Origin of the sequence: Microbacterium sp. NPDC058062, assembly GCF_042885375.1 — a bacterium.
Lineage (GTDB): Bacteria > Actinomycetota > Actinomycetes > Actinomycetales > Microbacteriaceae > Microbacterium > Microbacterium trichothecenolyticum_C.
The window spans coordinates 415155-472391 of record NZ_JBHVSC010000002.1 but is presented as its reverse complement, the minus strand read 5'-3'; the positions used below and the strand labels follow the sequence as shown (position 1 = coordinate 472391).

51 protein-coding genes and 2 pseudogenes (2 of these 53 running past the window's edge) are annotated in these 57237 nt (G+C 65.5%); 24 read left to right on the top strand and 29 right to left on the bottom strand.

Translation table 11 applies throughout. From position 1 onward, the window contains the following. The 6 genes and pseudogenes from ACFVSU_RS06975 to ACFVSU_RS06950 all read right to left on the bottom strand — a co-directional run. Positions 1 to 1726, bottom strand: a pseudogene (locus tag ACFVSU_RS06975) (primary-amine oxidase) (it extends 235 nt beyond the left edge of the window). Positions 1727 to 1752: 26 nt separating this feature from the next. Next, positions 1753 to 3240, bottom strand: coding sequence for an aldehyde dehydrogenase (locus ACFVSU_RS06970; protein WP_387139987.1), 1488 nt, complete (start codon positions 3238 to 3240; stop codon positions 1753 to 1755). After that, entirely contained in the window at positions 3224 to 4417 is a 1194-nt protein-coding gene (locus tag ACFVSU_RS06965; RefSeq protein ID WP_387139984.1) for an amidohydrolase, read from the bottom strand. The genes ACFVSU_RS06970 and ACFVSU_RS06965 overlap by 17 nt, the downstream gene beginning before the upstream one ends. Next, a complete protein-coding gene (locus ACFVSU_RS06960) occupies positions 4410 to 5075 on the bottom strand; it encodes a DUF1028 domain-containing protein (protein WP_387139981.1) in 666 nt (221 codons plus the stop codon). The genes ACFVSU_RS06965 and ACFVSU_RS06960 overlap by 8 nt, the downstream gene beginning before the upstream one ends. Beyond that, the gene (locus ACFVSU_RS06955; protein WP_387139978.1) at positions 5072 to 5512 is read right to left on the bottom strand and encodes a RidA family protein; all 441 of its coding nucleotides are present in this window, start codon (positions 5510 to 5512) and stop codon (positions 5072 to 5074) included. The genes ACFVSU_RS06960 and ACFVSU_RS06955 overlap by 4 nt, the downstream gene beginning before the upstream one ends. Then, positions 5509 to 6840, bottom strand: coding sequence for a flavin-containing monooxygenase (locus ACFVSU_RS06950; protein ID WP_387139975.1), 1332 nt, complete (start codon positions 6838 to 6840; stop codon positions 5509 to 5511). The genes ACFVSU_RS06955 and ACFVSU_RS06950 overlap by 4 nt, the downstream gene beginning before the upstream one ends. A 157-nt stretch (positions 6841 to 6997) precedes the next feature. Here ACFVSU_RS06950 and ACFVSU_RS06945 point away from each other — a divergent pair, with 157 nt between their 5' ends. Beyond that, positions 6998 to 7948, top strand: a complete 951-nt coding sequence (locus ACFVSU_RS06945) for a LysR substrate-binding domain-containing protein (protein WP_387139972.1) — start codon at positions 6998 to 7000, stop codon at positions 7946 to 7948. On the opposite strand, the gene ACFVSU_RS06940 is transcribed toward ACFVSU_RS06945, so the two are convergent. Then, on the bottom strand, positions 7933 to 9558 hold the full coding sequence (locus ACFVSU_RS06940) for an amidohydrolase (RefSeq protein WP_387139969.1): 1626 nt from the start codon (positions 9556 to 9558) through the stop codon (positions 7933 to 7935). The genes ACFVSU_RS06945 and ACFVSU_RS06940 overlap by 16 nt on opposite strands. Before the next feature lie 114 nt (positions 9559 to 9672). On the opposite strand from ACFVSU_RS06940, the gene ACFVSU_RS06935 reads away from it, so the two are divergent. From ACFVSU_RS06935 to ACFVSU_RS06920, 4 genes are read left to right on the top strand one after another with little or no spacing between them, the layout of a single operon-like run. Beyond that, a complete protein-coding gene (locus tag ACFVSU_RS06935) occupies positions 9673 to 10776 on the top strand; it encodes an ABC transporter substrate-binding protein (protein WP_387139966.1) in 1104 nt (367 codons plus the stop codon). Positions 10777 to 10801: 25 nt separating this feature from the next. Continuing rightward, positions 10802 to 11644 carry an ABC transporter permease gene (locus ACFVSU_RS06930; RefSeq protein WP_387139963.1) on the top strand — a complete coding sequence of 281 codons (843 nt, stop codon included), beginning with the start codon at positions 10802 to 10804 and terminating at the stop codon, positions 11642 to 11644. Then, entirely contained in the window at positions 11644 to 12411 is a 768-nt protein-coding gene (locus ACFVSU_RS06925) for an ABC transporter ATP-binding protein (protein WP_387139960.1), read from the top strand. Before ACFVSU_RS06930 ends, ACFVSU_RS06925 begins: the two co-directional genes overlap by 1 nt. After that, entirely contained in the window at positions 12404 to 13999 is a 1596-nt protein-coding gene (locus tag ACFVSU_RS06920; RefSeq protein ID WP_387139957.1) for a GMC family oxidoreductase, read from the top strand. The genes ACFVSU_RS06925 and ACFVSU_RS06920 overlap by 8 nt, the downstream gene beginning before the upstream one ends. Before the next feature lie 413 nt (positions 14000 to 14412). Here the strand turns inward: ACFVSU_RS06920 and ACFVSU_RS06915 are convergent, their stop codons facing one another. Together ACFVSU_RS06915 and ACFVSU_RS06910 are read right to left on the bottom strand one after the other, a co-directional pair. Further along, entirely contained in the window at positions 14413 to 15147 is a 735-nt protein-coding gene (locus tag ACFVSU_RS06915; RefSeq protein WP_387139955.1) for a GntR family transcriptional regulator, read from the bottom strand. 4 nt (positions 15148 to 15151) lie between these two features. Continuing rightward, positions 15152 to 16036 (bottom strand): NAD(P)-dependent oxidoreductase, encoded by an 885-nt coding sequence (locus ACFVSU_RS06910; protein WP_387139952.1) that lies wholly within the window; start codon positions 16034 to 16036, stop codon positions 15152 to 15154. Between the two features lie 185 nt (positions 16037 to 16221). Between ACFVSU_RS06910 and ACFVSU_RS06905 the strand changes: the two genes are divergently transcribed. From ACFVSU_RS06905 to ACFVSU_RS06890, 4 genes are all read left to right on the top strand, one after another. Then, positions 16222 to 17775, top strand: a complete 1554-nt coding sequence (locus ACFVSU_RS06905) for an ABC transporter substrate-binding protein (protein WP_387139949.1) — start codon at positions 16222 to 16224, stop codon at positions 17773 to 17775. Between the two features lie 136 nt (positions 17776 to 17911). Continuing rightward, positions 17912 to 18853 carry an ABC transporter permease gene (locus tag ACFVSU_RS06900; protein WP_387139946.1) on the top strand — a complete coding sequence of 314 codons (942 nt, stop codon included), beginning with the start codon at positions 17912 to 17914 and terminating at the stop codon, positions 18851 to 18853. Then, a complete protein-coding gene (locus tag ACFVSU_RS06895; protein ID WP_387139943.1) occupies positions 18850 to 20625 on the top strand; it encodes a dipeptide/oligopeptide/nickel ABC transporter permease/ATP-binding protein in 1776 nt (591 codons plus the stop codon). Before ACFVSU_RS06900 ends, ACFVSU_RS06895 begins: the two co-directional genes overlap by 4 nt. Further along, positions 20622 to 21482, top strand: a complete 861-nt coding sequence (locus ACFVSU_RS06890; RefSeq protein WP_387139940.1) for an ABC transporter ATP-binding protein — start codon at positions 20622 to 20624, stop codon at positions 21480 to 21482. The genes ACFVSU_RS06895 and ACFVSU_RS06890 overlap by 4 nt, the downstream gene beginning before the upstream one ends. A gap of 21 nt (positions 21483 to 21503) precedes the next feature. On the opposite strand, the gene ACFVSU_RS06885 is transcribed toward ACFVSU_RS06890, so the two are convergent. Continuing rightward, positions 21504 to 21632, bottom strand: a complete 129-nt coding sequence (locus ACFVSU_RS06885) for a hypothetical protein (protein WP_387141325.1) — start codon at positions 21630 to 21632, stop codon at positions 21504 to 21506. On the opposite strand from ACFVSU_RS06885, the gene ACFVSU_RS06880 reads away from it, so the two are divergent. The 9 genes from ACFVSU_RS06880 to ACFVSU_RS06840 all read left to right on the top strand — a co-directional run bounded on the left by ACFVSU_RS06880 (position 21582) and on the right by ACFVSU_RS06840 (position 30557). Next, complete coding sequence (locus tag ACFVSU_RS06880; protein WP_387141270.1) at positions 21582 to 22331, top strand: sugar phosphate isomerase/epimerase family protein; 750 nt, start codon at positions 21582 to 21584, stop codon at positions 22329 to 22331. The genes ACFVSU_RS06885 and ACFVSU_RS06880 overlap by 51 nt on opposite strands. Beyond that, positions 22328 to 23311 (top strand): aldo/keto reductase, encoded by a 984-nt coding sequence (locus tag ACFVSU_RS06875; protein ID WP_387139936.1) that lies wholly within the window; start codon positions 22328 to 22330, stop codon positions 23309 to 23311. Before ACFVSU_RS06880 ends, ACFVSU_RS06875 begins: the two co-directional genes overlap by 4 nt. Beyond that, positions 23308 to 24366 carry a hypothetical protein gene (locus ACFVSU_RS06870; protein ID WP_387139933.1) on the top strand — a complete coding sequence of 353 codons (1059 nt, stop codon included), beginning with the start codon at positions 23308 to 23310 and terminating at the stop codon, positions 24364 to 24366. Before ACFVSU_RS06875 ends, ACFVSU_RS06870 begins: the two co-directional genes overlap by 4 nt. Next, entirely contained in the window at positions 24363 to 26123 is a 1761-nt protein-coding gene (locus ACFVSU_RS06865; RefSeq protein ID WP_387139930.1) for a dihydroxyacetone kinase family protein, read from the top strand. The genes ACFVSU_RS06870 and ACFVSU_RS06865 overlap by 4 nt, the downstream gene beginning before the upstream one ends. Further along, positions 26116 to 26586 (top strand): ribose-5-phosphate isomerase, encoded by a 471-nt coding sequence (locus ACFVSU_RS06860; RefSeq protein WP_387139927.1) that lies wholly within the window; start codon positions 26116 to 26118, stop codon positions 26584 to 26586. The genes ACFVSU_RS06865 and ACFVSU_RS06860 overlap by 8 nt, the downstream gene beginning before the upstream one ends. Further along, positions 26586 to 27371, top strand: a complete 786-nt coding sequence (locus ACFVSU_RS06855; RefSeq protein WP_387139925.1) for a triose-phosphate isomerase family protein — start codon at positions 26586 to 26588, stop codon at positions 27369 to 27371. Before ACFVSU_RS06860 ends, ACFVSU_RS06855 begins: the two co-directional genes overlap by 1 nt. Continuing rightward, positions 27368 to 28015, top strand: coding sequence for a TetR/AcrR family transcriptional regulator (locus tag ACFVSU_RS06850; RefSeq protein WP_387139923.1), 648 nt, complete (start codon positions 27368 to 27370; stop codon positions 28013 to 28015). The genes ACFVSU_RS06855 and ACFVSU_RS06850 overlap by 4 nt, the downstream gene beginning before the upstream one ends. Before the next feature lie 637 nt (positions 28016 to 28652). Beyond that, positions 28653 to 29818 (top strand): IS3 family transposase gene (locus tag ACFVSU_RS06845; protein WP_387139921.1). Its coding sequence is split into 2 segments (ribosomal slippage): positions 28653 to 28937 and positions 28940 to 29818, totalling 1164 coding nucleotides; the frame shifts between segments, so codons are not numbered across the junction. 205 nt (positions 29819 to 30023) lie between these two features. Beyond that, positions 30024 to 30557: a MarR family winged helix-turn-helix transcriptional regulator gene (locus tag ACFVSU_RS06840; protein WP_387139918.1), complete on the top strand. Its 534-nt coding sequence runs from the start codon at positions 30024 to 30026 to the stop codon at positions 30555 to 30557. Between the two features lie 16 nt (positions 30558 to 30573). Here the strand turns inward: ACFVSU_RS06840 and ACFVSU_RS06835 are convergent, their stop codons facing one another. From ACFVSU_RS06835 to ACFVSU_RS06775, 13 genes are all read right to left on the bottom strand, one after another. Next, positions 30574 to 31347 carry an enoyl-CoA hydratase-related protein gene (locus ACFVSU_RS06835; protein ID WP_387139915.1) on the bottom strand — a complete coding sequence of 258 codons (774 nt, stop codon included), beginning with the start codon at positions 31345 to 31347 and terminating at the stop codon, positions 30574 to 30576. Then, the gene (gene mmsB, locus ACFVSU_RS06830) at positions 31344 to 32252 is read right to left on the bottom strand and encodes a 3-hydroxyisobutyrate dehydrogenase (RefSeq protein WP_387139912.1); all 909 of its coding nucleotides are present in this window, start codon (positions 32250 to 32252) and stop codon (positions 31344 to 31346) included. Before mmsB ends, ACFVSU_RS06835 begins: the two co-directional genes overlap by 4 nt. After that, on the bottom strand, positions 32249 to 33310 hold the full coding sequence (locus ACFVSU_RS06825; RefSeq protein ID WP_387139909.1) for an enoyl-CoA hydratase/isomerase family protein: 1062 nt from the start codon (positions 33308 to 33310) through the stop codon (positions 32249 to 32251). Before ACFVSU_RS06825 ends, mmsB begins: the two co-directional genes overlap by 4 nt. After that, entirely contained in the window at positions 33307 to 34452 is a 1146-nt protein-coding gene (locus ACFVSU_RS06820; RefSeq protein ID WP_387139906.1) for an acyl-CoA dehydrogenase family protein, read from the bottom strand. Before ACFVSU_RS06820 ends, ACFVSU_RS06825 begins: the two co-directional genes overlap by 4 nt. Before the next feature lie 2 nt (positions 34453 to 34454). After that, positions 34455 to 35951: a CoA-acylating methylmalonate-semialdehyde dehydrogenase gene (locus tag ACFVSU_RS06815; RefSeq protein ID WP_387139903.1), complete on the bottom strand. Its 1497-nt coding sequence runs from the start codon at positions 35949 to 35951 to the stop codon at positions 34455 to 34457. Positions 35952 to 36211: 260 nt separating this feature from the next. Continuing rightward, positions 36212 to 36634: a heme-binding protein gene (locus ACFVSU_RS06810; RefSeq protein ID WP_387139900.1), complete on the bottom strand. Its 423-nt coding sequence runs from the start codon at positions 36632 to 36634 to the stop codon at positions 36212 to 36214. A 37-nt stretch (positions 36635 to 36671) separates the two neighbouring features. After that, positions 36672 to 37718: an ABC transporter permease gene (locus tag ACFVSU_RS06805; RefSeq protein WP_387139897.1), complete on the bottom strand. Its 1047-nt coding sequence runs from the start codon at positions 37716 to 37718 to the stop codon at positions 36672 to 36674. Between the two features lie 27 nt (positions 37719 to 37745). Then, positions 37746 to 39239 (bottom strand): sugar ABC transporter ATP-binding protein, encoded by a 1494-nt coding sequence (locus tag ACFVSU_RS06800; RefSeq protein ID WP_387139894.1) that lies wholly within the window; start codon positions 39237 to 39239, stop codon positions 37746 to 37748. Positions 39240 to 39299: 60 nt separating this feature from the next. Next, complete coding sequence (locus tag ACFVSU_RS06795; protein WP_387139891.1) at positions 39300 to 40427, bottom strand: sugar ABC transporter substrate-binding protein; 1128 nt, start codon at positions 40425 to 40427, stop codon at positions 39300 to 39302. Between the two features lie 117 nt (positions 40428 to 40544). Beyond that, positions 40545 to 41462, bottom strand: coding sequence for a sugar phosphate isomerase/epimerase family protein (locus tag ACFVSU_RS06790; protein WP_387139888.1), 918 nt, complete (start codon positions 41460 to 41462; stop codon positions 40545 to 40547). A gap of 37 nt (positions 41463 to 41499) precedes the next feature. Continuing rightward, positions 41500 to 43320: a thiamine pyrophosphate-binding protein gene (locus ACFVSU_RS06785; protein WP_387139885.1), complete on the bottom strand. Its 1821-nt coding sequence runs from the start codon at positions 43318 to 43320 to the stop codon at positions 41500 to 41502. Positions 43321 to 43346: 26 nt separating this feature from the next. Beyond that, on the bottom strand, positions 43347 to 44897 hold the full coding sequence (gene mftG / locus ACFVSU_RS06780; RefSeq protein WP_387139883.1) for a mycofactocin system GMC family oxidoreductase MftG: 1551 nt from the start codon (positions 44895 to 44897) through the stop codon (positions 43347 to 43349). A gap of 216 nt (positions 44898 to 45113) precedes the next feature. Further along, positions 45114 to 46310 (bottom strand): FAD-dependent monooxygenase, encoded by a 1197-nt coding sequence (locus tag ACFVSU_RS06775; protein ID WP_387139880.1) that lies wholly within the window; start codon positions 46308 to 46310, stop codon positions 45114 to 45116. A gap of 194 nt (positions 46311 to 46504) precedes the next feature. On the opposite strand from ACFVSU_RS06775, the gene ACFVSU_RS06770 reads away from it, so the two are divergent. The 4 genes from ACFVSU_RS06770 (at position 46505) to ACFVSU_RS06755 (ending at position 50838) form a co-directional block, all read left to right on the top strand. Then, positions 46505 to 47278 carry an IclR family transcriptional regulator gene (locus ACFVSU_RS06770; RefSeq protein WP_387139877.1) on the top strand — a complete coding sequence of 258 codons (774 nt, stop codon included), beginning with the start codon at positions 46505 to 46507 and terminating at the stop codon, positions 47276 to 47278. Positions 47279 to 47388: 110 nt separating this feature from the next. After that, on the top strand, positions 47389 to 48501 hold the full coding sequence (locus tag ACFVSU_RS06765; protein WP_387139874.1) for a maleylacetate reductase: 1113 nt from the start codon (positions 47389 to 47391) through the stop codon (positions 48499 to 48501). Positions 48502 to 48503: 2 nt separating this feature from the next. Continuing rightward, positions 48504 to 49400, top strand: a complete 897-nt coding sequence (locus ACFVSU_RS06760) for a dioxygenase (RefSeq protein ID WP_387139871.1) — start codon at positions 48504 to 48506, stop codon at positions 49398 to 49400. Positions 49401 to 49599: 199 nt separating this feature from the next. Next, positions 49600 to 50838 carry an IS256 family transposase gene (locus ACFVSU_RS06755; RefSeq protein WP_387141267.1) on the top strand — a complete coding sequence of 413 codons (1239 nt, stop codon included), beginning with the start codon at positions 49600 to 49602 and terminating at the stop codon, positions 50836 to 50838. A 343-nt stretch (positions 50839 to 51181) separates the two neighbouring features. On the opposite strand, the gene ACFVSU_RS06750 is transcribed toward ACFVSU_RS06755, so the two are convergent. The 3 genes from ACFVSU_RS06750 to ACFVSU_RS06740 all read right to left on the bottom strand — a co-directional run bounded on the left by ACFVSU_RS06750 (position 51182) and on the right by ACFVSU_RS06740 (position 53411). After that, positions 51182 to 52090 (bottom strand): IS481 family transposase, encoded by a 909-nt coding sequence (locus tag ACFVSU_RS06750; protein WP_387139868.1) that lies wholly within the window; start codon positions 52088 to 52090, stop codon positions 51182 to 51184. Next, positions 52012 to 52179 (bottom strand): helix-turn-helix domain-containing protein, encoded by a 168-nt coding sequence (locus ACFVSU_RS06745; protein WP_387139865.1) that lies wholly within the window; start codon positions 52177 to 52179, stop codon positions 52012 to 52014. Before ACFVSU_RS06745 ends, ACFVSU_RS06750 begins: the two co-directional genes overlap by 79 nt. A gap of 650 nt (positions 52180 to 52829) precedes the next feature. Then, entirely contained in the window at positions 52830 to 53411 is a 582-nt protein-coding gene (locus ACFVSU_RS06740) for a GNAT family N-acetyltransferase (RefSeq protein ID WP_387139863.1), read from the bottom strand. 154 nt (positions 53412 to 53565) lie between these two features. Here ACFVSU_RS06740 and ACFVSU_RS06735 point away from each other — a divergent pair. After that, positions 53566 to 54074, top strand: a pseudogene (locus ACFVSU_RS06735) (GNAT family N-acetyltransferase). Between the two features lie 148 nt (positions 54075 to 54222). On the opposite strand, the gene ACFVSU_RS06730 reads toward ACFVSU_RS06735, so the two are convergent. From ACFVSU_RS06730 to ACFVSU_RS06720, 3 genes are all read right to left on the bottom strand, one after another. Beyond that, a complete protein-coding gene (locus ACFVSU_RS06730; RefSeq protein ID WP_387139860.1) occupies positions 54223 to 54807 on the bottom strand; it encodes a VOC family protein in 585 nt (194 codons plus the stop codon). Positions 54808 to 54924: 117 nt separating this feature from the next. After that, entirely contained in the window at positions 54925 to 55566 is a 642-nt protein-coding gene (locus ACFVSU_RS06725) for a nitroreductase family protein (RefSeq protein WP_387139857.1), read from the bottom strand. A 362-nt stretch (positions 55567 to 55928) separates the two neighbouring features. After that, positions 55929 to 56981, bottom strand: coding sequence for a hypothetical protein (locus ACFVSU_RS06720; protein WP_387139854.1), 1053 nt, complete (start codon positions 56979 to 56981; stop codon positions 55929 to 55931). 252 nt (positions 56982 to 57233) lie between these two features. Here ACFVSU_RS06720 and ACFVSU_RS06715 point away from each other — a divergent pair, with 252 nt between their 5' ends. Next, positions 57234 to 57237 carry the 5' end (the start) of a hypothetical protein gene (locus ACFVSU_RS06715; protein ID WP_387139851.1) on the top strand. Its footprint extends 590 nt past the window's final position, so only the first 4 of its 594 coding nucleotides appear in the window; it begins with the start codon at positions 57234 to 57236; its stop codon lies off the right edge, out of view.

Genomic DNA, 57237 nt, shown 5'->3' with positions numbered 1-57237 from the left:
TCGGCATCGCGCTCGATCCACCGGTCGATCGTTCCGAAGCCGTCGTTCTGATTCACCAGCTCGCCCGACGGGTACCGCTCTGTGGGCGAGTAGCGCGTCACCCAGAGGTCGTGGGTGGTGAACGCGGCGCGGCGCGCGATGGACGACGTGGGGTCGGCGAGCAGACTGGGCTGGCCCTCCGGGCGCAGGATGTAGCCGACCGGCTTGCCCACGACGTTGCGTACGTCGGGGTTCACGATGTGCCATGCGCGCCCGCGCTTGCCGTCGGCGTCGCGCACGCCTCCTGTTCCGTCGTCAACCGCCGCGTCGCCAGCGTGAAGCCATTGCCATAGGGGTTCTCGGCTGACACCGGCACCCGCTGCGCCTCGAGTTCGTCGACCGCGTTACGGACCCCGTCGAGGGTCACGTCGAGCCGGGCCGAGAACAGATGCTGGTGGTATGGCGCCCCGATCCCCGGAGCGATCTCCGACGCCCACGGGTAGTCGCTGCCATCCAGCTGCGCCCCGGGGTACGCCGATGCGAAGACCACGCCGGTGGCCTTGCACTCGAGTTCAATGCGCCCGTCCAGGTAGAAGTGCCAGTAGAACCCGTAGTCGTAGTTACCGACCGTGATGAAGAACGAGACGACCAGCCGCCGGTTCCGGCGCACATCGGTCGAGTGGTAGTACTCGTCGGTGTGTTTCCAGAGGATCGAGGCATCCTCTTCGTGCATGCAGATCGCGTGGGGGATCGTCTGCGGCTTGCCGTCGGTCGCGGCGATCGTCGCGTCGAAGTAGCGGATCTCGCCGAGGCAGTCGCAGCCGAGAGTCAGCGAATTCGCAGACTTACCCAACGAGTACTCGCCGGCGTCGAAATAGTTCTGCCAGAAGCGCACCGGGCTGGGGTCGCCGTACGGCACCACCATCTCTGCGATCGACGCGCGGTACACGATCGGACGGTGGCGCTCGCCGTCGGTGAAGCCGATCTCGTGCAGGGTGAGGCCCTCGACCTGGTTGAAGCCGATGCGGAAACGCCACTTCTCCCACTCGACGACGTCGCCGTCGACGCGGAAGCTGGGTCCCTCGGGTTGCGTGATCACGATGGGCTTCTGCGTCCGACGCGGTGTCGGTAACTCTTCAGGGCGATGGAAGTTGTAGCGCTGCCGAGGGATGTCGAAGACCTTGTCGTCGATCAGCCGCAGCACCTCGCCGGTGACCAGGTCGACGTACGCGACCACGCCGTCGATGGGGTGCGCCCAGGCGTTGTCGTCGGCGTCGAGCTGCAGGAACGAAAGGCACCTCACGATGCGCCGGCCGTCCTCGCCAGGCAGCCCGAAGCGCCCCGCCGAGAGCGCGGAGATGCGCACCAGCGACACGTCCTCGATGCCGCGCACGCGCATCGCACCGACCCAGCCCGCGTCGGCACGCAGCAGCGTCTCGATACGGTCGAACTCCTCGAGCACTATCGGAGGCTGGCCCTCTTCTGTGACGTCGACGGTGCGCCGTGAGATGACGCAGTTCTCGGTGAGGTCGGTCGTGACCTCCGAGACCGTGCCGTCGCGGCGGTCGAGGAGCACGTTGCCCACGAGCCGGGCGGTGGCCGTGCCGTCGAGGACGATGGACTTCTCGGCCTCGATGAGGTTCACGAGCATGAAGGCGGTGGCGTGTTCGTCGAACCCGTTGGCGAGGATGAGTCGGCGATTCGTGTCGATCTCTTCGGCGGTGAGGCGGTCGAGGGCGTGTGTCATGGTTGTCTCCGGTCGGCGGTGCGGGCTCAACGCCCGGCGAACCAGGTGGTCTTGAGAGCGGTGTAGTTGTCGAAGGCGTGCATCGACAGGTCACGGCCGAAACCGGACTGCTTCATTCCGCCGAACGGTGTGACGACGTCGAGCGCGTCGACGGTGTTGACCGACACCGTTCCTGCCCGCAGCGCCTTCGAAACGCGCAGCGCCCTGTGGATGCTGTCGGTGAAGACGGATGCCGCGAGGCCGTAGTCGCTGTCGTTGGCGAGGCGGACGGCCTCGGCTTCATCGTCGAACGGTGCGATCGCGAGCACCGGGCCGAAGATCTCCTCCCGCCAGAGGACGCTGTCGACAGGGGTGGCGGCGAAGACGGTCGGCTCGAGGTAGAACCCGTCGGACTCCGAAACCGGTGCGTCGCCTCCGGTGATGAGGGTGGCATCCGATCGGGCGAGGTCGACGTGTGCGCGCACACGGGAGAGCTGCGCCGCACTTACGAGCGGGCCCATTGTGGAGGCGGGGTCGAGGGGGTCGCCGACACGGACCGCGCGAGCGCGCGCGGCGATGCGCTCGGTGAGGTCGTCGACAATCGAACGCTCGACGAGCAGGCGCGAGTTCGCCGAGCAGACCTGACCGCTGCACGTGAAGATGCCGGCGACGGCGAAGTCCGCCACGGCGTCGAGATCGCTGACGTCGGCGAACACCAGGTTGGCGCTCTTGCCGCCGCATTCGAGCCACACCGCCTTCATGTTCGACCGGCTCGAGTACTCGAGGAACTTCTTGCCCACAGCGGTGGAGCCGGTGAACGCGATGACGTCGACGCCGGGGTGCAGGCCGAGCGCCTGACCGGCCTCATGACCGAACCCGGGCACCACGTTGAGCACCCCGGCGGGCAGACCCGCCTCGGAGGCGAGCTCCGCGAAGCGCAGAGCCGACAGTGGCGTCTCTTCGGCCGGTTTCAGCACCACGCTGTTGCCCGCCGCGAGAGCGGGGGCGAGCTTCCAGATCGCCGTCTCGAGAGGGTAGTTCCAGGGGACCACCGCACCGACGACCCCGACGGGTTCGCGGGTGACGACGGCGAGATCAGTGGCGGCCGTGGGGGCGACTTCGCCATAGACCTTGTCGATCGCCTCCGCATACCACTGCAGGATGGCGGCGCTGCCGGGAATGTCGATCGCTGTCGTGTCGGAGATCAGCTTTCCGCCGTCGACGCTGTCGAGCAGGGCTAGCTCGTCTGCGGCATCTCGGATCGCCGCCGCGACCGCGAGCAGCACCCGCTTCCGCTCGGCCGGTGCAGCCTTCGACCAGACGCCCGACTCGAACGAGCGGCGCGCGGCCGCCACGGCAAGGTCGACCTCCGCCTCGCGCCCGCGGGCGACGTGAGCGATGACGGCGCCCGTCGCAGGGTTCACGGTCTCGAACGTCTCGCCGTCGGCGGCGTCGAGGAACGCGCCGTCAACGTACGCGCGGGTACGGGGCTCGATCGTTTCGGCGAGACGCTGCCAATCAGCGTGCGTGTGCATGTGCGGTCTCCTGGTCCAAGTGGGTGGGTTCGGTGAGAGCGTCGATGATCGTCTGCGCCATGAGCAGTGCACCGTCGAGAGCGGCGCGGTCGCCGGCGGGCCGGATCGTGGCATCGGCGAATTCTGCCTGATGGTTGACGGCGGGGAACGCGTCGATGCCGAGGTAGGGGTGGATCGCCCGGAGCCGGCGCGACACGTTGCCCATGTCGGTCGAGGCGGTGTTCATGCCCCCCGGGCGCCGCTCGTCGGCATCCATGTCGCGTCCGAGCGCGGCGGCGTTCGCGGCGAAGGCCGCCGCCAGTGCGTCGTCGTTGCGGAACTCCGAGTAGCGCGGACTCGTCTCGCGGATCTCGAGCCGACACCCGGTGGCCAGCGCACCTGCCTCGAAACATGCGGTGACGCGGCGGAACGCTGCATCGAGCTCCTCGAGCGAGGCGGCACGGACGTACCAACTGCCGATCGCCCGCCCGGGTATGGCATTGGGTGCGGTGCCCGCCTCGCGCACCACACCGTGAACGCGAACGGAGCCGGGCAGCTGCTGACGAAGCAGGCCGATCGCGACCTGCGCGACCGTGAAGGCGTCGGCCGCATTGATCCCGAGCGTCGGATACGCCGACGCATGCGACGCGCGACCGGTGTACTCGACGTCGAAGTGCGCGACGGCCAGCGGTCGCGCGTACAGTGCGTCGACCGGGCCGGGGTGGATCATCATGGCGATCTCGACGTCGTCGAACACGTTCGCGTCGAGCAGATGGATCTTGCCGCCGCCGCCCTCCTCGGCCGGCGTGCCGATCACCTGGACGGTGGCATCGAGTGATTCGGTCAGGGGCACGAGAGCGGATGCCGCGCCCACCGCTGCGGCGGCGATGATGTTGTGGCCGCACGCGTGGCCGAGGCCCGCCAAGGCGTCGTACTCGGCCACCACCGCGACCATGCGCGGTCCGGTACCCGCCGTGGCGACGAACGCGGTCTCCAGACCGCCCGCCCCCCGCGTCACCGTCATGCCGAGCCCTTCGAGGGCGTCGGCGAGCAGCGCCGCCGACGCATGCTCCTGCCACGCCGTCTCGGGCTCGGCGTGCAGCGCGCGGCTCACCGCGATGATCGCCTCCCGGTGGTTCTCGACCTCCGCGGCGGCGCGGCCCTTGAGTTCCGTGACGGCGGTCGCCGGGTCACTCATCGCCGGGGACGCCGTAGGACGGGGCCGCGCCCGGAGACATGGCGCGGGTGAGGTAGGCATCCTTCTGCGGCATCCACAGCTCGACGAGGCGGCGAAGTTCCCTGATCGGGTCGTCATGGTCGTCGACGCGGAGGTCGGTGACCCGCCACGATGCCTGGTCCACCACCGCCAGACCCGCGGAACGCAGCGGCCCGGCTTCCCCGCCGGCAGCCACCGCCGTCTCGAGCGCGGCGAGAAGGCGATCTTCGAGCGCTCCTGCCGCGGCGGTGTAGCCGGCGATCATCGCATCGAGCACCCCGTCGTTGTCGAGGAGGTTGCCGGCCGCGAGGCAGCCATCGCCGACGGACTCGCCGTGGATGCCGAGGGCCTGCGCTCCGGAGTGCACAGCGACGTTGCCCGCCGCGTCGACCACGGTCAGCTGCCGGTAGTCGGCGAACCCGTCGGTGGCCAGCGCAGCGGCAACGGCTTCGGTCGCGCTTGCGCCCCCCTCCAGGGCGTCGAGGGCTGCCGGGCCGAGGGCCGGGTTGGTGACGTTCTGCGAGGCCACGGCGCCGACGCCGGCACGCAGATGCGCGCACCGCGCGGCGACCGCGGGGCTCGACGACGAGATCACGATGCCGAACCCACCGTCGGCCTGGGCGACGAGCGAGAGCGTCACAGGATCACCTCGATGTCGTCGGCCGGGTCGCTGATCACGGCGGTGGCATCGATCTCCACGAGCCATTCGGGCCGGGCGAGCGCATCGACCACCAGCCCGGTCGATACGGGGTAGACGCCCTTCAGCCACCGTCCCATGGCGCGGTACACCGGCTCGCGGTAGCGGATGTCGGTGAGGTAGACGACGACTTTCACGACGTCCTCGAGACGGGAGCCGGCCTCGCGCAGCAGCAGGTCGATGTTGGCCATCGCCCGTTCCGCCTGGGCTTCGACGTCGCCGACGCCGACGCTCTCGCGGGTCTCGAGGTCCTGACCGATCTGACCGCGAAGGTAGACGACACCGCCCGCGACGACGGCCTGGCAGAGGTCGTTGTCCAGCGACTGCTCGGGGTACGTGGTCTTCGTGTTGAACGGGCGCAGGCGAGTGTGGGCGGTCATCGGGAGGTCTCCAGACTCATCGGTTCGAGCAGCTCGGCAGGGGTGGAGGGCTCCGCGGGGCGGTACGCGGCGTACATCCGCTGGATCGAGATGTGATCGGCGACGTGCTTCGCGTCGTGCCAGACGCCCCAGATGAAGCTCGATCCGCGCCGCGATTGCCAGGGCAGGCCAAGGAAGTAGATCCCGGTTTCCGGCGACACCCCGCGACGGTGGCGGGGACGGCCGTTCTCGTCGACCGCGCCGGCCGGCAGCCAACTGTAGTCGGAGGTGAATCCCGTCGCCCACACGATGGAGGTCACTCCGGCTTCGCCGAGATCGAGCTCGCGGACCGGCTCTGTGACGCAGTCCGGGTCGGAGCCCAGCACCTTCGCCTCGGGCTCTTCGGGCAGGTCGAGGCCGTTCCTCTCGATGTACGCGTCGGCCTCGGCGAGCACTTCGAGGTAGTTCGCATCGCCCGCGGCGATGTTGCGGGCGAGGTCATCGCCGAATCCCACGACGCCGTCGGCGTAGGAGTTCGCGCGACCTACCAGCACGACGCCTTCCGCGGCCAGCCGACGGAAGTCGACGGTGTGGCCGCCGTCGGCTCCGCTGACGGCGATGGTGACGTGCTCTGCGCCGAGCGGGGGAGTCGCGGCATCCCATTTGTCGAGCACACCGAGCCACCAGACGAAGTCGCGGCCGCGGTACCGGCGAGGGGGACGATCGTGGGGTCCCACCGCGAGGTAGACCGGGCGGCCGGCACGCTGGAGCTCGGCCGCGATCTGCACACCCGACGATCCTGCGCCGATGACGAGCACACCACCGGAAGGGAGCTGCCCGGGGTTGCGGTACGACGACGAATGGACTTGGACGATGCTCGCCTCGGGCGGCAGGAGCTGCGGGATGGCGGGTTTCTGGAATGCGCCCGTAGCCGCGACAACGTACTGTGCGCGATACGGCCCGTCGGTCGTCGAGACGACGAAGCCTGCAGTTCCTTCTGCACGGCGCACGGCCGTGACCTCGACGCCGCAACGCACGGGTGCGCCGAACTTCTCCGCGTACGCGGTCATGTACTGGGCGACCTGCTCCTTCGTCGCGAACCCATCAGGCGCCACGTCGGCGAACTCCATGCCAGGGAACCTGTCGTGCCAGACCGGGCCGTTCGTCACCAGCGAGTCCCACCGCTCGGACCGCCACCGCTCGGCGATGCGGCCGCGCTCGAGGACGACATGACGGATGCCGCAACGCGCGAGGTGCTCGCTCATGGCGACGCCCGCTTGACCGGCGCCGACGACGATCACCTCCACGACGCGGTCGTCGGGAGTGGTGAGAGGAGGGGATGACGCCATGATGTTCTGCGCGGCCTTCGATCGAGATGGGGAGCTATCACGAGTTTCGGAAACCTCGAGCAGCAGCGCAAATAGCGGAACGAGGCCGTGTACATCTAAAATCGTGATGAAGGGCAGATGGGCATATCTCTGAAACACATTCGAAACGGAAGGTCTGATGCGCCCAACGCAGAAACCGGATATCTCGCTCACCCAGCTGCGCTACTTCGTGGCGGCAGCCGAGCAGGGGAGCATGACGTGGGCCGCCGACGAGCTTTTCGTCGCGCAGTCGGCGATCTCGACCTCGATCGCCAACCTCGAGAAGGCCCTCGGCGTGCAGCTCCTGATCCGCCGCCGCGCCAAAGGCCTGCAGCTCACCACTCATGGCGCGGACTTCCTGCAGCGCAGCCGCGGCATCCTCGCCGCCGTGGATGACGCGGTCAATGCCCTGCGGCCCGAGAACACGGCGGGTCGGGTCAACGTCGGCTGCTTCCGCACGCTGGCGCCGTTCTACCTGCCGAGCATCGTGAGCGCCCTCGAGGAGGCGCATCCCGAGCTTCAGGTCGACGTTTCCGAGCTCCTCGCAGATGGCGTCAACGACGCGCTTCGAGACCAGGCGATCGAGGTGGCGCTGACCTACGACCTCGGCCTCGACGGCGACATCGCGCGCGAAGTGCTCGCACAAGTGCCCCTCTACGTCGCCGTCGGCGCGACGCACCCGCTCGCGGGCCGCTCCAGTGTGCGGCTGGCCGATCTCCTGGAGGAACCCATGGTGCTGCTGGATCTGCCGGTGAGTCGCGACTATTTCATGCAGGCGTTCACCGACCATGGCCTGCGGCCCTCGGTGCGGTATCGTTTCGCCAATTTCGAGGCGGTTCGCGCAATGGTGGCCAGCGGCCACGGCTTTACGCTGCTCAACCAGCAGCCCAAGCTCGGGTATACCTATTCGGGTGGTGAGCTGCACCGACTGAGCATCGTCGAGCCGACGCGCGCGCTCGACATCGTGCTCGCCCGTCGCGCAGCCTCGGCGCCGATGACGCGCAAGGCGAGTCTGTTCGCCAACGAGGCGCGCCTCGCCGTCACCCGCATCATGGGAGTCTCCGCGGAGGCGGCTCAGTCCGCCTCGTAGACCGTCTCTCCACCGACGACGGTGCGCCGTACGCGGGCAGACCCCAGTGCATCGATCTCCCGCAGATCGCGGTCAACCCACACGAGGTCTGCCAACATCCCCGCGCGAAGCGCGCCGGTCGACGTTTCGAGGCGATTGATGTACGCGGCATTCGACAGGTAGGCGTCGAGCGCGACACCGAGCGGCAGCGCCTGCTCCGACAGCAAGGGCTCGGTCAACACGGCTGTGCCGATCGCATGCGGATCCTCCGGCACGCCGGTGCGGGTCACGGCTGTCCGCACCGACCACAGGGGGTTCGGATCGGTGACCGGCCAGTCGCTTCCTCCCACGATCCTCGCGCCGCTGTTGGCGATGTCGGCAAACGGGAAGTGGCGCCGCGCGCGCTGCTCGCCCAGGAGCGGCAGTTTGCGGGTGACGATCTCCTCGTCGGTCCGCGCCCACAGGGCGGTCACATTCGCCGTGGCATCCACCTCGGCAAACCGAGGCGCGTCGGCGGCGTCGACGACATCGAGGTGGGCGATGTGATGCCGATGCGCCGACACGCCGTTCGCCACTCGGGTGGCCTCCAAGGCATCCAGACAACTGCGTACAGCGGCGTCGCCGACGGCATGGAAGTGGATCTGAAAGCCGGCCGCATCCAGACCGATGCTCAAGCGCTGGAGATCCTCCGGCGCGATGAAGGTGATGCCGTGGTCGCCGTCGGTGCCAGTGAGCGGCTCAAGCATCGCGGCCGTGTGGTTCTCAACCATGCCATCGACCATCACCTTGACTGTGCCGCCGTCCAGGCGGGTGCTGCCCCGGAGTCGGTCGCGGATCGCCTCGAGTTCGGCGATCTGTTCGAGCCCGCGACCGCGGTCCCACCACAGCGCTGTCACGACACGTCCAGTGAGGAGGCCGCGACGGTCGAGCTCCTCGTAGACAGGAAGCGCATTGGGGCCGAGATCCGACACGCCGACGGCGGCGTCCTGCCAAGCTGTGACGCCCACGGAGTGCAGGCGATGCTGGGCGGCGAGCAGTGCCTCGATCAGGGTCGCCGAGTCGGGGTCCCCGCGGAGGTGGCTTATCAGGCTCAGAGCCCCCTCGACCAGAACACCGGTTGGCTCGCCCGCCGCATCCCGGAGAATCCGCCCGCCCTCGGGGTCCGGAGTGGTGGCGACGATGCCCGCCGCTGCCAGGGCGGCGCTGTTTACCCACACGCCGTGCGCGTCGTGGCTGAGGAGGACGACGGGGCGGTCGGAGACGACCGCATCGAGATCGCGGGCAGTGGGGAAGCCGCCGGGAAAGACGTCACCGAACCAGCCGCCGCCGGTGAGCACCGCCGCGTCAGGGTGTGCTGCGGCGTATTCGGCGACGATACGCAGGTACTCCGAGCGGTCGTGGACCGACGCGAAGTCGATACCGAGGAGGTGGAGCCCGGCCGTGAGTGGATGCACGTGAGCATCGTGGAAGCCGGGCAACAGTGTGCCGCCTTGCAAGTCGACGACCTCGTCGGCGGCGGCAAGCGGCGCGTGGTCGAATGCGACACTGTCAATTCGCGTGCCTCGGGTGACGACGTGCCCGCGGCGGAACTCGCCCTCCCCGAGGTACAGCAGGCCGTTCGTGTACAGCACCGTATGCATTGTCATAGGACCCTCTCGTCGATCGATATGCAAGCTTCAGCGTTGGGGTGCCACATTTCGCATTTGTAACGCAGATATTGCCCATACATTGCATCAAAGAATTAGATGCAATCTGTCGAGCGTCGCTATTTGCGCTTCCTTGGTTCCTATTCCGAAGCTAGACGCAGTCGCCCGACCCCCCGTCCCGGAAGGACACCTATGTTCCGCCCCACACGCTCCGTTCGCCACGCCGTCGCCGTCGGACTCGGCGCTTCCCTCGTCGCCCTCACTGCCTGCGCCGGCGCATCGGGCTCGGACGCTACCGACGCGGCATCTGCTTCCGACACTGTTGGAATGGGCATTCAGCCCTGGCTGGGCTACGGCCCCTGGTACATCGCTCAGGAGAAGGGGTACTTCGATGATCAGGGCGTCGACGTGACCATCACCAACTTCATGAACGACGCCGACATGAGCGCGGCTTTCGCCTCAGACCGCATCCAGATGGCCAACGCCGCCAGCCACAGCGCCCTGCAGCTGGTCGAGCAGGGTCTTGACATCTCCATCGTGCTTCTCCTGGACGCGTCTCTCACCGCCGATGCGATTCTCACGGACGGATCCATCACGGACGTCGCTGATCTCGCCGGGCAGAACATCGCATTCGAAGAAGGCTCGGTGAGTAACCTGCTCCTCGGATACGCCTTGGAAGAGTCGGGCCTGAGCCTCGACGACATCACCCCGGTGCCGATGGATCCGTCGGAGGCCGCCACCGCTCTCATCGGCGGAAGCGTCCCGGCCGCCGTCACCTACGAGCCCTACATCTCCGAGGCCAGTAAGGCCGGTGACTTTGAGGTCATCTTCACCGCCGCAGAGAAGGCCGGGCTTATCAGCGACGTGCTGGTCGTCGACAACGGCTACCTCCAAGAGAACCCCGACGCTGTCCAGAAGGTCGTCAACGCGTGGGGCCCCGCGATCGAGTTCTACCGCTCCGACACGGACGAGGCCCGCTCGATCATCGCCGAGAACGTCGGCAGCGACGTCGACGCACTCGCGACGGCATTCGACGGCATCGAGTTCTACTCCCTCGAGGAGAACAAGACCCGTTTCGGCGGCGACTACTTCCAGTCGGTGCTGCCGACGGTCCAGGACGTCGCCACTCAGATCGGGCTGCTCGAAGGCGGTGCCGATCTCGACAGCTTGGTCGACGACAGCTTCGTCGAAGCCGCCTCCTGATTCCAACCTATCCAGGAAAGTCACCATGACGATCTCCGCCCCGACCGCACCCGTCGCGCGCCGCAAGCGCGGGACGGGCGCGGTCCGCCCCGTCATCGACGCGTCGCTGTCGCGTCGGAAGTACATCTCGATCGCTGTCACCGGGTTCATCGTGCTCGTCGCCGTCTGGACGGCCATCACGGTGTCCGAACTCGTCAACCCGTTGTTTCTGCCGTCGCCGATCGCCGTGGTGCAGAAGGTCGGCGAGCAGGCGGTCAACGGCGAACTCTGGTCGGACATCGGCGTCAGCACGTACCGCGTGATGGTCGGCTTCCTTGCGAGCACCGTTCTCGCCGTCCCGATCGGCGTGCTGTGCGGATCGATCGCCCGCGTCGAGGCGGCCGTAGAGCCGATCATCGACTTCGTCCGGTACATGCCGGTGGTGGCCTTCGTCCCACTCACCATCCTGTGGGTGGGAACCGACCACACGCAGAAGTTCCTCATCATCTTCCTCGGCACGTTCTTCCAGCAGGTGCTGCTGTTCGCGGATGCCGTCAGGCGCGTCCCCGTCACGTACCGCAATCTCGGAGCGACCCTCGGCCTCTCCCGCGGACAGATTCTGATCCGAATCGTCTTCCCCGCGGCGCTTCCGCGCATCTGGGACGCCCTGCGCATCAGCCTCGGCTGGGCGTGGACGTGGCTCGTCGTCGCGGAGCTGGTCGCCGCCACCTCGGGCATCGGCTACCGCATCACTCAGGCGCAGCGCTTCCTCGAGACCGATCTCATCATCGGCTACGTGATCGTTCTCGGCCTCCTCGGACTCGTCTTCGACCAGATCATGCGCGCGCTCGGTCGCCGCTTCTTCCGCTACCTGAAGGGACGCTCCTGATGTCGTCGCCCACGCTCCTCGAGCCGAAAGTCCGCGTCGAGAAGGTCAACAAGCAGTTCGGCGCCGTCCACGCGCTGAGTGACATCACGCTCACGCTCGGCGAGCAGGAATTCGTGTCCGTCGTCGGCGCATCGGGGTGCGGCAAGAGCACACTGCTCTCGATCATCGCCGGGCTCGAACTGCCCACTACCGGCACGGCATTCATCGAAGGCAACCCGATTCACGGGCCGGGGCGCGACCGCGGCGTCGTGTTCCAATCGGCCACCCTGCTGCCCTGGCTCACCGCGATCGACAACGTCATCTTCGCTCTCCGCGGAGAACAGGGGATGTCGCGCCGGCAGCGCGTCGACCGAGCACGTGACGTGCTGGCGCAGGTCGGCCTGACAGGGTTCGAGGACTCGTTCCCCGCGCAGCTCTCCGGCGGCATGCAGCAGCGCGTCGCGTTGGCGCGCTCGCTCGCGTACGGGCCGGAGGTGCTCCTGATGGACGAGCCCTTCGGAGCTCTCGACGCGCTCACCCGCCGCACGATGCAGGAACTGCTGACCACGGTGTGGGAGCGGAACCGCATGACCGTCATGCTGATCACCCACGACATCGAGGAGGCCGTGTTCCTCTCGGACCGCGTGGTGGCCATGACACCGCGACCCGGCAAGGTGCGCGCCGAGTTCGCGATTGACCTGCCTCGTCCGCGTGACCCGGAGGTGATCGGCAGCCCTGAGTTCCACCACTACTACAGCGAGATCCTCGGGCTGATCCACCATGGCTGAGCAGCACGACGCGTTCGATTACGTCGTGGTGGGCGGCGGCACCGCCGGATGCATCGTGGCGGCGCGGCTGAGCGAGGACCCCGACGTCAGCGTGTGTCTGATCGAGGCCGGTCCGAGCGACGAGAAGGAGGAGCGCGCCGGTTCCATCCGGCGGTGGGCCGAGATGCTCGAGGGTGAGTTCGACCGCGACTATCGCAGCGTTCCACAGGAGCGAGGCAACTCCTCCATCCGACAGGCGCGGCTCCGCATCCTCGGTGGCTGCTCGACCGCGAACACCATGATCAGCTGGCGGCCCCTGCGCGGAGACCTCGAGGAGTGGGCGTCGCTGGGCGTAGACGGCTGGGACTACGAGACGGTGGCGCCCTACTTCGACCGCCTCGCGACACCGATCTCACCTGTCGCTCCCTCCGACCAGAACGACTACATCGCCGACGTGGTCGCGGCTGCGGCATCCGCTCTGGATCTGCCTCATCGCGAGACGTGGAACGATGCGGAGTTCACCGAGGGCGCCGGGTTCTTCGAGATCGGCTACGAGCCGTCGACGAACCTGCGTTCGTCGACATCGCGCGCCTATCTCCACGGTGTCGAGCGGCCGAACCTCACCCTCGTGCTCGAGGCGCTGGTCGACAGGGTGCTGGTGGAGTCGGGTCGCGCCACCGGCGTCCGTGCCCGCGTGGCGGGAGAGTGGCGAGAGGTGCGAGCGCGGCGCGAGGTCATCGTGAGCTGCGGCGCGATCGACTCACCGGCTCTGCTCATGCGCTCCGGTATCGGGCCGGCCGACGTACTCGCCTACGCGGGCGTCGACATGCTGATAGATCTGCCCGGCGTCGGTGAGAACCTGCAGGACCACGCTGAGGGGCTCATCGTCTGGGAGGCTCGCGGCGAGCGGAGCCCGGTGTCGGCGACGGGGTGGGATGCCGGCTACGCACTGCGCGTCGACGCCGACAGCACGGTGCCCGACATCTCGACGCACATCCCGCTGTACTCGTGGACCGTGCACGCCGAGACCTACGGCGCCGAGATCCCCGCAAACAACGCCTCGCTGGCGCCAAACGTCGCGAAGCCGCGCAGCCGTGGTCGCGTCTGGATCACTTCGACCGACCCCGACGCGCCCCCGGCGATCGACTACCGTGCCTTCACCGACAGCGAGGGTCGCGACGAACGGATGCTGGTCGAGGGCATAAAGCTTGCTCGCCGCGTCGCTCAGCAGGAACCGTTCGCCTCACACCTCGTACGCGAAGTGTTCCCCGGCGAGCAAGAGCTCTCCGACGAACAGCTCTCCGCCACCCTCCGGGCAACACATCAGACCGTCTACCACGTGTCATGCACGTGTCGAATGGGTGCAGACAACGACCCCGGCGCAGTCCTAGACGATCGCCTGCGCGTGCGAGGCGTCAATGGTCTTCGGGTCGTGGACGCATCAGCCTTCCCCACGATCCCTGCACTGAACCCGGTCGGCACCGTCATGGTCGTCGCCGAAAGAGCAGTCGAACTCATCTGCGAGGACGCGAGCGCAAATCGAGTCAGCGGCGGCAGTCGCGGAGCCGACTCAATCTCTGCACTGACCTCTTCAGCAGTCAATCATTGACACGAACAAGGAACCACACGATGGCCGCAGTGCCGGGTCGAGTCAGTTGGGAGTTGGAGAGGAGTTAGATGGAACGAGAGGATCTCCCTACCTGGGCCGACGTTCCAGCCTTGCCGGCGCATGAGCACGTGGATCTTCCTTCGCCCACAGACGCCGGCGTTCTTCGCACGCAGCCGCGCGCCCTCGGCCACCAGCAGCCTTCTCCTGCAGCTGCCGCCCACGGCACGGTCTTTCTCCCCGCGCTCGCCGCGGGGAGGTGAGGAAGTCACCCGCTTCGACGGCGACCACTCGCACATCGAGTGGGTCGGCGAACCCGACGCGCACCAACGCCTCCGGCGCGTTCGGAGGGCTCGCGGTCAAAGGTCTCTGCGCGACAAGTGGTGGCCGAACGTCCTCGGCCTGATGCAACGCGTCTAATCGGCCACGCTGGTGGGAGCGAGCGCAGCGCCGTAGTCGAGCAGATAGCGCGCAGCGAACTCGTCAAAGTGCCGGGTCAGTTCGACGCGCACCGTCGAGAGATCACCGCTTTCGATCGCTTCGACGATGCCGACGTGATCTTCGTACCGCATTCGGCTCGCGCCACGGTCCGCGCCGACGGCGATGATCATCATCTCGATCTGCCCGATCAGCTGCCTCCAGTGCTGGAGGAGTGTGTCATTGCCGCTCAGCTTGCACAGGAGTTCGTGGAACCCGAGGTCGGACTGGATCTGCGCGCCGAAATCGAGCTGGGGATCCTTCAGTCGAAGAATCGCGTTCCGCAGTTCACGCCCGATCTCGTGCCGGTCCTCGCGGGTGGCGAGCATCGAAGCCGCCAGGATCTCGAGAGCTGCACGGACCTGGAACACCTCTCGAATCTCCGCAGCGCTGATCTGGCGGACCGACAAGTGTCCGCGCCCATCCGCGACGAGCAGGCCTTCGTTCTGCAGCGGTCGCATGGCCTCGCGCAGTGTGCCGCGGCTGACACCGAGCTCGTCGCTCAGCCTCGTCTCCACCAGGTGATCGCCGGGCTGGATCTTGCCCGTGATGATGAGGTCCCTGATGTAGATCGTGCACCGCTCGCGCAGGGTGCGCTTGTCGAAGACAGCGTCGGCTCGCGCCACTGTTGTCTCCAATCGGTGTGAACGGGCGATGAGATCGACCATACTCATCGATTCATGCTTGGCTGGCCAACTCGGTGCTCGAGCGGTACATGCGAATCACCGAGGAGTCGTCGTCGCGCCCGAGTCCCGATTCGCGGGCGGCATGGAATCGGTCCTGCGCAGCATTCAGCAGGGGAGTGGGGATTCCTCGGTCTCGGGCAGCGTCTGCGACGAGGTCGGCGTCCTTGACGAAGATGTCGATGGCCGACAGCACCGGCGCGTCGTCCGAGAGCATTCGTGGGCCACGGTCGGACAGCATGAACGATCCGGCAGCCCCCGTCTCCACGATGGACAGCACCTGTTCTGGGTCCAGGCCGAGTCCGGCGGCGAGGCTCAGTGCCTCGGCAGCCGCGACCAGATGCGTCGCGCACAGGAGCTGATTGACGAGCTTGACCGACTGGCCGTCGCCGGGACGGGTGCCGCAACTGGCGAGTTTCGTGCCCAGCGATTGCAGGATCGGCTCGACGTTCTCGATGTCATGCGGCGTGCCGCCAAGAAGGATGGTGAGTTCGCCCGTCGTCGCTCTCGCCACGCCTCCCGTCACAGGGGCATCTACAACTCGCAGGCCTCGCGCGATCAATTGATCACCGGCGTCGACGACGGAATCCACGCCGACAGAGCTCATGATGATGATCGTGCTGCCCTCGTCCGCGCCGGTCGCGACGCCATCAGCGCCGAAGAGTGCTGTCTCGAGCTGGGCAGGAGACGCCACCATGACGATGGTTGCGTCGGCGCCGCGGGACGCATCGGCCGCCGACGCGGCGGCGTACGCCCCCAAACTCTCGAGTTCGCGGACACGTGCGGCATCAGGGTCGTACACGGCGACGTCGAACGCGGGGAGCAGGCGTCGGGCCATCGGGGATCCGATGGCACCAACCCCGATGAATGCCACTCTCATGCGATCCTCAATTCTCTTCCGGGCGTCGGCGCCCTAGATCATTCGCGCATCGGCAATCCGCCGGCGATGCCTCAACCATATTTATGTTGTCGTTTGTTTGTCAACATTTATATGCTAACTTCGACCACGCCGGCGTTCGGGCCGGAATCACTCCTGTTGCAAGGAAGCGAAGGAACGGAACGACGATGACTCCAACAACAAGCTCCCGCAGCCGCGGTCACCTGCGCGTGCTGGGCGCCGTGGCAGCGGCATCTGCGGCGGTGCTGATCCTGTCGGCATGTGCCGGGGGGAGTGCGCAGACTTCGACGGCTGCAGCCTCAAGCACGCTGAACCTCGGCTCCACTGCGCAGCCAGTCGGCTACGACACCGACTCGCTTCAGAGTGCGAACTACCTCCCCTACTTCCAGGCGGTCTACGATTCGCTGGTCCGTATGGAGCCGGACGGCACCCTCGTCCCGATGCTGGCCACGGACTGGGCGTTCTCCGATGACCGCCTCACCCTCACGATGAAACTGCGTGACGATGTCACCTTCACCGACAAGACTCCGTTCGACGGCGAAGCCGTCAAGGCGAACCTGGACCGGTACCGTGTCTCGACCGCGCCGGATGCGTCGTTTCTGAAGGACATCACGGAGGTCGAGGTCGTTGGCGAGCACGAAGTGGCGATCCACCTCAGTGCACCCAACCCGGCCCTGCCCACGTACTTCACGCGTGCGCCTGGCCTCATGATCAGCCCCACTGCGCTCGATCAGGAATCGCTCAAGACCGAGCCCATCGGGTCGGGACCATACGTGCTGGACCAGGACCAGACCGTGATCGGCTCGAAGTACGTGTACACGCGGAACGACGACTACTGGGACCCCGACCTGGTCAAGTACGACTCCATTGTGTTCAACTACTTCGCCGACCCGAACGCCTCCCTGAACGCACTTCGCTCCGGCCAGATCGATGCGGCGCCCATTCTGGTGCCGGACGCCAGCGTGGTGGAGGGCGCAGGATTCACCATTAACGAGACCCAGTTCGACTGGCTCGGACTGACCTTCTTCGACCGCGCCGGCGCTGTCGTTCCCGCCCTCGGTGATGTCCGCGTGCGCCAGGCGCTGAACTACGCGGTCGACGGCGACGAGATCCTCGCCGCTATCGGTGAGGACCGGGGCACCTCCACCACGCAGATCTTCTCGAAGGACTCGGCCGGGTTCATGGAGGACCTCGACGACGCGTACCCGTATGACCCGGATAAGGCACGCGAGTTGCTGGACGAGGCCGGCTACGTGGATCGGTTCACGCTCTCGATGCCGACGACAGCCTTCTTCGACCAGGCGATCTACGCCACGGTGAAGCAGCAGCTCGCCGATGTCGGCGTCACCGTCGAGTACACCGATGTCGGGCAGGATCTCATCGCAGATCTGAAGGCCGCGGAGTTCCCGGCGACAGTCATGCAGTTCGCGCAGCCGATCGACTGGCAGCTGATCAACGAGTACCTCACGACGGGTGCCTCGTGGAATGTGTTCAAGGTCGACGACCCGACCGCGAACGAGATCATCGCTCGCGTGCAGACGGGCACCGACGAAGAGAGCGCTGCCGCCACCGTCGAACTGAACGAGTACGTCGTGGAGCAGGCCTGGTTCGCGCCGTGGTACCGGATCGACAGCCTCTACGCGACCGACGCGGACACCACCGTCCAGATGCAGGCGAACAACGTCGCTCCGTACATCTACAACTACGCCCCGGCATCCTGAACCGGATGGGTGTCCGCCGCTGCGCGGGCACCCATCCGCCAACACCTCGATCCATTCGTCCCATGAGGACCCAGCGGCCGAACCCTGGCCACCCGCACCCCGTCGCCGGGGACCACACCGAAGGAGCTGACCTGCGATGCTCATGTTCCTCCTGAGGCGAATCGCCTCCGGACTTGCGATGCTGCTCGTGATCACGGCGCTCGCGTTCTCACTTCTGTACCTCGCCAGCGGAGATGTCGCATCCCGAATCCTCGGACCGACAGCGACGCAGGATCAGGTCAACCAGATGTCCGAGCAGCTCGGGCTCGACCGCCCGCTCTGGATTCGCTATCCCGAATGGCTCATCCTCGCCATCCAGGGAGACCTCGGACGGTCGTGGTTCACCAGCGAGCTCGTCGCGGACAGCATCGGCAGTCGCGTCGCGGTGACCCTGTCGTTGGTGATTCCCGCGACCATCTTGATCGGACTCATCTCCGCCTTTCTCGGCGTAGCTGCCGCGATCTACCGTGGCTGGATCGACAAAGTCGTACAGTTCGTGGGCGTCGTCGGCTTCGCGATCCCCAGCTTCCTCATCGCCCTGGGCCTGGTGATCTTGTTCGCGGTGCAGCTGCAATGGCTGCCGGCGACCGGTTTCGTGCCACTGTCCGAGTCGGTGACCGGATGGTTGGCTGCCACCCTGCTTCCCGTCACCGCTCTCGTCATCCACGGAGTCGCCGGGACCGCCCAGCAGGTGCGTGGCGCCGTCATCGACACGCTGCAGCAGGACTATGTCCGCACGCTTCGCAGTCGAGGCCTCCGATCCCGCACCATCATCTATGGCCATGTGCTCCGCAACGCCGGCGGCCCCGGTCTCGCCGTGCTTGCCCTGCAGTTCGTCGGGCTGCTCGGCGGCGCCGTGATCGTCGAGCAACTGTTCGCCCTCCCCGGGCTGGGCCAGCTCGCGGTCTCGGCAACCACCCGCGGAGACCTTCCCCAGGTGATGGGTGTTGTGATCGTCATCGTGATCATCGTGCTGCTGGTCAACCTCCTCATCGACATCGCCCAAGGCTGGCTGAACCCGAAGGTGAGGATCTCATGACCACGCCGACCGTCACCATCGCGCTCGACTCCGAACGAGCACAGCGCCCGCACCCGGTCAAGACGCTTCTTCGCGACCCTGTCGCCATCGCGGCGGCCGTCTACCTGCTGGTCCTGGTCGTCGCGGCTGTCTTCGCGGAGGTGATCGCTCCATACGACCCCAACGCCTCCGACCTGAGCATCTCGCTCGCACCGCCCAGCGCCGAGCATCTGCTGGGCGGTGATGTCGCCGGGCGGGACGTGTTCTCACGGCTCGTCTTCGCGACGCGTTACAGCCTGCTCGGCGCACTCATCGCCCTCGGCGTCGCGCTCATCGTCGGAGTCGTATCCGGGCTGGTCGCCGGCTACTTCGGACGCTGGTTCGACGGCGCCTCGTCATGGGTCACCACCCTGAACATGGCGCTGCCCGGAATCATCGTGCTGCTCGCGGCTCGCGCCGTCTTCGGTCCCTCTCTCTGGCTATCGATGGTGATCTTCGGCCTGCTGTTGTCGCCCGCCTACTTCAGGCTGGTGCGGACGCTGGTGAAGTCCGTGCGGGCGGAGCTGTACATCGATGCCGCGAAGGTGTCCGGGCTCAGCGACCTGCGGATCATCTTCCGCCACGTCCTCAACAACGTCCGGGGCCCGATTATCCTGCAGTCGTCGATCGTCATGGCGATCGCCATCGGAGTGCAGGCCGGCCTCGAGGTGCTCGGCCTCGGCGATCTGGCCGTCCCTGGCTGGGGCGCCATGCTGAACGAGGCGCTGTCACGGATCTACGTCGCTCCACACCTCATCCTCATCTCCGGCACCGTGATCGTGCTCACCTGCGTCGCGCTGGGAGTGCTGTCGAACTCCATCCGCGACGCGCTGCAGGAGCGACGCCCACGGGTCAAGTCTCGGCACGCCGTGCAGCAGCAGGAGACAGCGGCGGCGACGGACTCGGTAGCTGGCCCGCCAGGAGTGATGCTGGCCGCGCACGATCTCGAGGTCTCGTACCCCGACGCGAATGGTGCGCATCGCAGCGTCGTGCACGGCGTCTCGCTCGAGGTCCGCGCGGGGGAGGTCCTCGGCCTGATCGGAGAGTCCGGATCGGGCAAGTCGCAGACCGCGTTCGCGATCATGGGGCTCCTGCCGCAGGGCGGCATGATCACACGCGGACACGTGTGGTGGAAGGGCGCAGACGTCACCCACGCGTCGGAGAGGAAGCGAGCGCAACTTCGCGGGCCCGGCATCGCCTATATCCCGCAGGAACCGATGAGCAACCTCGACCCGTCCTTCCGGATCGGCAGTCAGTTGACCGCGCCGATGCGCCAGCACCTCGGAATCAGCCGCGCCGAAGCCCGACGGCGAGCCAGAGACCTTCTTGCGCGGGTCGGCATTCATGACCCTGACAAGACCATGCGCGCCTACCCGCACGAGATCTCCGGCGGTATGGCACAACGCGTACTGATCGCCGGCGCAGTGTCGTGTGATCCCGAACTGATCATCGCCGACGAACCCACCACCGCGCTGGACGTCACCGTTCAGGCGGAGGTGCTCGAACTGCTGCGAGGCCTGCAGAAGGAGCGAGGCATGGCACTGCTCCTCGTGACACACAACTTCGGTGTCGTCGCCGACCTGTGCGATCGCGTCGCCGTGATGCAGAAGGGGCTCATCGTCGAGGAGAGCTCTGTCGCCGACGTGTTCGACCACCCGCAGCATCCGTACACGCGTTCGCTCCTGGACGACATCCTCGAGAACGAACCGGTCCGCCCCGCGGTGCGGCCTGCCATGGAAGGACTGAAGGCATGAGCGATCCGCTTCTGGTCGTCAAGGACCTGCATGTGACCTACCCGCTGCGCGGATGGCGGAAGACCTTCCACGCGCTGAAGAGCGTCTCGATCGACATCCATCGCGGCGAGACCGTCGGTCTCGTCGGCGAATCTGGATCCGGCAAGTCCACGCTCGGTCGGGCGATCCTCGGGCTGGCCCCGGTCACTGGTGGGTCGATCACGTACAAGGGGCGCGACATCGCTCACCTGCGCTCCGCTGAACGGCGGAGGTTGGGAAACGAGATCCAAGTGGTCTTCCAGGACCCGTACAGTTCTCTGAACCCGGCGTTCACCATCGAACAGATCCTGACCGAGCCGCTCAGCACACGGTCCAGCTCGCGGCGAACCGCCGCGCAGCGGGTGCGGGAGCTGCTCGACCAGGTCCACCTGCCGCAGAACGCGATGGACCGGTTCCCCTGGGAGTTCAGCGGCGGCCAGCGACAGCGCATCGCAATCGCGCGGGCACTCGCGCTGGAGCCCGAACTCATCATCTGCGATGAACCCGTCTCGGCGCTGGACCTGTCCACACAGAAGCGTGTGCTGGAACTGTTCCGCGAAGTGCAGGACGCAACAGGGGTCGCTTACCTGTTCATCTCGCACGATCTCGAAGTTGTGCGCGCCTTGAGTCACGAGGTCTCCGTGATGTACCGGGGAGAAATCGTCGAGTCCGGAACCGCGGCACAGGTCACTTCCGACCCTCGAGACCCCTACACCCAGCGACTGCTCATGGCTGCACCCCTTCCTCACCCCGAACGACAGCGAGCCCGCCGGGAAGAGCGCCGCGCCATCCTCGGAGAGCAGTCCGTCACCCCCACCGACACCGCAATCGCCGTCTGAGACACTCACATGACACTCGCTTCACTTGCTTCGCCCACGCTCTCCTCCGTCTGCTTCCGGCACCTTCCATTCGCGGATGCCCTCGCCCGGAGTGCTGAACTGGGCTTCGAGAGCATCGACCTCGTCGGCCTGCGCGGCCTCTGCGACCACGTGCCCTCCATGAGCACCCCCGAAGAACTGCGGGCGGCTGGTCGGCAGTTCCGGGCCTCGCATCTGCGCGCCTCCAGCATCAACGCGGATCCCGGTTCTTTCGACGGCTACGACGATACGGACGCGGTCATGAGCCGCGTCGAGAACCTCCTCGCCCTCGCCCTGGAGTGCGAGGTGCCGCTGCTGGTGCTGCCTGCGGGGGAGAAGACGGAGGCTCCCGTCGCCGATCGGCAGATCGGCCGCATGACTGCCGCCCTCAATCAGGCGGCGGACCGGGCCCGGGAGAAGGGCGTCCGTCTCGCCGTCGAAGCCCCCTACTTCGGCCGCCCTGTGGACAACATCGACCTGGCGAACGAGATGCTCGCCGGCCTTGACCCGTATGTCGAGCTCGCGTTCGATGTGTCCCACATCGAGGCAGCGGATGAGTCGGTGATCACGGCCTGGGAGCTGTTCTCGTCGCGGGTCGGGATCGTCCATCTTCGCGACGCGGACAGCCGGAATGTGCGCCGTGTCATCGGTGCGGGTCGCGTGGACTTTGCAGCGTTCTACCGCGCGATGGCGGCCACCGCGTATCGCGGCGACATAGTGCTCGAACTGGAGACCCGAGACAGCCCGTATGCGACAAAGGAAGACGAAGTGCTCGCCGCTGTCGCGTACCTCAACGAGATCGTCACGGAAGACAAGGAAGTAGTGCGATGAAGTACAACCGCATCGGTGCAAGCGGGCTCGAGGTGTCCGCCGTGACGCTGGGATGCATGAGCTATGGCGATCCCGATATCGGGTCGCACGGCTGGACACTCCCAGAGGATCAAAGCCGCGACTTCATCCGTCGGGCTCTGGAGCTCGGTATCACGACGTTCGACACCGCGAACGCATACTCACTCGGCCGCAGCGAGGAGATCGTCGGCAAGGCGATTAACGACTTCGCCCGGCGCGAAGAGGTCGTCATCGCCACCAAGGTCTGCGGGACCATGCGGCCGGGCCCGAACGGTCGAGGACTCTCGCGGGGTCACATCCTCGAGCAGGTCGACGCGAGTCTGCGCCGGCTCGGTACGGACTACATCGACCTGTATCAGATTCATCGCTGGGACGAGAAGACTCCCATCGAGGAGACGATGGAGACCCTCAACGATCTCGTGAGATCAGGAAAGGTCCGCTATCTGGGCGCTTCGTCGATGTGGGCTTGGCAGTTCGCGAAGGCGCAGTACACAGCCAAGCTCAATGGGTGGACCCCCTTCATCTCGATGCAAGCGCAGTACAACCTCCTCGCCCGCGAGGATGAACGCGAGATGTACCCGTTTTGTCTCGACCAGGGCGTCGGTGCCCTTCCCTGGAGCCCGCTAGCTCGCGGAAAGCTGACCCGCCCCTGGGACGAAAACTCCACGAGATTCGAGAGCGACCCGCTCGCGCCGACCCTCTACCACCAGAACGAAGCCGGCGACCGCAGGATCGTCGACGCCGTGTTCGCCATTGCCGACGAGCGGGCTGTGTCTCCGGCTCAGGTGGCGCTCGCATGGGTGATGCATCAGCCGGTTGTCGCGTCCCCGATCGTCGGTGCGACCAAGCTGAAGCATCTCGGTGATGCGGTCGCCGCCGTCGACCTGGAGCTCAGCAGTGATGAGCTCACACGGCTCGCCGAGCACTACGGTCCGCACGCGATGGAAGGAATGGCGTGGTGACAACGGTCGAAATTGCCGGTACGTCGTTTCTCGTTGACGGGGCCGTCGCGAACGCCGGTCGCACCGTTCGCGGCGTCCCGGTCGACGGGCTCCTGCTGAACAGCCGAATGATCAACGGTATCTTCGACGACGTCAACCCGGAGACGGTCGACAAGTGGGCGTACCCGGACACGGGCACATGGGATGCCGAGCGCAACGTGTTCGAGTTCATCGCAGCGATGCCGGAGTGGAAGAGCAAAGGGCTCGACTGCTTCACGATCGGCATTCAGGGCGGCAGCCCGCAGGGATACAGCGAGACGCAGCCTTGGGACACCGGGGGATTCGACGCGGATGGTGGTCTGCGACCGGCGTTCGCGGAGCGATTGACGCGCGTGCTCGACGAGGCCGACCGACTCGGCTTCGTGGTGATCGTCGACTACTTCTATCAGGGCCAGGAGATGCGGCTGATCGACGAGGCGGCCGTTCGCCGCGCGACCGTCGAGGCGACCCGCTTCCTGCTGGAAGGGGGCTGGCGGAATGTGCTCGTGGAGATCGCGAATGAGGTGAACTTCGATTGGGAGTACACCCACAGTCGCAACATGCGGTGGGATCGCGTGCATGAGCTGATCGCCCTCGCCCAGTCGATCGAGTTAGAAGGTCGCCGGTTGGCGGTGAGCACGAGCTTCGCCGCCATCGACCCGATCATGACCCCCGAGGTCGCAGCGCAAGCCGACTGGATCCTCCTGCACGGCAACGGCACGCCGAATCCGGAGCGACTCACCGAGATGGTGGAGGAGGTGCGCGCGATGCGCGCGTACGCCGCTAACCCGCGCCCGATCATGTTCAACGAGGACGATCACTTCGACTTCGACAAGCCGCACAACCACATGATCGAGGCACTTCGCGCCGGCGCGTCCTGGGGGTACTTCGACCCCGGCTCCATTACGGTGATGCCGCCGCGGCCGACCATCGGAAACTACCGTGACGGATACCAGGCCGTGCCGGTGAACTGGGGCATCAGTTCGGAGATCAAGCGTGGATTCTTCGACGCGATCTCCGACGGTCTCCCGTCGTGACGCGTCTGTGGAACGCGCCGGCGGACTTCGCCGACGAGATGATCGACGGGTTCGTCGCGGCGAACGAGCGATACGTCCGCCGCGTTCCCGGCGGTGTGGTGCGTTCGACGGTGTCGCCGGCCGGTCAGGTCGCGGTCGTCGTGGGCGGCGGCTCGGGCCACTACCCCGCGTTCGGCGGGCTGGTGGGTCCGGGGCTCGCGCACGGCGCCGCGATGGGCAACCTGTTCGCCTCCCCCTCGACGCAGCAGGTGTTCGCGGTCGCGAAGGCCGCCGACAACGGCGGCGGCGTGTTCTTCTCCTACGGCAACTATGCCGGCGACGTGCTGAACTTCGACGCGGCGCAGGAGCGGCTGCGTGCCGAGGGCATCGCGTGCGAGACCGTCACGGTCACCGACGACATCGTCAGCGCGACCGCCGACGAGAAGCACAAGCGGCGCGGCATCGCGGGCGACCTCACGGTGTTCCGCATCGCGGCCGCCGCGGCCGAGGCCGGCGCCGACCTCGCCGAGGTCACTCGCCTGGCCCGCCTCGCGAACGAGCGCACCCGGTCGTTCGGGGTCGCGTTCACCGGCTGCACGCTGCCGGGAGCTGAGGCCCCGCTGTTCACTGTCCCGGAAGGGCGCATGGCGGTCGGTCTCGGCATCCATGGGGAGCCCGGCATCGACGAGACCGACATCCCCACCGCCGACGGACTGGCCGAGCTGCTCGTCGAGCGGCTGCTGGCCGAGGTGCCCGACGGCATCGAGCTCGCGGGTGCCCGGGTGGTGCCGATCCTCAACGGCCTGGGGTCGCTGAAGTACGAGGAGATGTTCGTCGTCTACCGGCGCATCGCACAGCTGCTCCAGGGCGCCGGGCTCGAGATCGTCGACCCGCATGTGGGCGAGTACTGCACGAGCTTCGACATGGCCGGCACCTCACTCTCCCTGTTCTGGCTGGACGACGAGCTCGCACCGCTGTGGGAGACCCCCGTCGACACCCCCGCCTACCGGCGCGGCTCGGTCGCCCCCCAGCAGCGTCTCGTCGCCGCCGACAGCACCGCCGAGGTGGCCGAGGCGATCGAGCCCGGGGACGAGGCATCCCAGTCCGTTGCCCGCACGGTGCTCGCCGCGGTGCGCACGATCGCCCAGACCGTCGACACGCACGTCGACGAGCTCGGCCGCATCGACGCGATCGCCGGCGACGGCGACCACGGCATCGGCATGCAGCGCGGCTCGCACGCCGCGCTCGCTGCCGCCGAAGTCGCGGTGCAGGCCGGTGCCGGCGCCGGCACGACGCTGGCGCACGCCGCCGACGCCTGGTCCGACAAGGCCGGTGGCACGTCGGGCGCGCTGTGGGGCGTCATCCTGAACGCGGTCGCTGCGAAGCTCGGCGACCAGGGCCGTCCTGACGCCGCGGCCATCGCCGCGGGCGTGGCCGCCGGTTCGCGCGGGGTCACCGACTACGGCAAGGCCGAGGTCGGCGACAAGACGCTCGTCGACGCGCTCGTGCCGTTCAGCTCGACCCTCACCGGTGCGGTGGACGCCGGCGCGGGTCTCACCGACGCGTGGCGGACGGCGGCGGATGCGGCGACCCGCGCCGCGACCGCGACGGCGGACCTCCTGCCCCGCATGGGCCGCGCGCGCACGCACGGCCAGAACAGCGTGGGCACCCCCGACCCGGGCGCGATCAGTCTCGCGCTCATCGTGACCGCCATCGGAGAAACACTCGCCGCCGAGAAGCTCGCGGCCGAGGACCAGAAGGAGAACGCACATGGCTGAGCCCCTGCGCATCGTGATCGGCGCCGACGACGCCGGATTCGACTACAAGGAGATCCTCAAGAAGGACCTCGAGCAGAACCCCGGCGTGATCGAGGTCATCGACGTGGGCGTGGACGCCTCCGGCCACACCCCGTACCCGAAGGTCGCCATCGAGGCGGCCCAGCAGGTCGCGGCCGGAACCGCAGACCGGGCGCTGCTCATCTGCGGCACGGGCCTGGGCGTCGCCATCGCGGCCAACAAGGTGCCCGGCATCCGCGCCGTCACCGCCCACGACTCGTACTCGGTGGAGCGGGGCGTGCTGTCCAACAACGCGCAGGTGCTCACCATGGGCCAGCGCGTCGTCGGCATCGAGCTCGCCCGCCGCCTCGTGCGCGAGTGGCTCACCTACCGGTTCGACACCACCTCGGCGTCGGCCGACAAGGTCGCCGTCATCGACGAGTTCGAGACCACCGGGTCCTGCTGATGCCCACGGTCACGGTCGGGGTGAGCCTGAAGACGTACTTCGGGCATCAGCGGGCACGCGCGTGGTTCGCCGACGTCGCGGCCCGCGCAGGCTCCCACCCCGCCGTGGCCGACGGGTCGGTGCAGTTCTTCGTCATCCCCACCTACCTGCAGATCCTCCCCGCCCTCGAGGCGTTCGCCGGCACCCCGGTGCTGGTGGGCGCGCAGGACGTCTCCGCCTACCCACCGGGCGCGTACACCGGCGAGGTCACCGCCGAAGAGCTCGCCGAGGTCGGTGTCCGGGTCGCCGAGATCGGCCACGCCGAACGGCGCCGCCTGTTCGACGAGACCGACACCGTCACCGCCGGCAAGGCCACCGCCGCCCTCACCCACGGCATCACCCCGGTGCTCTGCATCGGCGAGGCCGAGCACCTCGGTGCCCCCGCCGCCGCGCTCGCAGGCGCCGAGCAGCTCGCCGCGAACCTCGAACAGGTCCCCGCCGGCCCCGTGATCGTCGCGTACGAGCCGGTGTGGGCGATCGGCGCCGCCGAACCCGCCCCCGACGAGCACATCGCCACCGTCACCCAGGCGCTGCGCGCCGCGCTCGACGCCGACCCCGCGCGTGCCGGCAGCGTCGTGATCTACGGCGGCTCCGCCGGCCCCGGGCTCCTCACCCGCCTCGGAGACAGCGTCGACGGGCTCTTCCTCGGCCGCTTCGCCCACGACCCCGACGCCCTCGTCGCCGTTCTCGACGAAGCCGCCGCCCTCCAGTCAAGGGACATCGCACCCCCGTCGGTGAGTCGGTGAACGACAACCCCGCCGACGAGCCTCGCATCTCCTCGCGAGGTCCATACGCACGATCCGCCGAGACGCGAAGCCGCATCGTGGCGGCGGCGTGGGCGGTGTTCTCTGAAGTCGGCTACACCAAAGCATCCGTATCCGAGATCGCAGCGCGCGCCGAGATCTCCGGTGCGCAGCTCTTCTACTACTTCTCCTCCAAGGAGGACCTTCTGAACATCGTCCTCGAAGAGCGCGACAGCGTGGCGGCCGACTTGCGTACCATCGAGGAGGCGCCGGTGCAGGACATCCCGGAAGCGCTGTTGATGCTCGCCGCGCGCAACACTGACATTCCTGGAAATGTGCGCATACACACGATCCTGGCGGTCGAATCGATAGCGGAAGGACACCCCGCTCACCAGCACTTCCAGGAGCGGTACCGTCAGTTGCGCGAGAGCTTTCTCGCAGCTTTTGGATCGATGGCGACGGCGGGATACCTCGCACCCGATATCAGCGCTGAGTACGCAGCGCAGTCCACGCTGGCACTTTGGGACGGACTTCACACCCAATGGCTTGTCGAGCCCAGGGCCGCGGATGTCGCCGCGAGCCTTCGTCAGCACCTTTGCTCGCTCGTAGACGCTCGGTGTAGCCGGTTGCTCGGTCTCCAGCGGTGAAGCTGCCACCGGAGTCATTCTGTCGTGGACGCGAGAACGCGAGGACGTCGAGCGGAGGCCCGACCGGGCGCGGGTCGGAGGAGCTGCAACTTTGCCTCGCGCACCCGACGCATCTGCATGCCGCTTCGGAATTGCGGAGGCCACGCCATCCGCGAGCAACCGCTCATGGTGCTTCCCGCTCACAGCCCTATCGTGGCCGACGGGCTGCCACGCCGGGACGTCCATGGGCCTCCCGCTCACGCTCACGCAGCAGTCCCCTTCTACACATTCGGTGGTCTGATCGCGACTTCGGAATGGGTACAGAAATATCGATGCTCAGGACTGAATCCGCTGGGTCCGCCCGGCGCCTTGGCCCGATTGCAAGGAATCTGCACAACCTCTCCTCATGACGCCGGTGATCCGTACTGGGAGCGGGCGACGCGTTCGACGAAGGATCTGAGCCAGCGATGTTCCGGGTCATGCTCGTGCACGGGATGCCAGAACATGTACATGCCATAGCTCGGCATAGCGAACGGTGGGGTAAGCATTCGCAACCACCAAATGCCAGACGAGCTGCTCGGATCGGGCGGGACTGCTGCACGAGTAGGTGACATCTGATCTGGCTTGCCCCGAGGGGCGTGCCTGGAAGGATGTTGCTGTGCCCAAGCCGTACCCGAGCGAGTTCCGTGACGACGTGGTGCGCGTCGCCAGGAATCGCGAGCCCGGAGTGACGATCGAGCAGATCGCGAAAGACTTCGGCGTTCACCCGATGACGCTGCAGAAGTGGATGCGTCGCGCTGACATCGACGAGGGCGCCAAGCCGGGCCAGACCCGCACCGAGTCCGCTGAGCTGCGCGAGGCGCGCAAGCGGATCCGGCTGCTCGAGCAGGAGAACGAAGTGCTCCGCCGCGCGGCAGCGTATCTGTCGCAGGCGAACCTGCCGGGAAAAGGCTCTACCCGCTCGTGAGTGAGCTCGCCGCGGACGGTGTTCCCGTCGCGGTGACGTGCCGGGTGCTCAAGCTCTCCCGCCAGCCCTACTACCGGTGGCTGGCGGACCCCATCACCAACGCCGAGGTGGTGGAGGCGTATCGCGCGAACGCGTTGTTCGACGCGCACCGCGACGACCCCGAGTTCGGGCACCGGCTCCTCGCCGACGAGGCCCGCGATGCCGGCGAGGCAATGGCGGACCGCACCGCGTGGCGGATCACGTCGAGCAACGGCTGGTGGAGCAGGTTCGGCAAACGCCGGCGCGGCAAGGGCGGAAAGGTCGGACCGCCGGTGCACGAAGATCTCGTCGAACGCGACCCCACCGCCGCCGCGCGGAATCAGCTGTGGCTGACGGACATCACCGAGCACAACACCGGCGAGGGCAAGCTCTACCTCTGCGCGATCAAGGACGTGTTCTCGGGCAAGATCGTCGGATACTCGATCGACTCCAGGATGAAGTCACACCTCGCGGTGAACGCGCTGCGCAACGCCGTCGCGATGCGCGGCGACGTCGCCGGCTGCGTGATCCACAGCGACAGAGGATCGCAATTTCGCAGTCGGAAGTTCTTGCGCGAGATCGCCCATCATCGGATGGCCGGATCGATGGGTCGCGTCGGCGCCGCGGGTGACAACGCCGCCATGGAAAGCTTCTTCGCCCTGCTGCAGAAGAACGTCCTCAACCGCCGTTCCTGGGCCACCCGCGAGGAACTGCGGATCGCGATCGTCACCTGGATCGAGCGGACCTACCACCGGCGCCGCCGGCAACCCCGTCTGGGCCGTTTGACCCCGGTCGAGTTCGAGGCGATCATGAACACGCCAGCCGCTCTCGCGGCGTGACTAGGAACTGTCACCTATCCGTGCAGCAGTCCCGGCGAGACGCCGTGAACCCTGGCGTTAGCGACGGCACCGCTTGGCCGCGCGCAGAGCCAATTCCACGCGCGGAGAGGTCGGCGGCAAGCTCGCGAAAGCTCTTCGGCGTCTTCTCCGAAAAGAACAGCTAGCGTGGTCATCGTCGATGAATACCGGTTCGGGAGGAGTGGTGATGGCCAAAGATCAGCCGCTTGCCGTGGACCCGATCGCGGAGGCCAAGCGCCAATGGATCGCCCACGGGTGGGTATCGTCGGCGACGGGCATGTCGACCGTCACCTCGATAATGCGGGCGCAGCAAGTGATGCTCGGCCGTGTGGAGCGCGCGCTGGCTCCGTTCGAGCTCTCATTCGCCAGATTCGAGCTGTTGCGGCTTCTGGCGTTCTCGCGCGATGGCCAGATGCCGCAGTCAAGCGTCATTGCGCGACTTCAGGTGCACCCCGCCAGCGTCACGCACACCGTTCGCCGACTCGTCCGAGACGGTCTGGTGCAGCGCGAACCGCATCCTCAAGACGGCAGAGCCGCCCTCCTGCTTCTCACAGAGCGTGGGCGCGATCTTGTAGAGCGGGCAACAGTCGATCTCAACGCCGTTTTCGCCGACCCTGCCCTCGCCGAACCTGAAATGGTTTCTCTTGTTCGCACCCTCGCTCGATTCCGCCAAGGCGAAGGCGACTTCGCGGAGCCGGTCGATTTCCCCGAACCGCTCTGAAGCGGCTGGCACCCGATTAGCGATGCGCGAACTGTGGGGCGCGTTTCTCGCGGAACGCCGCCATTCCCTCCTTCTGGTCGACGGTATCGAAGAGCGACGCGAAGACGTGTCGCTCAGTGCGAAGGCCCTCTGCGAGCGTGGTTTCCATCGCAGCGTCCAGGACGGCTTTCGCCGCGTAAACGGATGGAAGTGACTTGGACGCGATCGTCTCAGCCAGGTGTCTAGCCTCCGTCAGGAGATCCTGCGGGGAAACAATACGTGAGACGAGCCCAGCTCGCTCCGCCTCGGTCGCGTCCATCAAGCGGCCGGTGAGGATCAGATCCGCGGCCTTGTAATAGCCGATTGCTCGCAGGAGGCGTTGCGAGCCCCCCATTCCGGGGATGACGCCCAGGTTGATCTCGGGTTGACCGAACTTCGCCGTATCAGCGGCGAGGATTATGTCGCACATCATCGCCAACTCGCACCCGCCGCCCAGAGCGTAACCCGCGACCGCTGCGACGACGGGCGTCCGCACCGCCGCGAAATCCGCCCAGGGGCCGAAATGATCGTCCATCGTCATCTCGATGCCGGTTTTCGCCTCCATCTCCTTGATGTCCGCACCCGAAGCGAAAGCTCGCTCCGAGCCGGTGAGCACGATCGCTCCCACCGACGAATCTTCGTCGAAAGCTCTCGCCGCAGCCACGACTTCACGCATCACCGTGCTGTTCAGCGCGTTTAGCGCTTCGGGTCGATTGAGAGTGATCTGCCCAACCCTCCCGTAGGCCTCAGACAGAATCGTCGTGTAGGTCATCGCCGCGCCCGCCCTTCGCGGATGGCTTCGATGATGCCCGAGAAGTCTTTCCTCGATCCGTCTCCATCCGAGTAGGCGCGATAGATATCCTGCGCAAGGATTCCCATCCGCGCGTCTACCCCCGTCATCTCGATTGCCTGTCGAGCGAGGCCGAGATCCTTCGACATCAGCGCGCCGGCGAACCCTGGCTCAAAGTTCCTGTTGGCCGGGCTCGACGGCACGGGGCCAGGCACAGGGCAGTTCGTCGTGAGCGCCCAGCACCGACCCGTGGCGTTCGATGCAACATCAAACAGGGCCTGGTGCGTCAGTCCGAGTCTCTCGCCGAGCACGAATGCTTCGGCCACAGCGACCTGGGTGATGCCGAGGATCATGTTGTTGCACACTTTCGCCGCCTGCCCGAGCCCGGGCGCGCCACAGTGCACGACGCGTCGCCCCATGCGTTCGAGAATCGGACGGGCGAATGCGAAGTCCGCCTCGCTGGCGCCCACCATGAAGGCGAGCGTTGCTTGCTCGGCGCCGATCACGCCACCGGAAACCGGTGCGTCTAGTGCTCGATGCCCGGCCGCCTCAGCGAGAGCATGCGCATGCCGCGCCTCGTCAACAGCGATCGTGGAGGAGTCGATGAAGACTGTGCCAGGCCTCGCGACGTCGAGGAGCCCGGCATCGCCATCACGGCCAGCGTACGCGTCAACGACGTGACGACCGGTGGGCAGCATCGTGATGACGACATCAGCGTTAATTACGGCGCTGACCGCGGAGTCCGCGAGCGTCAGCCCCGCGGCGACCGCCGCTTCGACGGCGAGTGGCATGGGATCGAAACCGACGACAGTGTGACCGCCACCGGCAAGATTGAGGGCCATGGGGAGTCCCATGTGGCCCAGCCCGAGGAAAGCGATCGTGCTCATGATGTCTCCTTTGACGAAAGGGAAGGAACGAGATTGAGAGTGCCGCCCGCCCCGGCAGTGAAGTACCCGTCTACCTCAGCTGGGGTGACACCAGCTAGCGTGGGCGGCTGCCAGCGCGGTGCGCGGTCCTTTTCGATCACTTGGGCGCGGATGCCTTCAGCGAAGTCTGGCGCGACCAGTGCGTTCATAGACACGATGAACTCCTGCTCGAGCACCGCCTCGAGCTCGAGGTCCCGTGCGCGCCGAAGAGATTCCAACGTCACTGACAGCGCCAGCGGCGACTTCTCCAGAATTCGGTCCGCGAGTGTGATCTCACCGATCTCGCGCAACGCTGTCACGATGTCATTGACGTCGCCCTCTGCGAACGCAGATGCGAGCGCGCCGGAGCGATCGGCTATCGGCGCGGCGCCGACGTGCTTGGCGAGGAGCGCGATCACGGTCGCCGGCTCCTCGGTCTCGAGACCGTGCAGGAGCGCAGGTACACGGTCGCTCGCGATCAGGTGATCGGAGAGCCCCGCGAAGATCGCATCCGCGGCACCGATGTGTTCGGCGCTGAGCGCCATCCGCACACCAACCGCGGCGGGCGCGCGAGACAAGAGCCAGGTACTGCCGACATCGGGGACGAATCCGATCGTCACCTCGGGAAGACCGAGTCGCGATCTCTCCGTGACGACGCGATGGGACGCATGAGCAGATAAGCCGATCCCACCGCCCAGCACCAATCCATCTTGAACCGCAACGATCGGCTTCGGGTAGCGCGCGATCATCGCATTCATCCGATACTCGTCACGCCAGAAGCGCGCCGCGCTCTCGAGGTCGTTCTCGCGAGCAGCGCGGTGCAGGGCGACGACATCGCCACCCGCGCAAAGCCCGCGATCCCCCGAGCCGACGATTGCTACCGTGGACACCTGTTCCGCGTCGCGCCACTGCCGGAGAGCTCTCGCGATGATTTCGACCATCTCATGTGTGAGTGCGTTGATCGCTCGCGGTCGATTCAGCGTGATCACTCCGAGACGGCCACGGCTTTCGATGAGAACAGGCCGATCTTGCTCGCTCATCCAGTCTTGCCCAGGAGACTGCGACCGACGATGAGCCGCATGATCTCATTCGTTCCTTCCAGTATCTGGTGAACCCGGAGATCGCGGACGACCCTCTCGACCCCATACTCCTTCAAGTAGCCGTAGCCGCCGTGAAGCTGCAGGGCGGCATTGGCCGCCACGAACGCAGCATCTGTCGCGAATCGCTTAGCAAGCGCACAGGCCGCTGCTGTGTCGGGCGCTCTCTCGTCCATCTTCGCTGCGGCCCGCTCGAGCAGCGCGCGCGCGGCCTGCAACTCCGTCTCCATGTCCGCAAGGGTGAAAACGACGGACTGGTTCGTCGCGAGCGAGGCACCGAACGCCTCTCGTTCCTGTACGTATCGAGTCGCGCGCTCCAGAGCCCATTGTGCGCCGCCGAGTGAGCAGGCACCCATATTCACCCGGCCGCCGTTGAGTCCTTTCATAGCGATTGCGAACCCGTCGCCCTCGTCGCCAAGGCGATGAGATACCGGAACTCGCACACCGTCGAGGATTACCTGTCTGGTGGGCTGGGCGTTCCAGCCCATCTTCTCCTCGTTGGGGCCGAAGCTCAGACCTGGCGCTCCGTCGGGCACGACGATTGCGCTGATGCCGCGGGAGCCGGGCTCACCAGTGCGCGCCATGACGACATACAGGGCAGAGGAACCTGCACCTGAGATGAATTGCTTCACCCCGTTGATGATGTAATCGTCGCCGTCGCGCATCGCCGATGTAGTGATGGCCGCCGCGTCCGAGCCGGCACCGGGCTCCGTCAGGCAGTAACTTCCCAGAGCGTTCATCGAAGTGAGACCCGGCAGCCATTGCTCGCGCTGCTCATCTGAGCCGAAATCGTCGATCATCCAGGCGACCATGTTGTGGATGGAGATGTAGGCCGCAATGGTCGTGTCACCCTTCGCGAGCTCTTCGAAGATCGCAACGGCATCCAGCCGCGACAGCCCTGCGCCCCCAACATCCTCCCGGACGTAGATTCCGCCCAGACCCATGGAGCCCGCCAACCGCAGCGTATCTATCGGGAAGTGTTTCTCAGCGTCCCATCGGGAGGCATGCGGCGCGAGTTCCGCCTGCGCGAAATCCCGGACGGCTTCAACGATTGCGGTACGTTCTTCTAGCGTCGTGGAGCCCATGGTCAGTGCATCGTCGGGATGACGAAGCTTGCACCTTCCTTGATTCCCGAAGGCCAGCGACTGGTGACGGTCTTCGTCTTCGTATAGAAGCGGAACGCGTCCGGTCCGTGCTGATTCAGGTCGCCGAAGCCCGACTTCTTCCAGCCTCCGAAGGTGTGGTAAGCAATGGGAACAGGGATGGGAACATTCACTCCGACCATTCCCACGTTGACCCGCGCTGCGAAATCACGAGCCGCGTCGCCATCTCGCGTGAAGATTGCTACGCCGTTGCCGAACTCATGCTCTGAGGCCATCGCGAGCGCCTGCTCGTAGTCATCCGCTCTCGCAATCACCAGCACCGGTCCGAAGACCTCCTCACGGTAAATTGTCATGTCCGTCGTCACGTGATCGAACAATGTCGGTCCGAGGTAGAAGCCTTTCTCGTACCCCGGGACTTCGAGGCCGCGACCGTCGGCTAGGAGAGTCGCCCCTTCGTCGATGCCGGTCTGGATATAGCCCGCGACGCGGTCGAGAGCTTCACGCGTTACAAGCGGCCCGTAATCACTATCTCCGCCGAGCGCAGGACCTACCTTAAGCTGGCTCACTCGCTCCGAGAGCTTCGCGGCCAGCGCGTCAGCTGCCTCCGCACCCACCGGCACCGCGACCGAAATCGCCATGCAGCGCTCGCCCGCTGATCCATAGCCCGCACCGATGAGCGCGTCGGCAACTTGATCAAGGTCGGCGTCGGGCATCACGATCATGTGGTTCTTCGCGCCGCCGAAGCACTGCGCCCGTTTGCCATTCGCTGCGGCCGTCGAGTAGATGTATTGCGCGATGGGCGTCGATCCGACGAATCCGACAGCCTTGACCCGATGATCGTGAAGAATCGCGTCCACAGCACCTTTATCGCCGTTCACCACGTTCAGCACTCCCGCCGGAAGACCCGCCTCGAGGAACAACTCGGCGAGTCTGAGGGGCACGCTGGGGTCTCGCTCGCTGGGCTTGAGGATGAAGGCGTTGCCCGCAGCCAAAGCCGGCCCCATCTTCCACAACGGGATCATTGCGGGGAAGTTGAACGGCGTGATCCCCGCGACCACCCCGAGGGGCTGGCGCATCGAATAGACATCGATCCCCGTCCCCGCACCGCTGGTGTATTCACCCTTGAGCAGGTGCGGACCACCCGCAGCGAATTCGATCACCTCGACACCGCGCTGGATGTCGCCCTTGGCGTCATCGAGCGTCTTCCCGTGCTCACTCGAAAGCAAACGCGCGAGGTTCGGGGTGTCCTTCGCGACAAGGTCTAGGAAGCTGAGGAGGACTCGTGCTCGCCTCTGCGGGTTCCAGGAACCCCAGACCAGCTGCGCGCTCTCCGCACTGGTAACAGCCGCCTGCACCTCCTCCACCGACGCCAGCGGCACCCTGGCCTGCACAGCACCCGTCGAGGGATCGAAAACGTCGGAAAAACGTCCAGACGCGCCCGCAACATGCGCGCCGTCGATGAAGTGAGTCAGTTCGCGCATCCGTGCGCTCCTTCCGATCATTAAAATTAGAATATCAATTAGATAGTTGGAATATCAACTACTTTTCCAAGCGACGACCCGTCCTGGCGCGTAGCGTCGGCTGACAGCGGTGGAGTCAGCGTTGCAGTCCGCGCTGGTCAGAGTTCTGAAACGACTGCGAGCGCTTGACGGACACCGAGACAGATCGGCCGCGAGGCCAGTGACGTCAGTGCGCGCGTCGTCGTTCATGGTGGTGAGGTGACGTGCTCCCGTCTGGGGGATCATGACAGCCCTGATTCCACGGAGGCGAGAGCACTACGTGCGACCGCAACGTCCTCGTCAGCGACTCCACCGCTCACGCCGATCGATCCGACGATCTGTCCACCCACGACGATCGGAACACCCCCGGGCAGCGGCACCAGTTCGGGAGACGCTGCGGCAAAGAGCGCCGGGCCGGCCGCGCCGAATGTCTCGATGAGACGACCCTGCCACGCGCCGGTTCCGGCCGAGACAGCCAGCGCGGTGACTGCCTTGTCTCTCGACAGGCTCAAGGTCGTCAGAGCTGCGCCATCCATCCGTGACGCTGCGAGAACCAGGCCGGAACGGTCTACGACTGTGATGCTGAATGGCTTGCCGATTTCCCGAGCACTGCGGCCGGCGGCTTGGATGAGCGCGAGGGCAGAGTCGTTGGATAGCGTCGCCACGTTGATCGTGTGAAGTCCCAAGGTCGCCACCAATTCCTTACTTCGCGACCGTCGCACGCGAGCGGGGGGCTTCGATCCTCGACACGCGCCGCTTTCGGACGCGATCCACCAGCGAGCGCCGTCCTCCGACCCGCGTCGATGCCGCGAGGCCAACCGCGACCAGCAGGGCGACGCCGTTGAAAGCATCGGAGATCCACGTCGGAGCTCCGGAAAGCTGCAGCCCCTTGACGCCGGCAGCGAGGACATAGACCGAAAGCACGGTGCCCCAGACATTGAATCGCCCACGGCCGAACTGTGTCGCACCGAGGAACGCTGCGGTGAAGGCCGGCAGGAGGTAAGCGGGCCCGATCGTTGGATCGGCGTTCGTCAGTCGCGCGGTCACGAGAACACCCGCGAGCCCCGTGATGATCCCGCAGGCTGTGAGCGCTCCGACGATGATCCAGGACACCCTGACCCCCGAAAGCCTCGCAGCTTCGGCATTTCCACCCGTCGCGTATATGCGACGCCCCACGGGCGTTCGCTCCATCACGTACCAAACGATGACCGCGAGCACGAGCATGACGAGGAACGCATAGGTGAAGCCGAACACCCGCCCGCTCCCGAAATCCACCAGCGGTTGCGGCATTCCCAGAATCTGACGACCACCGGACAGAAGGGTCACCACCGCAGCAAGCAGCGAGCTGACACCCATCGTCGCGATGAACGAGTCGATGCGAGCGACGACGACGAGAAGCCCCGTCACGAAGCCCACGGCAGCACCGAAGGTGAGAGTCAGCACGAGCGCGAGCGGGAGCGGAAGTCCCATCGGGACGAGTAGCCACGCGATCATCATCGATGCGACACCCACTTGGGCCCCAACTGCCAGATTGAAGGCACCTGCTGCGAGCGGAATGATGAGCGCGATCGCAGTGAGGGCCGCAATAGACTGCGTGTCGAGTAGCGAGAGCCATGTCCGTGGGGCCAGGAAAGTCTCAGGGATGGTGATGGAGAAGACCAGCACGATGATCGCCAGCACCCACAGGGCGCTCGCGTTGCGAAAGCTCAATGCGTGCAACACTCGCGACAGCCTCTTATTTGCGTTCATGGGAGATCCACACCTTCGTCTGAAATGTCATGCTGGCCAGCTCGCCTCGCTGATGGCGGATTCCACGAGGACCGCTTCGCTGATTCGCTCGCCGTTGTACTCATCCGCCACGACTCCGTCGCGCATCACGAGCACACGGTCGCTGATCGTCGCGAGCTCCTTCGCGTCGCTGGATGAGACCACGACCGCCGCGCCCGACTTCGCTGCTTCGCGGATGAGCCCGTAGATTTCGCTCTGTGCGCCCGCATCCACGCCCTGCGTTGGCTCATCGAGCAGCAGCACGCTGGGACCGAGTCGGAGCCATTTGGCGAGCATGATCTTCTGCTGATTTCCGCCACTGAACAGGCCGAACAGCTGCTCATCGAAACCAGCGGGAAGGACCCTGACCCGCGACATCCACTCGTGCACCTCCGCCTTCTCGCGCCGCCGGTCGACAGAACCCCACGCCCGTCGGAGGTCGGAAAGGCGGGGAAGCGTGATGTTTTCTCGCGCGGAATGCGTCGCCACGCTCCCCAGACCTCGCCGATCGGCAGGGACATATCCGATTCCACGTCGAATCGACGCGCTTGGTGCAGGATCAGCCAGAACGGCGCCATCAACGGAGACCGTACCGTTCTGAATTCGGGCTGCACCGAAGATCGTCGCGTTCACAGACTCCATGCCTGACCCGATGAGTCCACTGATGCCGAGGACTTCTCCCGCGTGAGCCTCGAGATCGACGCCCCGCAGGTGCGGCGATGTGAGCCCACGAACTTCGAGCCGCACGGCACCACGGGTTCCCGAACGCACGACGGCACCCTGCGTCGCGATGTTGCCGCCGGTGATGACATCGACGAGGTCGCGCTGCGTGTATTCACCGCGACTCTTCCTCGCTACGGCAGCGCCGTTCTTCAACACGACAACGCGGTCAGCGAGCTCGATCACCTCGTCCAGCCGGTGCGTGATGTAGATAATCCCGGCACCGCTCGCCGCAACTGCGCGCACGGCATCTCGCAGAAGTTGCGCCTCTTCACCGTGGAGTGTGGCAGTGGGCTCATCGAGGACGAGCACGTTGTCGCTGCTCGTCCAGCCCTGGAAGGCCCGCGCGATCGCGACGATCGTCTGCTGCGCGGCGCTCAATTGATCGATCCTGTAGTCCGCGTCGAAGTAGCCGCCGAACTCGGCGAGGAGTTTCGCCACCTCCGCCTTCTCCTGCGTGCGACGTACAGGCAACACGCCGCCTGCGCGGGGTTTCGTCACGAGGCTGAGATTCTCGGCGACAGTCAGCGTCCCAACGAGACCCAGGTTCTGGTGAATGAAATGCAGATCGGTCGGGTGCTGTGGAGCTCCGCGTTTGACCTCACCCGCGTCAGCCTCGTACAGGCCCGAGAGTATCTTTACGAATGTCGATTTACCCGAACCGTTGTGCCCGAGCAGTGCGACGATTTCGCCGCGCTTCACTCTCACTGACACGTCGTCAAGCGCCACGTTCCCCGGGAAACGCTTGGTCAGTCCATGGATGTCGAGAAGCACATCACTCATCGAGTTCCTTTCGGGGTTCTGCGGCCCCAGGGCGTCTGCGCTGGGGCCGCAGAAAGATGCCTACTTTGCGTCAGCCCACAGCGCGTTGAATCGATCCGCGAAGTCGGGATACCCACTCCACCCGGCGCTCAAGTCGCCGTCCAGATCGTCAGCGGTCAGGATCTGCCGAGGAATCGCCTCATCCAGGACGAGCTGATCGATGGGCTGGTCGGTGACCCCTCGCGCCATCGAGTCGACCATCGTCCACACCATTGTCGGGAGATCCAGCCCCACCCCCGCCGTGAAGTCGCCCGATTTGATACCGGCCAGCACAGACGGATCGGGCGCATACAACATGGTCTTGACGTCGGTAACGTCGGCCGCACGCATAGCAGCCGGCAAACCGCCGGCCTGCTCACCGATGGCGAACACCGCGTACCGAGTGTCAGGATTGGCGATCAAGTAATCCACAGCGATCTGCGCGCCGCCCGCTCCGAACTGCGAGACGGGAATATCGATGACTTCGACCGAGCAGTCCGGGCAGATCGTCTCCATCTGCGAGACGTAGCCCCGGGCGGACGCCTCGGAAGCCGAGATCTCGGGCGTCTTGAAGTACACCGAGTCAGCCGAACCTCCGCTATCCGCAACCACCCAGCTCGCCATGATCTCACCGCCTACGTAGTTGCCGGGACCGCCGTGACCCGTGGCGACGACACTCTCCGGTTCGATGCCATCGATACCAGTCGTGACGATCTTGATGTCTGCGGCGTTGAGTTCCTCGAGCTCCCGCGCCCAGAGCGACGGCGCGAGTCCGACGACGATCACACCGTCGTACCCTCCTTCAAGCACCGTGTCGAAGGCTGCGGCAGCACCGTCCGCAGTGGTCCCGGCTTCGATGCTGGTGACGGTCATCCCAAGCTCGCCGGCCGGCTCCTTGATCAAGTCTCCGAACAGAGCACAAATCGGCGAACCGCAATCCATGAAGGCGATCCGCGCGCCCGCAGGCAGCACCGCGAGCGGCTCGGTCACCGGAAACGCGCTGGGCTGCCCCGTGTACTCGCTGACGACGGCCTCCGCAGCCTTAACATCCGCGGAGTCCGCGCCGCCGCTGTTCGCGGGATCGCCCTCCGGCGCGACTCCGGCGCACCCGCTCAGCACAAGGCCGAGGGCGAGTGTGGCCGTGAGGATCCCAAGAATCTGCTTTGACATGGGTCTTTCCTTTCGTTGCTGGCCTGCGGATGGCAGGTTCGATCAGCGCGGCCGACATTCTCGACAACGCCTAGAGGTCGCGGTCAGCGCTTTAGAGGCCGCCGCATCGGGTAGAAGTCAGAGACGCGACGTTGTCACCGCGAATTCTTGGCGCACGCCGTCGTCGAATGCCCTCAACTGCTGGAGGCCGGCTGTCTCCGCGTCGCGGTCGAGTGCTGGCCACCCGTGCTCGAGATCGACGAGTCCCCGGTAGCCGCGCCGAAGAAGGTCCACTGCGACAGCCGTGATGTCGAGCGTCCCACCCCCGGGATGAACTCGACCCGGCTGATCGGCGAACTGCACAAGCGAGAGATAGGGGTAGACCCGGTCGAGGGCATCGAGCAGATCGTCGCCCATGGTCGCAACGTGTCCGGTGTCATAGATGATCCCCACCGACTCACTCTCGGCGCGGGCGACGAGGTCGACGGCAGTATCGATGGAGCGAACGACTACATGAGGCAGAAGGGTCATTGGTTCGAGAGCGATCCCGATACCCTCATCGCCGGAGATTCGGCTCATGTCGCGGAGATTCAAGGCCACGTTGCTCAGGTGCTCGTCAGTCACGGGCCCGTCCACGGACGGGAACGCGACGATGAGCCCTGAACGCAGCTCGCGCGCCATACCCACTGCTGCCCGAACTCGGTCTTCGAGCTCGGCACGCCCATGGGCGGATCGATCCGCCCACTGCGGCTTGCCGAGCTCCGCGAGAGGGACGCTCACTACCGCCCCACCGCGCAATCCCAACTCTCGAAGAGCCCGAGCCACCGTGGCACTTTCCTTGGGCGGCCTGCTGAGCGCCCACGGATACATCACGCCTGTCATGCCGATGTCCGCTGCGAACTGGACGTGGCGTTGCGGATCGGACTCCACCTCCACACCAACCGTCTCCACGAACTGCGGTCGAAACTCGGGAGGGAGGTACCCGAGGTGAGATGTGTACTGGAATACCCACTCGTGCCTGACGGGTCGCCAGCTGACGTCTGCCGACCGGTTCATGAGTCAGCCCGGCCAGTCGAGCAGGCTATTCCGCGCATCAGCTTGGCCATGACCCCTCGATCACGCGCGTAAGGTGGCCGGACTTGGGAGTGCGATCGCCGACGATCGGAATGATGTTCTTCAGTGCACGTACGAGACGCATTCCGGGATCTGTCCGCACATCCAGTACGTAGCTGCCCTCCGCCGCTAGCGCACGCTGGATCGCCGGGATCAGCTGATCGGGGGTTTCGACGCGCTCTCCACCCACACCGAATCCCTGCGCGACCGTGATGAAGTCCGTCGTCTGGGGTAGTTCGATCCACGGATTGTCCAGGCCTGTCGCCTTCGCGGAAGCGCGATTTGCCAGGAGAACGCCGTTGTTGTCGATGACGACGATGACCTTGAGATTGTGCTCGGCGAGGTTCGACAGCTCCATCAAGTCGTAATAGAAGCCGCCGTCGCCGTGGTAGGCGACTACAGTGCGCTCGGGCACAGCCAGCTTCACTCCGATCGCGACCGGAAGACCCGCACCCAAAGACATGTAGCGACCTCCGGTTGCGAGGGGGGTCACGACCTTGTTCTGGAAAGCTCGGTACATCCCGAAAGCGTTTCCGCCGGAGTCGGCGACAACCAAGGCATCTTCGGGAAGCTGCTCCGAGAGGGTGCGAATCAGGAAGTATTGGTTGATCGGCACTTCAGTACCGTCGAACCAGGAGTCCATGTCTTCGAGCCACTCGGACTTGGCAGAAGCCACGTCCATTCGCCACGGGTCGCTCTCTGTCCTCGGCTCGACGCTCTGATCTCGCGCAGCATCGATCAGCTGCTCCAGGAATGTCTTCGCATCAGCCACCACACCCAAGGCCGGCTGGAAGATTTTGGCGATCTCGCGCTGGTCGACATCGACGTGAATGACATCTTGCGGCTTCGTGATCGTCCATGAACCCGTGCTCATCTGCGAGAAAGAGGTCCCGATCGCGAGCCAGAGATCGGATGACTGAAGAGCATCGTTCGCCGACCTCCAACCGAAGTTACCGGAAGCCCCTGCGTAGAGTTCATGAGCGTCGGGCAGCAGCCCGCGCCCGCCCCATGATGTCGAAACGACAGGAATCCCCAGCATCTCGGCCAGAGTACGAAGCTCTTCTGCCGCACCGGCGACGTGCACGCCCGCCCCGGCGTAGATCACGGGACGTTCCGCTTCGATCAAGCGTCGAAGGATCTCGTTCACGTCGGCGCTCTGTGCAGCAGGCGGGCGGGGAAGGTGAAGCTCTTCGACCGCCATGGAGGTGGTCTGATACATCACCGTCTGCGCCAAGTCGAGGACGGCTGGACCGTGCCGGCCCGTGCTCGCTTCCTTCACGGCTTGGCGAACGATAACCGGCAGGTCGCCCGCATCGGTCACCTTCTTGGCGTACTTCGACAGCGGCCTCAACGAATGGAAGTTCTCCGTCGCGTCTTGAAGCGGATCCCGTGCCTCCAACGCGGGAGGGTTGTCCAGCGCCATGAGAAGAAGCGGTGTGCCATCGAGCTTCGCGGCGTACACGACCGGTGCAGTGTGCAGTGCCCCCACGGCCCACGTGACGACAGCCGACGCGGCCCGCCGCTTCATCCGGTTGTACCCGTAGGACATCCACGCCGCAGTTGTCTCCGTGCGCCCTCCGAAGTCGGCGAGTTCGCGCGTGAAGAGACTCTGCGTCAGGGCGGGCACAGCACCTCCGGTGTACCCGAAGACGATCTCGACGCCAGACGCAACGAGGGAATCCGCAATCGCCTCCGCCCCAGTTCGTTCGACGCCCTCCACAGTTTGGTGGATGAGGGTGTCTTCGTTGCTCTCCAGCTTCGGCATCTGCATTTCTGGGGCACTCAAGTCTTCGGAACTCATGGGACTTCTCCTTTGGTTGTCTGAACTCAGTTGATGAAAGAGCTGACGCGTTCGCCCACCATGAACGCCGTCGCGTTAGGGCCGTGCGATGTGATGTGCGGGAAGATCGAGGTGTCCGCCACACGGACGCCCGCCACGCCGTGGACCCGGGCGTACTGATCGACCACGGCTGTGTCGTCGTCGACGCTGCCCATCCTGCATGTCGAGGATGCGTGTCCGACAGTGAAGAAGTTCGCAGACGCCCAGCCATCGAGAGCGCTGTCATCTTTCAGGTCGGACGGATCGAGGTTGATCAGCCGCCCGCCGACGTCGGTCAGTGACGAGCTGTGGAAGATGTCGGCGGCGACGCGCACTCCCTCTCTGATCCGACGCTTATCGCTGTCAGTTGCCAGGAGGTTCCAGTCGATCCGCGGTTGGTCGAAGGGATCGCTCGAAGTGAGCTGCACAGACCCACGACTTTCCGGCTGCTGAAGCAGGAGGATCAGCACCGGGTAGCGCAGAGGATCGGGTTGGGCCTCCCGCGGAATGCGCATCATGTCACCGAGGGGAGCGACGAATGGGAGAAGCTCGAGGTCTCCCCTCTCCGTCGACCCTTCCGATGTCCAGCTCAAGGCACTCGTCATGACGCCACGCCCGGGGATCACCTGTACTGGATCGCTGGTCAACCAGCGGATTCCGACCTGAGGATGATCTGTGAGACCGGCCCCGACTCCTGCAAGATCTGCCACGACGTCGATGCCGTGCTCGCGAAGCTGATCCGCCGGGCCGATGCCGGAATGCAGCAGGATCAGCGGAGACCGCAGTGCGCCCGCCGCCAGAATGGTCTCCGTTGCGCGGATGGTACGGCGCTCGCCAGCCACGTCCACTTCCACTCCGACGCAGACCGACCCATCGAGGACGAGGCGCAGCACACGGGCGTTGTCGACCACCGTTAGGTTAGGTCGCGACATCGCCGGCACGAGATAGGAGTAGCCGGCGCTCGCCCGATGCTTTCCCGCGATGTTCAGGGGCACCGGACCCACACCGTCCGCGCCGCCGGCATTCGTATCCGGGATCTCGGCGAATCCGAGCCCTTTAGCTGCTTCTGTAAAGGCCTGTGTGAACTGAGGCGCGCGGTCGCCAGGTTCGCGGCGCACCCAAACCGGGCCATCTGTACCGTGCTGCTCACCGGCGAAATCGTGATCCGTTTCCAGCTTGCGGAAGAAGGGCAGCACATTCTCGTAGGACCACTCGTCGTTTCCGAGGCTCGCCCAGGTATCGAAGTCGGACTTCGTGCCTCGCTGGAAGTAGGCGAGATTGACCGAGCCCGAACCGCCGATGCCGTGCCCTCGGACGACGGGCGCCACCTTATCCGGGATGAGGGAGCCGGTGACTGCATAATTGTGCAGCCCGCCGGGAAGCGCACCGCTCAAGTCAGAAGGGTCGAGGATCGACTCCGGAAACTGGGAGACATCGCCGCCGTAGACATCGCCGGATTCCAGAAGCAGAACTGACCGCCGGCCACCTTCGCTCAAGCGCGCTGCCAGCACGGAGCCGCTCGAACCAGCTCCGACCACGATGACGTCGTACTCAGTCATCTTCCACCCCTTCGTTCGGTCAACTCTGACGAACCGGACCCGGCCTATGTTCCGGGGCACTTCCGCTTCGTTGCGTATGTGTCTGGCAATCGTCCCTCGCTCTAAGCGAGTCCGCGCCCGTGAAGTTCATTCAGTGAACACAAATGCTCCGTGTTTTCCAGCCACCGAACACGACGCTCACTGCCCATGCAACAGCAGCGTCGATTCCGCGTGAATTCACTCGACGACACGAGGGCGCCGCGCATCCGCTTCTGCGTCGTAGCCGTAGATCCACGCATTCTCAACGAGTGGGTCGATGAGGTTGAATGAGCGATCGCGCGCGACCTGCTCCGGCCCGTCGGCGAGGTGATTGATACTCGACCGACCGTGGCTGACCCGCTGCAGTCGGGTGGTGCGCGGTAGGCGAATGCGTTCGTACCGTAGTGCCACCACTTCGAGGTCCTGCGGCTCATCACTGATGAGCGTTGCAAGAACTGCCGCGTCCTCGATCGCCTGAGCAGCCCCCTGCCCGAAGAACGGGAACATAGGGTGGGCTGCGTCACCCAAGAGCACCGACGTGCCGTCGGTCCACGTCTCCAGCGGCTCGCGGTCGAGCAGCGCCCACCGGCCGGGAGTGTTGGCGGCTCGAATCAGATCCAGAAGACGCGAATCCCATCCATCGAACTCACCCAAGAACTCTTCGACCGTCGCCATCGCGTTCCACGACTCGACGGAGTAGTCACCCGCAGGCGCGAACGCGACGAGGTTGACCAACTTGCCTGAGGAGATCGGATAGTGGACAAGATGTCTGCCTGGGCCGATCCACAACGTCTGCGCCGGCCGGCGGGCAAAGTCAGATACCTTCTCGGCATCCACCAATGCGCGGTACGCGGAGATTCCCGAGAACGAAGGCGGGATGGCGTCTACGAGCGCTCGCCGCACCACCGAGTGAATACCATCGGCAGCAATGACGAAGTCCGGACGAACGACTTCGCCGTCCTCGAAGGTGAGCTCAGCTCGCCCGTCGTGTTGCCGATACCGGACACACCGCTTGCCCAACAAGACACCGCTCTGGGGTACCGCCGACTTGACCGCATCGAGCAGGTGCGCGCGGTGCGCGGTATATGTGTGTTCACCGTACAGTTCGGCGCACCTATCTCGGAGATCTTCGACGGAAAGGACCTGGCCGTCTTGCCACCGTCGAAATTCCCAACCAGCATCAAGCCTCACAGCGCGGTGGGTGAGCTCATCGAGCACTCCGAGACGGCGGAGAAGTCGCACGATGTTCGGAGCGACGACAAGTCCAGCGCCCACCTCTTGAAGAGCCGGAGCCTGCTCGTAAACGGTGGCCGAAACACCGGCCTTATGGAGAAACGCCGCGGTGGCGAGTCCGCCGATACCGCCGCCAAGGATGGCGATCTGCGGCCCCGACATAGATTCTCTTGCCATCTCATTGCTCCGATCAGCTCATGGCGTGACGATTCGCAATGATCTCCTGCACGCAAATCTCAGTCTTCCCCCGTGTTCATCCAACGAACTATGTGGTGCTTCTCTAGCTATAGAGTCGAGCCTCGTAGGGCGAGGCCCGTGCGCCCTACCGCTCACGGAGGGAGCCGACGATCGCACCCATGGCCAACGAACCGGGACGGAGTGTCGCGTCCCGCCTCCTGGCGCTCTTGTTCGTTTTTCAGGACGGATCCCCGGCCCTCAGCCTCGCTGATATCGTGCGCGCGACTGGAATCCCACATGCAACGGCCCGACGCCTGATCCACGAGCTCGCCGACGCCGGGGCGCTCGATCAGCTTCCGGACGGCCGATTCAGCGTCGGTCTGCGCCTGTGGCAATTGGGCACTCGCGCGCCGCGAACCGAATCACTGCGGACGCTCGCCCGACCCTTCATGGAGGACCTCCACACAGCGTTGCAGCAGCATGTGCAGCTGGCAGTCATAGAAGGGAACGACGCTGTCATCATCGAGCGCAGGTCGGCGCCTGGAGCGCTCGGACTTCTCTCTCGCGTCGGGGGGCGACTGCCACTCCACTGTTCCGGCGCAGGGAAGGTGCTGTTGAGCCATTCCTTGCAAGACTTTTCAGACGCCATCCTCGCGGGACCGCTTCGACGGTTCACCCCGCGGACGATTGTCGACCCGGTGGAGTTGCGCAAACAGATGGCAGCATGTCGAGTCACGGGAACCGCGATCGTTCAAGAGGAACTCACTGTGGGAGCAGATTCGGTCGCCACCAGAATCGTGAACGGCGAGGGGCGCGTGGTCGCCGCTCTATCGGTTGTCGTCAGCACGAATTCCGTCGCTCTGCAGCCGACCGCCGCGGCGGTTCTCGCCTCGGGTCTGGGGTTGTCACGACTGCTGGGATGGAAACCCGGGATCACCGTGAAGGCGGGTTAAGGAAGTTCATTGAACGAACCGCGAGATTGCGAGCGAATCTTCCTGTAGTCACGATGTTGTTGCGCTGGTCCGAGCGAGTCGAGGCCGGCTAACTTGCCGCAGGAGGGCAGATGCCTCGTTCGTCGGACCAGCAATCTGATGCTCAACCAGCCATCCCAGAGATTGCCTTCGATCACGTGAGTCTGGCCCAGCGAGTCCTCTTCCGCACAGGCCGTGCAGTAGAGAATTGCGTCGCCGCTGTCGCGAGTTTCCACGCTCAGCGTGTTTTCCTCGTCTCCGATGCCTTCGCCAGCGAGTTGTCCGATTCCATCGCCGAGCGAGTTCCTGTGGCAGCACGCGTAGGCGAGGTGGTGCAACACGTGCCCGCTGAACGCGCTCTCGACGCGGTGGCCCTGGCGGACTCACACAGGTGCGACCTCATCGTGAGCATTGGAGGCGGGTCATCGACGGGCCTGGCGAAGATCGTGGCGCGCGAGACCGGCCTTCCGATCATCGCAGTTCCCACGACGTTCGCCGGTTCCGAAGCGACCGATGTGTGGGGCATCACCGAGAACGGCCACAAGACGACCGGTGTCGACCGTCGGGTGCTGCCGCAAGTCGTCGTTTACGACGCAGATCTCTTTACCAGCCTCCCGCTCGATCTCGTCGTGTCTTCCGGCTTGAACGCCATGGCGCACGCGATCGATTCGTTCTGGGGTCCGCGAGCGGACCCCATCAATGCCGCGTTGGCCACCGAAGCGCTCCGCGTGCTTTCCCTCGGGCTGCGCACGATCAATGCGGATCCGGACGATATCAGAGCGCGCGAACGCACTCTGTACGGGGCCTATCTCGCCGCCGTCTCATTCGCGAGCGCAGGCAGCGGGCTACACCACAAGATCGCCCACGTCCTCGGGGGCCGCTTTGACCTCCCGCATGCTGACATGCACGCCGCACTCCTGCCGTACACCACGGCCTTCAATCTGCCCTACGCTTCGGAGGCCGCGGAGCGGCTCAGCGCCGCATTTGACGGGGCGCCAGCGGCATTGGCTCTGTTTCATCTCCGAAGTGAGCTGCATTCCCCCAGATCGCTCGCAGAGCTAGGACTGGCACGGTCGGATGTGACCGAAGCCGCGTCGTTATCACTGGCATCGATCCCGCCTTCGAACCCTCGCCGAGTGGATCAGGGTGATCTCGAGGTTCTGCTTCTTCAAGCGTGGGCCGGCGACGAAATCGACGAAGGATGACTATGCCGAACAAAGACACCGAGGCACTTCCCGACCTTCAGTTCGAGCGCGAACAGCTGCTCGAGGAGCAGGTCATCGCGTCCTTCGACGGGGCCCCCGACGACCGGACGCGCTACCTTCTGCAGAGTTTGGTGCATCATCTGCATGGTTTCGTGCGGGAGGTGCGTCTCACCTCACGTGAATGGGACACCGCCATCATGTTCTTGACCGAGGTTGGACATATCACCACAGATTGGCGGCAGGAGTTTATCCTGCTGTCCGACGTGCTGGGCATCTCGATGCAGACCATCGGCGTGAACAGCCCCAGCAGTGCATCCACAACCGAAGCGACGGTTTTCGGACCGTTCTTCGTCTCCGACGCGCCCCTCATCGAGCTCGGCGGCGACATCGGTGAGGGCGGCAAAGGTGAACCGTGTTGGGTGTCAGGGTCGGTGCGGGGGCCAGACGGAACACCCGTGCGCAACGCGCGGATCGAAGTCTGGGAAGCCGACGATGATGGAATGTACGACGTTCAACGCGACGGCGGGCAAACCTACGGTCGCGCTCACCTGTTCAGTGACGATGCAGGCGAGTACCGGTTCTGGGGACTCACACCGACTCCCTACCCGATTCCGCACGACGGCCCCGTAGGTCGACTCCTGGAGATGGTCGATCGCTCTCCCTACAGGGCGTCACATCTGCACTTCATGGTCACAGCAGAGGATTACCGCCCGCTCGTTACACACATCTTCGTCGACGGCGATCCATACCTCGCCACGGACAGCGTGTTCGGCGTCAAGGAGTCCCTCGTCAAGACCTTCGTGCACCACCCGGCCGGGACGCCGACGCCCGATGGCAGGGAGATACCCACTTCGTGGAGCGAAGTGCGGTTCGACATCGTCCTCGCCTCGCTCGCGTAAGCGACCACTTTTTCGCTCCGAGTACCCGAATAGTTCTACCGTTCTAGGACGACGGCGAGTCCCTGACCGACGCCGATGCAGTGGAACACCGCGGTGGCGTCGGCCTCGTCCACCGCGGGGACCCGGCGGGACTGTCTGATTTCCGGTGTTTCTGGGTCGGCCTGACCGAGAGGAACAGGCCGTGATGGACACGACCGAGATGATCGATCCTGTGACGGGGGAGATCATCGATGAGCAGCAGCTCGCGGAGCAACTGCTGAAGCAAGCGAAGGAACAGGGCGTCGATCTGCTGGGCCCGGATGGGCTGCTGAACGGGTTGACGAAGCGGGTGCTGGAGACCGCGTTGGATGCGGAGATGATCGAGCACCTTGGCCGCGACAAGCACCAGCCCGCTGAGGGCGGCAACATCCGCAACGGCACGAGAGCGAAGACGGTACTCACCGAGGTCGGCCCGGTGATGATCGACGTGCCGCGGGATCGGGACGGCTCGTTCGACCCGAAGATCGTGAAGAAGCGGCAGCGGCGACTGACCGGGGTCGACGAGATCGTGCTGTCGTTGACCGCCCGCGGGCTCACGACCGGGGAGGTCGCCGCGCACTTCGACGACGTGTACGGGGCGTCGGTGTCGAAGGACACGATCTCGAGGATCACGGACAAGGTGATCGAGGAGATGACGGACTGGCAGAACCGGCCGCTGGATCGCGTCTACCCGGTGGTGTTTATCGACGCTCTCGTCGTCAAGGTCCGGGACGGGCAGGTGCGGAACAAGCCGTTCTATATCGCTGTCGGTGTGACCGTGAACGGCGAGAGGGACATCCTCGGGATCTGGGCCGGCGACGGCGGCGAGGGCGCGAAGTTCTGGCTCGGCGTGATGACCGAGATCAAGAACCGTGGCGCCGAGGACGTGTGCATCGTGGTCTGCGACGGCCTCAAGGGGCTGCCCGAATCGATCAACACGGCCTGGCCGCTCGCGACAGTGCAGACCTGCATCATCCACCTGATCCGCAACACGTTCCGGTTCGCATCCCGGCACTACTGGGAAGAGATGGGCAAGGACCTCCGCCCCGTCTACACCGCCCCGACCGAGGCCGCGGCGGCGGAGCGGTTCCGGGAGTTCGACGCGAAGTGGGGGCAGCAGTACCCGGCGATCACGAGGCTCTGGCAGAACGCCTGGGCCGAGTTCGTCCCGTTCTTGGACTGGGACGTCGAGATCCGACGGGTGATCTGCTCGACGAACGCGATCGAGTCGCTCAACGCCCGCTACCGCCGCGCGGTGAGGGCGCGCGGGCACTTCCCAACCGACGCCGCGGCGTTGAAGTGCCTCTACCTCGTGACCCGCTCGCTTGACCCGACAGGTCGGGGCAGGGCACGCTGGGCAACGAGGTGGAAGCCAGCCCTGAACGCGTTCGCGATCGCCTTCGAAGGCCGCATCAACTAATGACCGCCGGCCCAGAAACACCGTTCATCGGACAGACCCGACCCGGCCCATTGATTCTCCATTCGCGGGGTTGCGGACCTCGATGGGCTCGCCCGTAGCGTCCGGGGTGAAGCAGCCGCCCACGAGATTGGGCTCGACGATGGTGCTCACGCTGATATTCCTGGCGCCTTCCGGACGCGGGTGCCCGCCTCGGCTCTGTCGGAGCTGCACTACACGTGCGTAAGAATCGCGTAAACCCGAAGAACCCTGATGCGTTCTTGACGTCCTCGAACGGGACCTCGAACTGCGCCGAATCATCGCGAACTCACTCGAACACGTGTGGGCACAGCAGCACAGACCGGGTTCAAATACCTTTGGCCCCCGGACGCTTCCGCTGGGGGCGGTCGTTCGTGTGCAACTGACGAAGGCCTATGACAGTGGGGCCGCTGCTCTGTGTTTGAGCCGCTCGTAGGGTGTCTGGGCCGCCGAGGGCGCCGTGGGGTCGATCGTAGTTGTAGTGGTCTACCCACTGTTGGAGTCGCTCCGCGAACAGGCGGGCATCGTCCAGTAATTCGCCTTCGAGGAGCTTGTAGAACTCGTCCGAGTCGATGCGGTGGGATCTCTCCACCTTGCCGTTTAGGCGCGGGGTGCGGGGTCTGATCTTGAAGTGGTCGATGCCCTTGTCGAGCAGGTGCCAGTGGAACGCCTGCCCGAACTCCGCGCCGTTATCGGTCTGGACACGTTCGATCTGGAACGGGAGTTTGGCGAGGACGTGGTCGATGAACTGGATCGCGGTCTTCTGGTCGTTTCGTTCGTAGGCGCGCAGCACCCGGATGCGGGTGCAGTCGTCGATCGCCGTGTACTGGTAGTACCGCTTCTTCTTGCCCTTCTGTCCCAACGGTTCGATGAACTTCACGTCCACCTGCAGCGCGTGGCCGGGGCGCTGCTTCTCATACCGCTTCCACCTCGCCTGGGTCCGCTTGTACCGCTGTGAGGTCGGCAGTCGGCCCAGGCCGAGCTTGTGGAGGATCCGCCACACCCCGGACGAGCAGATGGTGATGTCGTGATAACGGGCCAGGTACATCGAGATCTTCTGCGGCCCGAAGTGGTACTGCTGTCGCAGCCAAAGGATCGTCTCGACCACCTCGCGGTCCGTCTTCGTCGGCTGGTGGTGCGGAGCGCTCGAGCGGTCCTTCAGCCCCTCGAACCCTCCGCCTCGTATCGTCGCTTCCAGCCGTAGTACGCCTGCCGGCTGATCCCGTAGTACCGGCACGTCGCGGCCACATTGAAGCTGACCTCCTCGACGTGCCGCAGCACCGCGAGCTTGTGATTCGCCCGTCGCTCGAGCTCCCTGTCTGACATGGAATCTTCCTCCCAATCGGAAGACCCAACTGTCAACAACCTCCGTCAGTTTTAGAGAAGGCGCTCGTTCGCTCGATGGTGGTGGTGCCCACATTGTGCCCAGAGCTGTGGCGGATCGGTATGGTTTGGGGCGATCTGGAGAAACCGGAGCGCCGCAACGATCCGCAGGATTCGGCAGATCTCGACCTAAACGGATCGGAGTGGAACGGGCCTCCCTGGGTTCAGATAACACCGTCACCGCCGCAACCAGTCACGCACCTTCCGAGCTTGCACGGTGGCATCGGGGCAGACCGTGGATGCTCCTCCGCGTCAGGCCAGTTCGGGCCCCCGTGCCTCCGCAAGTTCAGGCAGGCGCCTTCCCCGCTTGTTAGGTCGCCAGGGTAAGGGTTGGGGATGTGTGCACCAATGTGTGAACCGGTGGTCACGATCCCAGTGTTCATAGGCGGCCGGCAGCGGTTCCCGCTTGACTACGGATCAGAAGGTTAGGGGTTCGAGTCCCTTCGGGCGCGCACTGTGTTGAGACAGTAAGCATTGAAAACCCGCGGAGTTCCGCGGGTTTTCGTGTTTTCTGGGTGGGGTTGAGCCCCTTCTGATCAGCAAGCCGTCGGTGGATCACTGCCATTGAACCGACGGCATGAAGTGACCAACGGTCAGCTCGGCCGGTCGCCCGGTGCGAGCTCCCGTCGCATGACCCAGCGCTGTGCGCCACCGGAGTGGGCGTCCGTCGCCTGTATCCGGACGAAGCCGTGGGCTTCGAACAGGTGAACTGTTCCGACGTAGCCGCTGATCTGATCGACCCGTTCGCCGGTATCGACCGGATACCCCTCGACGATCGTCGCGCCGCCCGTCCGCGCATGTTCTATCGCACCGGCCAGCAGGTCGTGCATGAGCCCGCGCTTGCGAAACCCGCCCCGGACAACGAAACAGACGATGGACCAGGGCTCGCGTTCCTCGTCCAAGTGCGGGATCGTGCGCGAGTTCATGAGCCGCCGGTACGTGGATTTCGGAGCCACCGAACACCAGCCCGCGACCTGATCGTCGATGTAGACAAGGACTCCTGGGCCCGGACTCGTCGAGCATTCTGCCCGCATGTACTCGATTCGCTCCGGCATCCCCAGCCGCGAGTCCCGGTACGACATGCACACGCATCCGCCGGCGCCCGGCTTGCGCGGGACCATGAAGGTGGCGAAGTCGTCCCATCTGCCAGTGGCGGGGAGCACCTGAACGGACATGTACAAACGCTAACGGGCGCGTAGCGGCGCGGACAGCGGCGGATGATCGGGCGACGCCGGACGCCCATGCGATCATGCGAGGAAACTCCGACCGCGACAGTCGCGCGGGTGTGCCCGACCGCGCGGTGCTGGACGCTTTCGTTATGGTCGACGGATGCTCCCGTCGGATACTCCGCGCCTGCGCTTTCGCCAGATGGCTCCGGTCGATCTGCCCGCGATGGCCGGCCTTCTCGGGGATCCCGAGGTCATGCGGTTCTATCCCGCCCCTAAGACTCGGGAACAGACGGCATCGTGGATCGATTGGAACCTGAGGAATTACGCCGAGTACGGGCACGGGCTGTGGATCATCGAAACCACTGCCGGGAGTTCGTCGGGGAGTGTGGGCTCACCTGGCAGGACGTCAACGGAACCCTGCGCCTCGAGATCGGCTACCACGTCCTGCCCGGCTGGCAAGGGCTGGGGCTCGCCACGGAGGCGGCCACCGCGTGCCGCGACTTCGCAAGAGACCGACTCGGAGCCGAGGAAGTCATCGCGATAGTCCACCCCGAGAATCACGCGTCGATGCGGGTGGCGGAGAAGATCGGGATGCGCCGGGAAGACGAGGATCGAGGAAACAACGGGACGGTCCGCCGGGTTCTGAGCATGCCGTTGTTGCTCGCCTGATGACCCGGCTTGCCGACCGCGCTGCGCGCACACCGTTGATGCCGGAAACCATCGCTTCACGTGGGGAACCTCCGTTCACCGGCTTCGTCGCGGACGTCCGAAAGGGCGCTCACGACTCCGCCTGCGTTACCTCGACGCAGGGAGGAGGTCAGTGGGTCCCGCGTGGATCGCGCAAACTTGCCATCGCAGCGATGAGCGAGGCGTGGATGTAGTCGAGTTCGGGTGTGGCGAAGTTCTCCCACGACTCGCCGGCTTCGTCGGCATTCCATCCGTCGGTGGCAGTCGGCGAGTCGTCGGAGGAGGGTGCCGCATCCCATCCCTGCTCCGCCGGAGTGTGCTGGTAGACCCACCACAGGTGGCCGAAAGGGTCGGCGAAACGTGACAACACATCGCCCCAGAATTCGGTGGGCTCTGTGACGATTCGCGCGCCCTGTGCGACGGCGCGCTCGAGGGTGGCCGCGGCATCGACGACATATACGCGCGTGAACGCGGGCGTGTAAGGCCAAGTCGGCTTGCGGTCGGCGATGGTCAGGAGGGAGTCGCCGATGTGGATCTCGGAGTGGAGGACGAGCCCGTCGGCGTCAGCCGTGCGGGCGTCGAGGTTCTCGAAGGCATCGAACACGGCGCCGACGAAGGCGATGAGACCGAGAGCATCATCAGTCATGATGAACGAGTTCACGGTGTTCGAGCCGGCAGGGGCTGGCGGAATGGGACGGGACGGCAGCGTGGACATGGGAACCTCCTTCGTTCGTCTGCTCAACGTTGCCAGACAATCAGGACAGCGTCGGTCCTCGGTTCCCACCAGAAGGACCGGCATCGGTCACCGCGTTCGGGGATGACGTCCTGAGCCTCACCAGCCGTTGATGTGGAGGACGTCGTCGAGCGGCGCGCGATGCGCGGGTCGGAAGTCGGTTCCCACGGTGTACGCGACGGGAAGCAGCACGCCTTGGCGCACGGTCGACGGGATGCCGAGCAGCTCTGCGATCTCGCGCTCGTACGCGAGGTGCAAAGTCGTCCAGGCGCTGCCGAGGCCGCGAGCCCGCAGCGCGAGCTGCAGACTCCAAGCGGCAGGGAGGAGCGACCCCCACAGACCGGCCTGGCTTCCGGGCTCGAATTCCTCGGCCCCCGTGAAGATGGCACCGATCACGAGGACCGGGACTTCCCCCATGTGCTCAGCCAGGTAGTCGGCGCTCGATGACACCCGCTGCTGAACCGCCTGGCGCGTCGGGTCGGCGTAAGTCCGAGAACCGGATGCGCGATACCGGGCGAACGAGCGCGCGTACAGTCTGGCGATAGCCTGGCGCTTCTCCACGTCGGTGACGATGATCCAGTGCCATGTCTGGGCGTTGCTTCCTGTCGGCGCCTGCAGCGCCACCTCGATTGCTTCCCTCACGATCTCGACAGGGACGGGACGTTGAAGGTCGAGCCGTCGCCGCACGGATCGGGTCGTGGTCAGTAGCTCGTCGGGGCTCAACGGAAGTCGGTCGCTCATAGCCCGACGGTATCTGCCGTCGGAAACTCCTCGACCCTCTGCTGTGCCTCGAGATGTCATGGGGCGTCGCAGAGAGGGACCCGGCTTCGATCCGTACGCCGAAGCGTCGCGTGTCCGATGGGCCCGCGGCTTTTGGCGCTGACTCGCAGATCCGCACACACAAAGAGGAAGCCCCGACCGTTACCACACGGCCCGGGGCGAGACGAATGAGAAGTTCGCCTATCCCCATCACCGTACCTTGCGCACCTGGGAGGTCGCTCGGCGCCGGACCGGTCTGGTGGGGACCGTGATCGAACTCAGTCGGCGTGCGCGACGACTGGTCTGAGTGCGCCCGATCGGCGTGCCGAGGGTGGTGAACGTCGCTACGCCGCGGTCGCCAGATCTTGGCGGAGTTGCGCTGCGGCAGCCGTCCCCGGCTCCGGAAGCGTGGTGATGCGCTCGTTCCATCGCTGTCGCGTCTGCATGGCCCAGAAGACGGCGAACAGGGTCAGCCCCATCGCCTCGCCGAACAACACCTCCGGGAAGCCAGGGATCGCGTCTTCGATGCCGAACTGCGCCACAACGGCCAGCCCGACAAGGAAGAGGATGTCGGCGGCCATCGCTATCGCCAGGATCTTGTACCAGAGCTTCTGGGTGTCAGTCGCCGGGGTGCGGTCTTCCGGGTCGTTGTCGCGGATGCCGCGGATCCAGACCACCGTGGCGAACGCGGCGAAGAACAGGAACGTGGCGATGTAGTGGATGCTGAAGCTCCACGGGCCGATTCGGAAATACGGGAACGCGCCGTTCGCCACGAAGGTGAAGAGGAAGAGGGCGACGGCGGTGACGGCGGCGGTCACAGGGACAAGGAGTGCGAACCGCTTCCGCTTCTCCTTGCGCTGCACGATCAGCATCACCACGACGACCACCACGAGGGTGAGGATGTAGGTGAGGACCGCGTTCTGCACCTCGGGAAATGCGGCCTTCGGCAGGCAGCTCTGCTCCTCGCCCTCGCACGTGAACGTGGTCAGACCCTGCTCAGTGGCCTTGACGTCAGTGGGCACGATCGCGATGAGCGGTCCGAAGATCGCAGCGAAATCGAGCAGCGTCGAGGGGCTGGGGATTGTGAGGGTCCGCCTTCCCAGAGGGATCTTCGCCGCACCTCCTCGGCCGTTGAGGGCGAGCATCGCGAGGGATGCCGCGATCAGGACGCCGACGAACACGTTCCGTGCCGGGGTCCAGTAGTAGTAGCTGATCGACCCCTTCACGTAGCCGCCGGCCACCGAGGCGATGATCACGCCGATGAAGAGGGCTGCGACGGCGAAGACGAACGATAGTCGCAGATAGCGGTGGGTCTTCAGGGCCGCCGTGATGAAGTCCGGCTGCTCATCCTGGGCTTGCTGTTGGTGGGCGATCTTTCCATTCGTCGTGTCGGTCATCACTGCTCCAAATGCAGAGAAAATGACTCGCCGCGACGCGTTGTGAGCCTGATTGCCGCTGTCGCGACTTGCGCTCGCCCCCCGCGGAGCGCCTGCGCGTCATGGTACCGCTCCCGGTATGGCGATGGCAGGCCCAGCAAACTGTGATTCCTCCCTTCGAGGAGTTGGGGCTGGAGTGCTGGATCCTGGTGTGGACGAACCAGCGTGTGCCGGACAGGTACGGAGTAGAACCACTTCCCATCTGGAGGCGCCATGA

Coding starts and splice junctions, on each gene's coding strand:
- ACFVSU_RS06745 (WP_387139865.1), bottom strand. CDS start 52,179: ATGTCAGACAGGGAGCTCGAGCGACGGGCGAATCACAAGCTCGCGGTG.
- ACFVSU_RS06795 (WP_387139891.1), bottom strand. CDS start 40,427: ATGTCAAAGCAGATTCTTGGGATCCTCACGGCCACACTCGCCCTCGGC.
- mmsB (WP_387139912.1), bottom strand. CDS start 32,252: ATGAGCACGATCGCTTTCCTCGGGCTGGGCCACATGGGACTCCCCATG.
- ACFVSU_RS06920 (WP_387139957.1), top strand. CDS start 12,404: ATGGCTGAGCAGCACGACGCGTTCGATTACGTCGTGGTGGGCGGCGGC.
- ACFVSU_RS06890 (WP_387139940.1), top strand. CDS start 20,622: ATGAGCGATCCGCTTCTGGTCGTCAAGGACCTGCATGTGACCTACCCG.
- ACFVSU_RS06760 (WP_387139871.1), top strand. CDS start 48,504: ATGCCGAACAAAGACACCGAGGCACTTCCCGACCTTCAGTTCGAGCGC.
- ACFVSU_RS06800 (WP_387139894.1), bottom strand. CDS start 39,239: ATGAGTGATGTGCTTCTCGACATCCATGGACTGACCAAGCGTTTCCCG.
- ACFVSU_RS06855 (WP_387139925.1), top strand. CDS start 26,586: ATGCCCACGGTCACGGTCGGGGTGAGCCTGAAGACGTACTTCGGGCAT.
- ACFVSU_RS06835 (WP_387139915.1), bottom strand. CDS start 31,347: ATGACCTACACGACGATTCTGTCTGAGGCCTACGGGAGGGTTGGGCAG.
- ACFVSU_RS06895 (WP_387139943.1), top strand. CDS start 18,850: ATGACCACGCCGACCGTCACCATCGCGCTCGACTCCGAACGAGCACAG.
- ACFVSU_RS06905 (WP_387139949.1), top strand. CDS start 16,222: ATGACTCCAACAACAAGCTCCCGCAGCCGCGGTCACCTGCGCGTGCTG.
- ACFVSU_RS06910 (WP_387139952.1), bottom strand. CDS start 16,036: ATGAGAGTGGCATTCATCGGGGTTGGTGCCATCGGATCCCCGATGGCC.
- ACFVSU_RS06770 (WP_387139877.1), top strand. CDS start 46,505: ATGGCCAACGAACCGGGACGGAGTGTCGCGTCCCGCCTCCTGGCGCTC.
- ACFVSU_RS06930 (WP_387139963.1), top strand. CDS start 10,802: ATGACGATCTCCGCCCCGACCGCACCCGTCGCGCGCCGCAAGCGCGGG.
- ACFVSU_RS06755 (WP_387141267.1), top strand. CDS start 49,600: ATGATCGATCCTGTGACGGGGGAGATCATCGATGAGCAGCAGCTCGCG.
- ACFVSU_RS06970 (WP_387139987.1), bottom strand. CDS start 3,240: ATGCACACGCACGCTGATTGGCAGCGTCTCGCCGAAACGATCGAGCCC.
- ACFVSU_RS06765 (WP_387139874.1), top strand. CDS start 47,389: ATGCCTCGTTCGTCGGACCAGCAATCTGATGCTCAACCAGCCATCCCA.
- ACFVSU_RS06915 (WP_387139955.1), bottom strand. CDS start 15,147: ATGAGTATGGTCGATCTCATCGCCCGTTCACACCGATTGGAGACAACA.
- ACFVSU_RS06840 (WP_387139918.1), top strand. CDS start 30,024: ATGGCCAAAGATCAGCCGCTTGCCGTGGACCCGATCGCGGAGGCCAAG.
- ACFVSU_RS06775 (WP_387139880.1), bottom strand. CDS start 46,310: ATGTCGGGGCCGCAGATCGCCATCCTTGGCGGCGGTATCGGCGGACTC.
- ACFVSU_RS06815 (WP_387139903.1), bottom strand. CDS start 35,951: ATGCGCGAACTGACTCACTTCATCGACGGCGCGCATGTTGCGGGCGCG.
- ACFVSU_RS06950 (WP_387139975.1), bottom strand. CDS start 6,840: ATGGCGTCATCCCCTCCTCTCACCACTCCCGACGACCGCGTCGTGGAG.
- ACFVSU_RS06730 (WP_387139860.1), bottom strand. CDS start 54,807: ATGTCCACGCTGCCGTCCCGTCCCATTCCGCCAGCCCCTGCCGGCTCG.
- ACFVSU_RS06955 (WP_387139978.1), bottom strand. CDS start 5,512: ATGACCGCCCACACTCGCCTGCGCCCGTTCAACACGAAGACCACGTAC.
- ACFVSU_RS06935 (WP_387139966.1), top strand. CDS start 9,673: ATGCAATCTGTCGAGCGTCGCTATTTGCGCTTCCTTGGTTCCTATTCC.
- ACFVSU_RS06825 (WP_387139909.1), bottom strand. CDS start 33,310: ATGAGCGAGCAAGATCGGCCTGTTCTCATCGAAAGCCGTGGCCGTCTC.
- ACFVSU_RS06875 (WP_387139936.1), top strand. CDS start 22,328: ATGAAGTACAACCGCATCGGTGCAAGCGGGCTCGAGGTGTCCGCCGTG.
- ACFVSU_RS06945 (WP_387139972.1), top strand. CDS start 6,998: ATGCGCCCAACGCAGAAACCGGATATCTCGCTCACCCAGCTGCGCTAC.
- ACFVSU_RS06925 (WP_387139960.1), top strand. CDS start 11,644: ATGTCGTCGCCCACGCTCCTCGAGCCGAAAGTCCGCGTCGAGAAGGTC.
- mftG (WP_387139883.1), bottom strand. CDS start 44,897: ATGACTGAGTACGACGTCATCGTGGTCGGAGCTGGTTCGAGCGGCTCC.
- ACFVSU_RS06725 (WP_387139857.1), bottom strand. CDS start 55,566: ATGAGCGACCGACTTCCGTTGAGCCCCGACGAGCTACTGACCACGACC.
- ACFVSU_RS06820 (WP_387139906.1), bottom strand. CDS start 34,452: ATGGGCTCCACGACGCTAGAAGAACGTACCGCAATCGTTGAAGCCGTC.
- ACFVSU_RS06900 (WP_387139946.1), top strand. CDS start 17,912: ATGCTCATGTTCCTCCTGAGGCGAATCGCCTCCGGACTTGCGATGCTG.
- ACFVSU_RS06790 (WP_387139888.1), bottom strand. CDS start 41,462: ATGAACCGGTCGGCAGACGTCAGCTGGCGACCCGTCAGGCACGAGTGG.
- ACFVSU_RS06965 (WP_387139984.1), bottom strand. CDS start 4,417: ATGAGTGACCCGGCGACCGCCGTCACGGAACTCAAGGGCCGCGCCGCC.
- ACFVSU_RS06860 (WP_387139927.1), top strand. CDS start 26,116: ATGGCTGAGCCCCTGCGCATCGTGATCGGCGCCGACGACGCCGGATTC.
- ACFVSU_RS06740 (WP_387139863.1), bottom strand. CDS start 53,411: ATGTCCGTTCAGGTGCTCCCCGCCACTGGCAGATGGGACGACTTCGCC.
- ACFVSU_RS06805 (WP_387139897.1), bottom strand. CDS start 37,718: ATGAACGCAAATAAGAGGCTGTCGCGAGTGTTGCACGCATTGAGCTTT.
- ACFVSU_RS06720 (WP_387139854.1), bottom strand. CDS start 56,981: ATGACCGACACGACGAATGGAAAGATCGCCCACCAACAGCAAGCCCAG.
- ACFVSU_RS06785 (WP_387139885.1), bottom strand. CDS start 43,320: ATGAGTTCCGAAGACTTGAGTGCCCCAGAAATGCAGATGCCGAAGCTG.